The 56,509-nt window shown below is 64.6% G+C and carries 56 protein-coding genes and 1 other annotated feature (1 of these 57 cut by a window edge); of the genes, 39 read left to right on the forward strand and 17 right to left on the reverse strand.

The genetic code is table 11. The features are described from left to right. From QZS21_RS02900 to QZS21_RS03020, 25 genes are all read left to right on the forward strand, one after another. The coding region (locus QZS21_RS02900) for a U32 family peptidase (RefSeq protein ID WP_295580042.1) at positions 1 to 1,546 on the forward strand (1,546 nt) is incomplete at its 5' end. Between the two features lie 81 nt (positions 1,547 to 1,627). Continuing rightward, entirely contained in the window at positions 1,628 to 2,059 is a 432-nt protein-coding gene (locus tag QZS21_RS02905; protein WP_295580044.1) for a dUTP diphosphatase, read from the forward strand. A 7-nt stretch (positions 2,060 to 2,066) separates the two neighbouring features. Further along, entirely contained in the window at positions 2,067 to 2,645 is a 579-nt protein-coding gene (locus QZS21_RS02910) for a nucleoside triphosphate pyrophosphatase (RefSeq protein ID WP_295580046.1), read from the forward strand. Between the two features lie 49 nt (positions 2,646 to 2,694). After that, on the forward strand, positions 2,695 to 3,534 hold the full coding sequence (gene mreC / locus QZS21_RS02915; RefSeq protein ID WP_295580048.1) for a rod shape-determining protein MreC: 840 nt from the start codon (positions 2,695 to 2,697) through the stop codon (positions 3,532 to 3,534). A gap of 38 nt (positions 3,535 to 3,572) precedes the next feature. Then, the gene (locus QZS21_RS02920) at positions 3,573 to 4,085 is read left to right on the forward strand and encodes a hypothetical protein (protein WP_295580050.1); all 513 of its coding nucleotides are present in this window, start codon (positions 3,573 to 3,575) and stop codon (positions 4,083 to 4,085) included. Between the two features lie 21 nt (positions 4,086 to 4,106). Next, positions 4,107 to 6,290, forward strand: a complete 2,184-nt coding sequence (locus QZS21_RS02925; protein WP_295580052.1) for a penicillin-binding transpeptidase domain-containing protein — start codon at positions 4,107 to 4,109, stop codon at positions 6,288 to 6,290. 102 nt (positions 6,291 to 6,392) lie between these two features. Next, positions 6,393 to 8,261, forward strand: a complete 1,869-nt coding sequence (locus tag QZS21_RS02930) for a glycoside hydrolase family 13 protein (protein WP_295580057.1) — start codon at positions 6,393 to 6,395, stop codon at positions 8,259 to 8,261. Between the two features lie 185 nt (positions 8,262 to 8,446). Then, positions 8,447 to 9,205, forward strand: coding sequence for a ParA family protein (locus QZS21_RS02935; protein WP_295580063.1), 759 nt, complete (start codon positions 8,447 to 8,449; stop codon positions 9,203 to 9,205). Positions 9,206 to 9,229: 24 nt separating this feature from the next. After that, a complete protein-coding gene (locus QZS21_RS02940; protein WP_295580067.1) occupies positions 9,230 to 10,120 on the forward strand; it encodes a ParB/RepB/Spo0J family partition protein in 891 nt (296 codons plus the stop codon). Further along, on the forward strand, positions 10,117 to 10,641 hold the full coding sequence (locus QZS21_RS02945) for a hypothetical protein (RefSeq protein ID WP_295580069.1): 525 nt from the start codon (positions 10,117 to 10,119) through the stop codon (positions 10,639 to 10,641). The genes QZS21_RS02940 and QZS21_RS02945 overlap by 4 nt, the downstream gene beginning before the upstream one ends. Positions 10,642 to 10,693: 52 nt before the next feature. After that, positions 10,694 to 11,998, forward strand: coding sequence for a serine--tRNA ligase (gene serS, locus QZS21_RS02950; RefSeq protein WP_295580072.1), 1,305 nt, complete (start codon positions 10,694 to 10,696; stop codon positions 11,996 to 11,998). A gap of 220 nt (positions 11,999 to 12,218) precedes the next feature. Next, complete coding sequence (locus QZS21_RS02955) at positions 12,219 to 13,106, forward strand: hypothetical protein (RefSeq protein WP_295580074.1); 888 nt, start codon at positions 12,219 to 12,221, stop codon at positions 13,104 to 13,106. Positions 13,107 to 13,264: 158 nt separating this feature from the next. After that, entirely contained in the window at positions 13,265 to 13,702 is a 438-nt protein-coding gene (gene mscL, locus QZS21_RS02960) for a large-conductance mechanosensitive channel protein MscL (RefSeq protein WP_295580077.1), read from the forward strand. Next, entirely contained in the window at positions 13,702 to 14,397 is a 696-nt protein-coding gene (gene rsmG / locus QZS21_RS02965) for a 16S rRNA (guanine(527)-N(7))-methyltransferase RsmG (protein WP_295580083.1), read from the forward strand. Before mscL ends, rsmG begins: the two co-directional genes overlap by 1 nt. 35 nt (positions 14,398 to 14,432) lie before the next feature. Next, positions 14,433 to 15,182, forward strand: a complete 750-nt coding sequence (locus QZS21_RS02970; protein WP_295580088.1) for an AAA family ATPase — start codon at positions 14,433 to 14,435, stop codon at positions 15,180 to 15,182. Between the two features lie 19 nt (positions 15,183 to 15,201). Beyond that, positions 15,202 to 15,615: a methylglyoxal synthase gene (locus QZS21_RS02975; protein WP_295580092.1), complete on the forward strand. Its 414-nt coding sequence runs from the start codon at positions 15,202 to 15,204 to the stop codon at positions 15,613 to 15,615. Positions 15,616 to 15,930: 315 nt separating this feature from the next. Continuing rightward, positions 15,931 to 17,286, forward strand: coding sequence for a histidine--tRNA ligase (gene hisS / locus QZS21_RS02980; protein ID WP_295580097.1), 1,356 nt, complete (start codon positions 15,931 to 15,933; stop codon positions 17,284 to 17,286). A gap of 25 nt (positions 17,287 to 17,311) precedes the next feature. Next, a complete protein-coding gene (locus tag QZS21_RS02985; RefSeq protein ID WP_295580101.1) occupies positions 17,312 to 17,839 on the forward strand; it encodes a hypothetical protein in 528 nt (175 codons plus the stop codon). Beyond that, the gene (locus QZS21_RS02990; protein WP_295580103.1) at positions 17,836 to 18,351 is read left to right on the forward strand and encodes a hypothetical protein; all 516 of its coding nucleotides are present in this window, start codon (positions 17,836 to 17,838) and stop codon (positions 18,349 to 18,351) included. Before QZS21_RS02985 ends, QZS21_RS02990 begins: the two co-directional genes overlap by 4 nt. Positions 18,352 to 18,398: 47 nt before the next feature. Continuing rightward, positions 18,399 to 20,123, forward strand: a complete 1,725-nt coding sequence (locus tag QZS21_RS02995; RefSeq protein ID WP_295580105.1) for an S-layer homology domain-containing protein — start codon at positions 18,399 to 18,401, stop codon at positions 20,121 to 20,123. A 67-nt stretch (positions 20,124 to 20,190) separates the two neighbouring features. After that, positions 20,191 to 21,966 carry an aspartate--tRNA ligase gene (gene aspS, locus QZS21_RS03000; RefSeq protein WP_295580107.1) on the forward strand — a complete coding sequence of 592 codons (1,776 nt, stop codon included), beginning with the start codon at positions 20,191 to 20,193 and terminating at the stop codon, positions 21,964 to 21,966. Between the two features lie 116 nt (positions 21,967 to 22,082). Continuing rightward, positions 22,083 to 22,631, forward strand: coding sequence for a hypothetical protein (locus QZS21_RS03005; RefSeq protein WP_295580110.1), 549 nt, complete (start codon positions 22,083 to 22,085; stop codon positions 22,629 to 22,631). After that, positions 22,628 to 23,812, forward strand: a complete 1,185-nt coding sequence (locus QZS21_RS03010) for a glycoside hydrolase family 3 protein (protein ID WP_295580111.1) — start codon at positions 22,628 to 22,630, stop codon at positions 23,810 to 23,812. Before QZS21_RS03005 ends, QZS21_RS03010 begins: the two co-directional genes overlap by 4 nt. Positions 23,813 to 23,830: 18 nt before the next feature. Continuing rightward, positions 23,831 to 25,021, forward strand: coding sequence for an alanyl-tRNA editing protein (locus QZS21_RS03015; protein WP_295580113.1), 1,191 nt, complete (start codon positions 23,831 to 23,833; stop codon positions 25,019 to 25,021). Next, positions 25,002 to 25,307, forward strand: coding sequence for a DUF6881 domain-containing protein (locus tag QZS21_RS03020; protein WP_295580115.1), 306 nt, complete (start codon positions 25,002 to 25,004; stop codon positions 25,305 to 25,307). The genes QZS21_RS03015 and QZS21_RS03020 overlap by 20 nt, the downstream gene beginning before the upstream one ends. 256 nt (positions 25,308 to 25,563) lie before the next feature. Here QZS21_RS03020 and QZS21_RS03025 read toward each other — a convergent pair whose 3' ends face one another. The 10 genes from QZS21_RS03025 to rpmH form a co-directional block, all read right to left on the reverse strand. Further along, the gene (locus QZS21_RS03025) at positions 25,564 to 26,985 is read right to left on the reverse strand and encodes an NCS2 family permease (RefSeq protein ID WP_295580117.1); all 1,422 of its coding nucleotides are present in this window, start codon (positions 26,983 to 26,985) and stop codon (positions 25,564 to 25,566) included. A 229-nt stretch (positions 26,986 to 27,214) separates the two neighbouring features. Further along, entirely contained in the window at positions 27,215 to 28,150 is a 936-nt protein-coding gene (locus tag QZS21_RS03030) for an AEC family transporter (protein ID WP_295580225.1), read from the reverse strand. A 78-nt stretch (positions 28,151 to 28,228) separates the two neighbouring features. Continuing rightward, entirely contained in the window at positions 28,229 to 29,644 is a 1,416-nt protein-coding gene (locus QZS21_RS03035) for a glycine--tRNA ligase (RefSeq protein ID WP_295580120.1), read from the reverse strand. A gap of 67 nt (positions 29,645 to 29,711) precedes the next feature. After that, positions 29,712 to 29,915: a binding site (T-box leader), on the reverse strand. Positions 29,916 to 29,959: 44 nt separating this feature from the next. Beyond that, entirely contained in the window at positions 29,960 to 31,306 is a 1,347-nt protein-coding gene (locus QZS21_RS03040; protein ID WP_295580124.1) for a hypothetical protein, read from the reverse strand. Further along, on the reverse strand, positions 31,296 to 31,784 hold the full coding sequence (locus QZS21_RS03045) for an RNA polymerase sigma factor (protein ID WP_295580126.1): 489 nt from the start codon (positions 31,782 to 31,784) through the stop codon (positions 31,296 to 31,298). The genes QZS21_RS03040 and QZS21_RS03045 overlap by 11 nt, the downstream gene beginning before the upstream one ends. A 113-nt stretch (positions 31,785 to 31,897) precedes the next feature. Continuing rightward, positions 31,898 to 32,734 (reverse strand): RNA-binding cell elongation regulator Jag/EloR, encoded by an 837-nt coding sequence (jag, locus tag QZS21_RS03050; protein WP_295580128.1) that lies wholly within the window; start codon positions 32,732 to 32,734, stop codon positions 31,898 to 31,900. 13 nt (positions 32,735 to 32,747) lie between these two features. Then, the gene (gene yidC / locus QZS21_RS03055; protein ID WP_295580130.1) at positions 32,748 to 33,920 is read right to left on the reverse strand and encodes a YidC/Oxa1 family membrane protein insertase; all 1,173 of its coding nucleotides are present in this window, start codon (positions 33,918 to 33,920) and stop codon (positions 32,748 to 32,750) included. A 60-nt stretch (positions 33,921 to 33,980) separates the two neighbouring features. Next, positions 33,981 to 34,190, reverse strand: coding sequence for a membrane protein insertion efficiency factor YidD (gene yidD / locus QZS21_RS03060; RefSeq protein ID WP_295580132.1), 210 nt, complete (start codon positions 34,188 to 34,190; stop codon positions 33,981 to 33,983). Continuing rightward, positions 34,187 to 34,531, reverse strand: a complete 345-nt coding sequence (gene rnpA, locus QZS21_RS03065) for a ribonuclease P protein component (protein ID WP_295580134.1) — start codon at positions 34,529 to 34,531, stop codon at positions 34,187 to 34,189. Before rnpA ends, yidD begins: the two co-directional genes overlap by 4 nt. A gap of 127 nt (positions 34,532 to 34,658) precedes the next feature. Continuing rightward, positions 34,659 to 34,799, reverse strand: a complete 141-nt coding sequence (gene rpmH, locus QZS21_RS03070) for a 50S ribosomal protein L34 (protein WP_295580136.1) — start codon at positions 34,797 to 34,799, stop codon at positions 34,659 to 34,661. A gap of 365 nt (positions 34,800 to 35,164) precedes the next feature. Between rpmH and dnaA the strand changes: the two genes are divergently transcribed. The 11 genes from dnaA (at position 35,165) to QZS21_RS03125 (ending at position 47,462) form a co-directional block, all read left to right on the forward strand. Beyond that, positions 35,165 to 36,487 (forward strand): chromosomal replication initiator protein DnaA, encoded by a 1,323-nt coding sequence (gene dnaA, locus QZS21_RS03075; RefSeq protein WP_295580138.1) that lies wholly within the window; start codon positions 35,165 to 35,167, stop codon positions 36,485 to 36,487. Between the two features lie 248 nt (positions 36,488 to 36,735). Further along, positions 36,736 to 37,851: a DNA polymerase III subunit beta gene (gene dnaN, locus QZS21_RS03080; protein WP_295580140.1), complete on the forward strand. Its 1,116-nt coding sequence runs from the start codon at positions 36,736 to 36,738 to the stop codon at positions 37,849 to 37,851. Positions 37,852 to 38,013: 162 nt separating this feature from the next. Then, positions 38,014 to 38,136: a hypothetical protein gene (locus QZS21_RS03085; protein ID WP_295580147.1), complete on the forward strand. Its 123-nt coding sequence runs from the start codon at positions 38,014 to 38,016 to the stop codon at positions 38,134 to 38,136. A 20-nt stretch (positions 38,137 to 38,156) separates the two neighbouring features. Then, entirely contained in the window at positions 38,157 to 38,372 is a 216-nt protein-coding gene (locus tag QZS21_RS03090; protein WP_295580153.1) for an RNA-binding S4 domain-containing protein, read from the forward strand. Next, positions 38,362 to 39,468: a DNA replication/repair protein RecF gene (gene recF, locus QZS21_RS03095; RefSeq protein ID WP_295580156.1), complete on the forward strand. Its 1,107-nt coding sequence runs from the start codon at positions 38,362 to 38,364 to the stop codon at positions 39,466 to 39,468. Before QZS21_RS03090 ends, recF begins: the two co-directional genes overlap by 11 nt. An 84-nt stretch (positions 39,469 to 39,552) precedes the next feature. Further along, the gene (gene remB, locus QZS21_RS03100; protein WP_295580158.1) at positions 39,553 to 39,819 is read left to right on the forward strand and encodes an extracellular matrix regulator RemB; all 267 of its coding nucleotides are present in this window, start codon (positions 39,553 to 39,555) and stop codon (positions 39,817 to 39,819) included. Positions 39,820 to 39,916: 97 nt separating this feature from the next. Then, complete coding sequence (gene gyrB / locus QZS21_RS03105) at positions 39,917 to 41,866, forward strand: DNA topoisomerase (ATP-hydrolyzing) subunit B (RefSeq protein ID WP_295580160.1); 1,950 nt, start codon at positions 39,917 to 39,919, stop codon at positions 41,864 to 41,866. Between the two features lie 39 nt (positions 41,867 to 41,905). Further along, positions 41,906 to 44,407 carry a DNA gyrase subunit A gene (gene gyrA, locus QZS21_RS03110; protein WP_295580167.1) on the forward strand — a complete coding sequence of 834 codons (2,502 nt, stop codon included), beginning with the start codon at positions 41,906 to 41,908 and terminating at the stop codon, positions 44,405 to 44,407. Positions 44,408 to 44,419: 12 nt separating this feature from the next. Further along, a complete protein-coding gene (locus QZS21_RS03115; protein WP_295580169.1) occupies positions 44,420 to 44,767 on the forward strand; it encodes an SHOCT domain-containing protein in 348 nt (115 codons plus the stop codon). A 52-nt stretch (positions 44,768 to 44,819) separates the two neighbouring features. Continuing rightward, on the forward strand, positions 44,820 to 45,257 hold the full coding sequence (gene rnhA, locus QZS21_RS03120; RefSeq protein WP_295580171.1) for a ribonuclease HI: 438 nt from the start codon (positions 44,820 to 44,822) through the stop codon (positions 45,255 to 45,257). A gap of 294 nt (positions 45,258 to 45,551) precedes the next feature. After that, positions 45,552 to 47,462: an NAD(+) synthase gene (locus tag QZS21_RS03125; RefSeq protein WP_295580173.1), complete on the forward strand. Its 1,911-nt coding sequence runs from the start codon at positions 45,552 to 45,554 to the stop codon at positions 47,460 to 47,462. 227 nt (positions 47,463 to 47,689) lie between these two features. Here the strand turns inward: QZS21_RS03125 and QZS21_RS03130 are convergent, their stop codons facing one another. Beyond that, a complete protein-coding gene (locus tag QZS21_RS03130) occupies positions 47,690 to 47,869 on the reverse strand; it encodes a hypothetical protein (protein WP_295580175.1) in 180 nt (59 codons plus the stop codon). Between the two features lie 224 nt (positions 47,870 to 48,093). Here QZS21_RS03130 and QZS21_RS03135 point away from each other — a divergent pair, with 224 nt between their 5' ends. Beyond that, positions 48,094 to 48,528, forward strand: coding sequence for a MarR family winged helix-turn-helix transcriptional regulator (locus QZS21_RS03135; RefSeq protein ID WP_295580176.1), 435 nt, complete (start codon positions 48,094 to 48,096; stop codon positions 48,526 to 48,528). Further along, positions 48,518 to 49,849 carry an MATE family efflux transporter gene (locus QZS21_RS03140; protein ID WP_295580178.1) on the forward strand — a complete coding sequence of 444 codons (1,332 nt, stop codon included), beginning with the start codon at positions 48,518 to 48,520 and terminating at the stop codon, positions 49,847 to 49,849. Before QZS21_RS03135 ends, QZS21_RS03140 begins: the two co-directional genes overlap by 11 nt. Positions 49,850 to 49,888: 39 nt before the next feature. Here QZS21_RS03140 and QZS21_RS03145 read toward each other — a convergent pair whose 3' ends face one another. The 4 genes from QZS21_RS03145 to QZS21_RS03160 all read right to left on the reverse strand — a co-directional run bounded on the left by QZS21_RS03145 (position 49,889) and on the right by QZS21_RS03160 (position 53,329). Further along, positions 49,889 to 50,509, reverse strand: coding sequence for a CatA-like O-acetyltransferase (locus QZS21_RS03145; protein ID WP_295580181.1), 621 nt, complete (start codon positions 50,507 to 50,509; stop codon positions 49,889 to 49,891). Positions 50,510 to 50,574: 65 nt separating this feature from the next. Further along, positions 50,575 to 52,479, reverse strand: a complete 1,905-nt coding sequence (locus tag QZS21_RS03150; RefSeq protein ID WP_295580186.1) for a heavy metal translocating P-type ATPase — start codon at positions 52,477 to 52,479, stop codon at positions 50,575 to 50,577. 231 nt (positions 52,480 to 52,710) lie between these two features. Next, complete coding sequence (locus tag QZS21_RS03155; RefSeq protein ID WP_295580188.1) at positions 52,711 to 52,929, reverse strand: cation transporter; 219 nt, start codon at positions 52,927 to 52,929, stop codon at positions 52,711 to 52,713. A 37-nt stretch (positions 52,930 to 52,966) separates the two neighbouring features. After that, positions 52,967 to 53,329 carry a metalloregulator ArsR/SmtB family transcription factor gene (locus tag QZS21_RS03160; RefSeq protein ID WP_295580190.1) on the reverse strand — a complete coding sequence of 121 codons (363 nt, stop codon included), beginning with the start codon at positions 53,327 to 53,329 and terminating at the stop codon, positions 52,967 to 52,969. A 149-nt stretch (positions 53,330 to 53,478) separates the two neighbouring features. Here QZS21_RS03160 and QZS21_RS03165 point away from each other — a divergent pair, with 149 nt between their 5' ends. After that, positions 53,479 to 53,895, forward strand: a complete 417-nt coding sequence (locus QZS21_RS03165; protein ID WP_295580195.1) for a PaaI family thioesterase — start codon at positions 53,479 to 53,481, stop codon at positions 53,893 to 53,895. A gap of 73 nt (positions 53,896 to 53,968) precedes the next feature. Here the strand turns inward: QZS21_RS03165 and QZS21_RS03170 are convergent, their stop codons facing one another. Continuing rightward, positions 53,969 to 56,287, reverse strand: coding sequence for a HAMP domain-containing sensor histidine kinase (locus QZS21_RS03170; RefSeq protein WP_295580197.1), 2,319 nt, complete (start codon positions 56,285 to 56,287; stop codon positions 53,969 to 53,971). Next, positions 56,256 to 56,509, reverse strand: partial view of a response regulator transcription factor gene (locus QZS21_RS03175; RefSeq protein WP_295580199.1) — the final stretch only. Its footprint extends 451 nt past the window's final position; only the last 254 of its 705 coding nucleotides appear in the window; its start codon lies off the right edge, out of view — the gene reads right to left on this strand; the stop codon is at positions 56,256 to 56,258. Before QZS21_RS03175 ends, QZS21_RS03170 begins: the two co-directional genes overlap by 32 nt.

Raw genomic sequence — 56,509 nt, forward strand, 5'->3', positions numbered from 1 at the left:
GCGGAGCAGAACATCCGCTGCGGCATCCGGGGCAGCCGGCGGCAGCGGGCGGCGCAATGCCTATCCCCTGAGCCTGAAGGACCGGTGTCTCGCCGGGGAGCTGGAGGAGATGGCGGCGCTGGGGGTGGACTGCCTGAAACTGGAGGGGCGGATGAAGCGGCCGGAGTACGTGGCCGTGGTGACCCGCATCTACGCGCGGTTGTTGGAGGAGGGCCGGGGGCCCACCGCCGCCGAAGCCGCGGAGCTGGACCAGGCCTTCTCCCGCGCCGGCTTCACCGACGGGTACTGGCGCTCCCGCCGCGGCGCGGCCATGTTCGGCACCCGCCCGGAGAACGCCCCGGATCCCAAGGCCCTCTTCAACGAGGCCCGGGCCGCCTATGAGAAGGACGCCCTGCGGACCGTGCCGGTCCGCTTTTCCTGCCGCATCGCCGCCGGGGCGCCCTGCACCCTGACCGCCCGGGACCCGGAGGGGCGGTGCGTCACCGTCGCCGGAGCCGTGCCGGAGGCCGCCCGCAGCCGCGCTCTCACGGCGGAGGAGGTCCGCGCCCGTCTGGAAAAAACCGGCGGCACCGCTTACCGCTGCGGCGGGGCAGAGGTGGAGGTGGCGGAGGGGCTGTCCCTCCCCGCCAGCGCCCTGAACGCCCTGCGGCGGCAGGCCCTGGAGGCCCTCTCCGCCGCCCGCACCGCACCCCCGGTTCGGCGGGAGCTGCCGGTGCCCCCCCTGCCGGAGGCGGACTGCGCCGCCTCCGCCCCCGCCTACACCGTCTCCCTCTCCCGGGAGGAGCAGCTGACGCCCCGCCTTCTGGACTGCCGCCCCGCCCGGGTGTACCTCCCGCTGGAGGTGCTCTCGGACATGGACGCCCTGCCGGAGGCGGACACCGCCTGGGGCGCCGTGCTGCCCCGGGTCTGGCGGGACCGGGACGAGGCGGACCTCCGCCGCCAGCTGGAGCGGGCCAGGTCCCTGGGCGTCACCGGCGCCCTGCTGGGGAACCTGGGCCACTTCCCCTTGGCCGGGGGACTGGGGCTGGCGCTGTGGGGGGATTACGGCCTCAACGTATTCAACGCCCGGGCCCTGGCCTATCTCCGGGAGAAGGGCCTGGCCTCCGCCTGCCTCTCCTTCGAGCTGCGCTTTGCCCAGCTCCGGGACCTGCCCAAGCTCCTGCCCGGAGAGGCCATTGTCTACGGCCGCCTGCCGCTGATGATCACCGAGAACTGCCTGGTGCAAAACGAGACCGGCTGTCGCCTGGACGGCGCCGGGCCCATCCCCGCCTCTGCCCCCTGCCGCCGGGAGAACGTCCTCCGGGACCGCACCGGCGCCGCCTTCCCCCTGCTGCCCGCCTTCGGCCACCGGACGGAGATCCAAAACAGCAAGGTGCTGTGGCTGGCGGACCGGCCGGACTACCGGCGCCTGGGCCTGGCCTACGCCCGCCTGCGCTTCACCACCGAGTCCCCGGAGACCTGCGTCCAGGTGTTCCGGGACTATCTGGCGGACCGGCCCGCCGAGGGGGCCTTCACCCGGGGGCTCTACGAGCGGGGCGTGGAATGAGGGAGGATTTTCCCAAAATCTGATTCCGTTTTGTAATGTATTAGTAATAATATACCAAAAGTATTGTATTTGGAGTTTCACATGGAAGAAATCAAGGTAAAATATCTGGTGGAGGGCATCGACCCGCTGTGCTATGTGGCGGGGAAATCCGACTGGATCGACCTCCACGCGGCGGAGACCGTGACCCTCCGGGCCGGGGAGTTCCGGCTGATCCCCCTGGGGGTGGCCATCGCCCTGCCGGAGGGCTACGAGGCCCACATCGTGCCCCGCAGCTCCACCTTCAAAAATTACGGCGTATTGCAGGCCAACTCCATGGGGGTGGTGGACGCCTCCTACTGCGGGGAGGGGGACCAGTGGCGGATGCCCGCCTACGCCACCCGGGACGTGACCATTGAGAAGAACGCCCGCATCTGCCAGTTCCGCATCGTCCGCAACCAGCCCCGGCTGGAATTCATCCAAGTGGAGCACCTGGACGGCCCCGACCGGGGCGGGTTCGGCTCCACGGGAAAGTGAGGCCCCTATGGCGAAGATCGTACTGGCCTCCGGCTCCCCCCGGCGGCGGGAGCTGCTGGCGCGCATCGGCATCACGGAGTTCGACGTCCGGGTGCCGGAGACGGAGGAGACCTATCCCGCCGGGCTGAACCCCCGGGAGACCGTGGAGTACATCTCCCGGGAGAAGGCGGAGGCGGCGGGGCGGCTGTGCACGCCGGAGGAGATCGTCATCACCGCCGACACCATGGTGTTTCTGGACGAGGAGCGGCTGGGAAAGCCCCGGGACGAGGCGGACGCGCTGCGGATGCTGACCGCCCTTCAGGGGCGGCACCACACCGTCTGCACCGGCGTCACCGTCCGCCGGGGGGACCGCTCCCTGACGGAGAGTGAGGCCACGGAGGTCTATTTCCGCCCCGCCACGGAGGCGGAGCTGCTGGGCTACATCCGCACCGGAGAGCCCATGGATAAGGCCGGGGCCTACGGCGTCCAGGGCAAGGGGGCGCTGCTGGTGGAAAAGCTCAACGGCGACTTCTTCAACGTCATGGGGCTGCCGGTGCTGCGGCTGAGCCGGATGCTGGGCCGCTTCGGCATCTCTTTTTTCGACTGAGCCCTCTCTCGGGCGGAACAGAGTATGACCCTCCAAAGGAGGACGCGTTTTGAAAAACTTTCTGAAAGACCACGGCATCTGGGTGCTGTTCGCCGCGGCGGTGATCGCCGTGGCGCTGGCCGTCCTGTCCTTCCTCAGCAACACCTCCTCTCCCCTGACCAATGCGGTGAACGTCCTGGCCTCCCCCTTCCGCTCCGCCTACACCGCGGTGGCCACCTGGTTCAACGACAAGCAGGCCTACTACAAGGACACCACCGCCCTGGAGGAGGAGAACGCCGCCCTGCGGGTACGGATTGCCCAGATGGAGGAGGCGGTCCGCCAGGCGGAGGCGTACCAGGAGGAGAACCGGCGCTACCGGGAGCTGCTGAACCTGCGGGAGCAGCGCCGGGAGTTCACCTACGAGGCCGCCTATATCACGGAGCACGCCGTCACCAACTGGACCTCCTCCCTGACGCTGAACAAGGGCACCCTCCACGGCGTGGCGGTGAACGACTGCGTGATCGACGAGACCGGCGCCCTGGTGGGCATTGTCAGCGAGACGGGCACCAACTGGTCCAAGGTACTGACCATTGTGGACACGGACACCTCCCTGGGCGCCCGGGTGTTCCGCACCAAAGACCTGGGCCTGGCCCAGGGGGACTTCTCCCTGATGGGGGACGGCCGGCTGCGGCTGGACTTCCTCCCGGCGGACTGCCAGCTGCTGGGGGGCGATCTGGTGGAGACCTCGGGCCTGGGCGGGTTCTATCCCTCGGGCCTGGTGATCGGCTCCGTGGAGGAGGTGCAGGTGGACGACTCCGGCGCCGCCTCCTATGCCATCCTGGCCCCCAGCGTGGATTTTGACGCGCTGACGGAGGTCTTTGTCATTAAGGACTTCGACATCGTGACCTGACCCATTCCCGGACCCTGTGCGCGTGAGGAGGCACCTGCGTGTTTGCCAGAAATGAGACCATTTTGAAGTGGGCGCTCTACGCCGCCGCCGCCCTGGCCTGCATCCTGTTCCAGGGGGCGGTGCTTCAGCGCGTCACGCTGTGGGGTGTCATCCCCTTTCTCTACCCGGCGCTGGCCGTGGTGCCCGCCACCTACGAGGGCCCCGTCCCCGGCACCGCCTTCGCCCTGGGGCTGGGCGTGGTGTGCGATTTGCTGCTGCCCGGCGCCTTCCCCTGTTTTTACACCCTGGTCTTCCCCCTGGCGGGGCTGTGCGCCGGGCTGCTGGCCCAGGGCGTGCTCCGGGCGGGCTTTCTGTGCTCCTTGGTGTCCACCGCCGCCGCCTTCCTGCTCACGGGCCTGGGCCACTGCCTGCTGCTGTGGATCGGCGGCAAGGCCGCCTGGGGGCCCGGCGCCTTTCTGGCCCTGCGGGAATTCTGCGTCACCGCCCCCCTGTCCCTGCCGCTGACGGCGCTGTTCCGGCGGCTGTACCGCCGGACCCACCGGGACGACTAAGCCAAGCAAAGGAGAGTTCCCATGATGGACCACAAGGAAAACCGGCTTCTCCGCCTGGGCCTCCTGGGGGGCTTTCTGGCGGCGGTGCTGCTGATCTACCTGGGGGTGCTGTACAACATCCAGGTGAACGAATACGACAAGTACATGGCCCAGTCCATCCGCTCCATCGCCCGGGAGGAGAAGGTGGAGGCCTCCCGGGGCATCATCACCGACCGCAGCGGGCGGCCCCTGGTGTCCAACCGCTCCACCTACAATCTGACCTTTGACGCCAGCCTCCTGCGGGACGGCGAGGACGAGAACGAGGCCATTTTGCGCCTGGTGCAGCTGTGCCAGAGCCACGGCGTGGACTGGGAGGACAATCTGCCCATCACCCGGGAGGCGCCCTTCACCTACACGCTGGACCAGCAGTCCGCCATCCAGAAAAACCGCTTCGTCACCTACGTGAAGTCCCTCTCCGGCGCCCGGTCGCTGCTGGGCACCTACCTCCTCCAGCACCCGGAATCGCTGGAGGGCGAGGAGGCCGCCGCCATCCTGGCCCAGACGGAGCTCTCCGACGACAACAAGGCCAAGGCCCTGGTGGACCTGCTCACCGCCGATACCCTCACCGCCCCCCTGCTGACCCGGGCAGGCGTCACCGCCGCCGGATTGCTGAATATGATGCGGGAGACACTGAAGCTGCCCGCAGACTTCTCCCTGGGGGACGCCCGGCTGGTGCTGGGGGTCCAGTACGAGCTGTCCTTGCGGAAGCTGGACAATTACGACGCCTACATCCTGGCGGAGGACATCGACACCACCTTCATCTCCCTGCTCAGCGACGGCGGCTTCGCCGGCGCCCGGGTGGGCAGCTCCACCGTCCGGGAGTACGAGACCACCTACGCCGCCCACATCCTGGGCACCGTGGGGCGGCTGTACAAGGAGGACTGGGACCAGTTGAAGGGCCAGGGCTACGACATGGACGACTGGATCGGCAAGGACGGGGCGGAGCTGGCCTTTGAGAAGTACCTCAAGGGCACCGACGGCCGCCGGGTGGTCTCCTCCAACAGCGACGGCAAGATCACCGGCGAGTTCTACTCCGAGGAGCCGGAGCCGGGCAGCACCGTGGAGCTGACCATTGACCTCAAGCTCCAGGAGGCGGTGGAGAACACCCTGGCGGCCACCGTCACCTCCATGAACGAGGAGGACGGCCACGCCTCCCGGGGCGCCGCCGCCGTGGTGGAGAAGGTGGGCACCGGGGAGATTCTGGCCCTGGCGTCCTATCCCACCTTTGACCTGTCCACCTACCGCCAGACCTTCAACAGCCTGAACAGCCCGGAGGAGAACCCCGGCAGGCCCCTCCTGAACCGGGCCACCCAGGGCATCTACCCTCCCGGCTCCACCCTAAAGCCCTTCACCGCCATCGCCGCCCTGGAGTCCGGCGCCGTCACTGTCACGGAGAAAATCCGGGACACCGGCAAGTGGGTCTATCCCGGCTCCCCGGAGAGCTACACCTGGTGCTGGAACCACGCCGGCCACGGGCTGCTGAACGTCTCCGGCGCCATCACCAACTCCTGCAACTACTTCTTCGCGGAGATGGGCTACCGCATGGGCATGGACACCCTGCGGGACTACCTCACCGCCTTCGGCCTGGGGGAGAGCACCGGCATCGAGATCGGGGATAAGCTGGGCACCCTGCCCCAAAACCCCCAGGGCCAGAACCAGGCCCCCTGGGCGGCTTACGGCCAGGCCAACCAGGTGTACACCCCCGTCCAGCTGGCCAACGCCCTGGCCACCCTGGTCTCCGGCGGCAAGCACTGCCAGGCCCATCTGCTCAAGGCCGTGAAATCCTACGACAACGCCCAGGTGCTGGCCACCGGCGACACCTCCCCCGCCAACGTCATCGACATCCGGGACTCCTCCCTCCAGGCGGTGAAAAAGGGCATGTACGACCTGACCACCACCGGCTCCCTCTCCTCCTACTTTCGCAACTGCGTGGTGTCCGCCGGCGCCAAGACCGGCACCGCCCAGCGGGGCGGCAACTTCACCAACAACGGCGTGTTCGTGTGCTTCGCCCCCTATGAGGACCCGGAGATCGCCGTGGCCATCGTCATCGAGGAGGGCGGCTCCGGCTCCGCCCTGGCCTCCACCGCCGTCAGCATCCTCAACGCCTACTTTACCGCCGACGAGATCGGCACCGCCGTCATCGGCGAAAACGAGCTGCTGCCCTAACCCGCCCCTTCCCTTTCCGCGATTGCCCCGCCCCGGACAGGCGTTCCGGGGCGGGGCAACCGCGGCGCCTGTTCCCTTCAATCCAAACAAAGGAGCCCTGCTATGAGCGAACCGTTTGTTTTCGACTCCCGCAGCCGCCGCTGCAAAGACCCCTTCGGCGCCGTCCCCTGCGGGCAGACCATCACCTTCTCCTGCCGCCCCCTGGCCCAGGAGGACTTCTCCCACTGCGCCCTGGTCCTCCACCACGAGTTTTCCGACCGCCTCCAGGAGGTGGAGCTGCCCTGCCTGGGGCCGGAGGGAGAGCGGACCTGCTTCTCCGCCGACGTGGAGGCCCCCGGCGAGCCGGAGCTCACCTGGTATCACTTCCGCTTCTGGCGGGAGGACGGCACCGGCTGCGAACTGGACCGGACCGGCTACCGCAGCGACGGCCAGTGCGACCCCTGGCAGCTGACCACCTATCGCGAAAGCCACACGCCCGACTGGTTCGGCGCCGGCGTGACGTACCAAATTTTTCCAGACCGTTTCTGCCGCCTCTCCGTCCCCGACCCCCAGGGCCTGGTGGGCAACCGCTGGGTGCACCAGAACTGGTCCGACACGCCGGAGTGGCGGCCGGACCCGGACGGGGAGATTCGCAACCGGGACTTTTTCGGCGGCTCCCTGGCGGGCATCGCCTCCAAGCTGGACCACTTAGCCAGCCTGGGGGTGACCACCCTGTACCTCTGCCCCATTTTCGAGTCCGCCTCCAACCACCGCTACAACACGGCGGATTACACGAAGGTGGACCCCATGCTGGGCACCGAGGCGGAGTTCCAGGACTTGTGCGCCCAGGCCCGCCGGCGGGGCATCCGGGTTTTGCTGGACGGGGTGTTCAACCACACCGGCTCCCAGAGCCTCTACTTCAACGACGACGGCTTTTACCCCACCCTGGGCGCCGCCCAGAGCACAGAGAGCCCCTACTACGACTGGTTTTCCTTCCACCCCTGGCCCTCGGACTACGACGCCTGGTGGGGCATCCGCACCCTGCCCGCCGTCCGGGAGGAGAGCCCCAGCTATGTGGACTATATCATCGGCGGCCAGGAGGCGGTGCTGCGCCGCTGGCTGCGGCTGGGGGCCTCCGGCTGGCGGCTGGACGTGGCGGATGAGCTGCCGGACTGGTTTATTGAGGAGGCCCGGACCGCCCTGGAGGAGACGGACCCCGACGCCCTGCTGATCGGCGAGGTGTGGGAGGACGGCTCCAACAAAATCGCCTACTCCCAGCGCCGCCGGTACCTTCTGGGCAGAGAGTGCCACGGGCTGATGAACTACCCCTTCCGCAGCGCCCTGCTGGACTATCTGAAGGGCGGCGGCGCGGAAAAATTTTGGGACCGGATGGAGACCATCCGGGAGAACTACCCCCCCGCCGCCTTCTACTCCGCCATGAATTTCCTGGGCACCCACGACACCCCCCGCATTTTGACGGTGCTGGGCACCGATTACACCCCGCCCACCAAGGACCAGCGGGCGGCCTACCGCCTCTCCCCCGACGCACGGGCCAAGGGGCTGGCCCTGCTCCGGCTGGCGGCGCTGGTGCTCTTCACCTTCCCCGGCGCCCCCACCATCTACTACGGCGACGAGGCGGGCATGGAGGGCTTTGAGGACCCCTTCAACCGGGGGGGCTATCCCTGGGGCCGGGAGGACCGGGCCCTCTCCTCTCACTTCGCCCTGCTGGGGCTGCTGCGCCGCCAGCGGCCCTCCCTCCAGCGGGGCGCCCTCCACTGGCTCCACGCGGAGGGTCCCCTGCTGGCCTTCGCCCGGGAGGTACCGGGGGAGCGGACGGTGGTGGCGGTCAATGCCGACCGGGCGGAGCACGTCCTCCGCCTCCCCTGGACCGGCGGAACTGTCACGGACCGGCTCTCCGGCGACGCCCTCTCCCCGGAGGATGGCTTCCTCTCCCTCCGGCTTCCCCCCCGGGGCGGTATGCTGCTGCTGTAATCGTCAGGCGGCGATGTTTCACGTGAAACATCGCCGCCTGTTTTGTTGGAATGGGGGTTCCCGTGAAACGCTCCTTTTTTTGCGTTTTTCTCCTTTTGACCTTGCAAGCCTCTGTGACAGTTGATATAATATGTCCGTATGTGAAAAACCCGATGATCTGCGGATTTTGGAAAGTAGGTGCCTCTGTGGCAAAGACCATTGCAATTGTCAATCAAAAGGGCGGCGTTGGGAAGACTACCACCTGTGTGAACCTGGCCGCCGCCCTGGCGGAGACGGGCCGGCGGGTGCTGCTGTGCGATTTTGACCCCCAGGCCAACTCCACCTCCGGCATGGGCGTGGACAAGAGCCTCTCCAAGGGGGTCTATCAGGTGCTGATCGGCGAATCCGCCACGGAGGACGCCCTGGTCCATACCCGCTTCGGGGACGTGCTGCCCTCCAACAAGGCCCTGGCCGGGGCGGGCATCGAGCTGATCGGCATGGAGCGGCGGGAGTTTCTCCTGCGGGACGCCCTTTCCTCCGTGCAGGACCGGTACGACTTTATCTTTATCGACTGTCCCCCCTCCCTGGAACTGCTGACGCTGAACGCCCTCTGCGCCGCCGATGCGATTCTGGTGCCGGTGCAGGGGGAGTACTTCGCCCTGGAGGGGCTTTCCGACCTGATGAACACCGTCCGCATCGTCCGCCGCTCCCTGAATCCCCGGCTGGATTTGGAGGGCGTGCTCCTGACCATGTTCGACGGGCGGACGAATCTGGCGCTTCAGGTGGCGGAGGAAGTGAAGCACTACTTCCCCGGCAAGGTCTACGCCACCGTCATTCCCCGAAACGTGCGCCTGAGCGAGGCCCCCAGCCACGGCAAGCCCATCACCGCCTATGACCGGGCCTCCCGGGGCGCGGAGGCCTACGCCGCCCTGGCGGCGGAATTCTTGAAGAAGCAGAGCGCCTGAGCCTTTTGAAAAAGGAGTGTTTCCATGGCATCCAAAAAACCCTCCGGCCTCGGCCGGGGTCTCGGCGCCCTGCTGGGCGACGACGTATTGAAAAGCGAATCCAGCGGCAGTTTGTACCTGCCCATCTCCCAGGTGGAGAGCTGCTCCTCCCAGCCCCGGAAGGCCTTTGACGAGGCCGCCCTGGCGGAGCTGGCGGAGTCCATCCGGGAGCACGGCATCATCCAGCCCCTGACCGTGCGGAAGCTGGCCTCCGGCTACTACCAGATCATCGCCGGGGAGCGGCGCTGGCGGGCCGCCCGGCTGGCGGGCCTCTCGGAGGTCCCCGCCATTGTCATCGAGGCGGACGACCGGAAGGCTGCGGAGCTGGCGATGATCGAAAACCTCCAGCGGGAGGACCTGAACCCCATGGAGGAGGCCGCCGGCTTTCAGGCCCTCATCGACAACTACCACATGACCCAGGAGGAGGCGGCCCAGCGGGTGGGCAAATCCCGTAGCACCGTCACCAACGCCCTGCGGCTGCTGGGGCTGACTCCCTCCGTCCGCACGCTGGTGGAGAGCGGCAAGCTCTCCGCGGGACATGCCCGGGCCCTGCTGCCCCTCTCCCCCACCCTCCAGGAAAACGCCGCCGGGGCCGTGGTGTCCGGCGGGCTGTCCGTCCGGCAGACCGAGGCCCTGGCCAAACGCCTGGCGGCGGAGAAAAAGCCGGTCCCGCCCCCCATCACCGCCGGCGTGGACTACGCCGCCGAGGCCCAGAAGGACCTGTCCTCCCGGCTGGGCCGGGGCGTCCGCATCGTCACCGGCCGGAAAAAGGGCCGCATTGAGCTGGAGTACTACGGCGTGGACGATTTGAACGATCTTCTGGAGGCTCTGGCCCTGATCCGGCTGCAAAAGGGCGGAAAGGGAGCCGACGTATGAACTTGGAAAAGCGCAGCACCGGCGGGGAGGACCTGCCCGAGCAGGCGGAAAAGCCCGCCAAGGACAAAAAGCCCGTCATCATTTATATTATGGTCCTCTTCATCGCCGCGTTTTTGCTGATGGCCCTGTCCTTTTTGATGCACCAGCGCAGCAACACGGAGGTCATGGGCGAGCTGCAAAACTCCGTCAGCACCATGCAGGCGGTGCAGCAGACCCAGGAGAAGATCATCGCTTTGCAAGAGGAGCTGGCCGCCGCCGAGGAGCAGATGGACCGGCTCCGCCAGGAGAAGGCGGACAGCGACCAGGCCCTGCTGGAAGTCCAGCAGGAGGCCGACGCCCTGCTGGCCCTCTACACCTTGCAGCAGGCCTACCTGGGCGAGGACTACGAGACCTGCCGCGGCATCCTTCAGACCATGGAGGACGGCGGCCTGGTGGAGCGGCTGCCCCAGGAGGCCATGGGCGACGTCACGGCGCCGTCCCAGCGCTATCAGCAGCTGAAAGAGGCGGTTTTGAACAAATAGGCATGTTTCACGTGAAACATCCCCCATTCAATACTTTTATGAGGTGACAACCATGCTGGATATCAAATTCATTCGGGAGAACCCCGAGGCGGTGCGGGAGAACATCCGCAAAAAATTTCAGGAGGCCAAGCTGCCCCTGGTAGACGAGGTCATCGAGCTGGACGGCAAGCGCCGGGCGGCCATTGCCGAGGCGGACCAGCTGCGCTCCAACCGCAACGCGCTGTCCAAGCAGATCGGCATGCTGATGGGCCAGGCCAAAAGGGACCCCGCCAAGCTGGCGGAGGCCGAGGCGGTGAAGGCCCAGGTGAAGGAGCAGGCGGACCGCCTGGCGGAGCTGGAGGCACAGGAGACCGTCCTGGAGGCAGACCTGCACAAGCGGATGCTGCAAATCCCCCAGATGATCGACGGCAGCGTGCCCCTGGGCCCCGACGACTCCTGCAACGTGGAAGTGGAGCGCTTCGGCGAGGCCGCGGTGCCCGTCTTCCCCATCCCCTATCACACGGAGATTATGGAGTCCTTCGGCGGCATCGACCTGGACGCCGCGGGCCGGGTCTCCGGCAACGGGTTCTACTACCTGCTGGGGGACATCGCCCGGCTTCACGAGGCGGTGCTGGCCTACGGCCGGGATTTCATGATCGACAAGGGCTTCACCTACTGCATCCCCCCTTTCATGATCCACAGCAACGTGGTGGAGGGCGTCATGAGCCAGACGGAGATGGACGCCATGATGTACAAGATTGAGGGCGAGGACCTGTACCTCATCGGCACCAGCGAGCACTCCATGATCGGCCGCTTCATCGACCAGGTGCTCCCCGCCGACCAGCTGCCCCAGACCCTCACCTCCTACTCCCCCTGCTTCCGCAAGGAGAAGGGCGCCCACGGCATCGAGGAGCGGGGCGTATACCGCATCCACCAGTTTGAAAAGCAGGAGATGATCGTGGTCTGCCGGCCGGAGGAGTCCATGGACTGGTACGAGAAGCTTTGGCGATACTCCGTGGAGCTGTTCCGCTCCCTGGACATCCCCGTGCGGCAGCTGGAGTGCTGCTCCGGCGACCTGGCGGACCTGAAATGCAAATCCTGCGACATCGAGGCCTGGTCTCCCCGCCAGCAGAAGTTCTTTGAGGTCTGCTCCTGCTCCAACTTGGGCGACGCCCAGGCCCGCCGCCTCCACATCCGCTACAAGGACGACGCCGGAAAAATGCAGCTGTGCCACACCCTGAACAACACCTGCGTGGCGCCCCCTCGGATGCTGATCGCCTTCCTGGAGAACAACCTTCAGGCCGACGGCACCGTGCGGATTCCCGAGGTGCTGCGGCCCTACATGGGCGGCACCGCCCTGCTGGTCCCCAAAAAGTAATACAAATTGTAATAAACCCCGTCATTCCTACTATTTGTTAAACCCGTTTCCAGCGAATAGAACGGATTGCCTTGATGAAAGCTTCCCTTTGCGGCCTTCTATCGGCTCTATTGCTGTCACCAGCCTGTATCCCTTGCGCCGCAGCGGATACAGCCGCGCCTTTGCTCCACCCTCCCCCGCTTTTCAAGATGTGGCGCCCGGAGGCTGGTGCTGCCAGGCCGTGGCGCTCTGCTGCGGGGCGGGACTGCTGAACGGGAAATCAGCGGAGGCCTTCGATCCCCAGGGCCTGCTGAACGGGGCGGAGCTGATGGTGCTGACCGACCGGCTGTACCAGTGGCGGACCCGGGGCACCGCCCAGACGCCGCCCCTGCCGGAGGATCCCAACGACGCCGTCCGCTTTTACGACGGGGACCGGCAGGTTGCCCACCCGGGGGACGTCCGGCCCATCGGCTACGGCCCCCACCAGCTGACCCTCCGCTTTGTCCGGGAGACGTATTCGCCGGGGCAGCCCTCGCTGCGGCTGGAGCTGGGGGAGCCGGGCCGGCCGGCGGCCCTGTCCGCCACCGGCGTCCTGATTCCTGAGGAGAGCATCTACGAATACATGGACGAGGCCCCGGAGACCGGCGCGCTCACCACCCAAACCCTCCTCACCGACTTCTACCGCTTTGACCTGGGAGAGGCGGTGTCCGGCGGCGAGGTGGCCGAGCGCCTGGCGTGGTACGACGGGAGGGTGGCCTCCCGGTGGCGGGATTGGCAGGCGGACGGCACCCTGGACCAGTGGTGGTTTCCGGCGGTGTACGGCCTGGTCTACCGCAGCGGCCTGGAGCCCCTCTCCACCGCCCACATGGACGACGCCGAAACCAGCACGGACACCCCCGCCGCCCGGGAGGACTTCGCCGCGGCCCTCTGGTCCGTCTGCCCGGATCTGGAGGCCGTCAACTGCCTCGACGCCGTGCCGGACATGGCGCCCGCGGAGGATCCCCCCGCCCTACAAGCGCAATCCGGAGGCCGTGCTGGCCCTGTACAACGCCGAGATTCTCACCGGCGTGGACCAGGCGGGCCGCTTCGCCCCCAACGCCCCCCCTCACCAGGGGACAGGCCGCCGTGATACTCTCCCGGGTCCTGGTCCCCGCCCTGCGGGTCCAGCTGTAAGATTGTTTCAAAAAAATCACAAAAAATTGAACGCAACCGATTGACTCCCCCCTTCATACGGGATAAAATGTCAACACACCGCGTTTCATGCCATCCAACAGGAGGTGCTCAACCTTGGCAAAACCCAACGGTTTTCTCGCAGAATTCAAACAGTTCATCGCCCGGGGCAACGTGCTGGACATGGCTGTGGGCGTCATCATCGGCGGCGCCTTCGGCAAAATCTCCACCTCCCTGGTCAACGACGTCATCATGCCCGCCGTCTCCATGCTCACCGGCGGGGTGGATTTCTCCGCCTGGAAGGTGGTGCTGAAGGAGGCGGTGCTGGACGCCGCCGGCGAGGTGGCCGCCCCCGCCGTCTCCATCAACTACGGCGCCTTCCTGGCCGCCATTCTGGACTTTCTCATCATCGCCTTTGCGGTGTTCTGTCTCATCAAGGCCGTGAACGCCCTCCACCGCAAAAAAGAGGCGGCCCCGCCCCCCGCCCCGCCGGCGCCCTCCCGGGAAGAGGTGCTGCTGACGGAGATCCGGGACCTGTTGAAAGAGCGGGCGTAATGGAACAGCTCTTGCGAGAGGGCCTGGCAGCCCTGGGGCTGCCGGAGGACGGCGTCCCCGCCCTGCTGCGCTACGGGGAGCTGCTGGCGGAGCGGAACAAGGTGATGAACCTCACCGCCATCACGGACCCGGCGGACATCGCCTCCCTTCACTTTCTGGACAGCGCCGCCCTGCTGACCCTGGCGGAGTTCCGGGGCAAGACCGTGGCGGACGTGGGCACCGGCGCCGGATTTCCCGGCCTCCCCCTGCGGATTCTGGAGCCCACCATCCGCCTGACGCTGCTGGACTCCCTGAACAAGCGCATCGACTTTTTGAAAGAGGTCTGTGAGGCCCTGGACCTGGGGGACGTGGCCTGCGTCCACGGCCGGGCGGAGGAGTTCGCCGCCGGGCAGCGGGGCGCCTTCGACATCGTGACCTCCCGGGCGGTGGCCAATCTGCGGCTGCTGGCGGAGCTGTGCCTCCCCCTGGTGAAGGTGGGGGGAACCTTCCTGGCCATGAAGTCCCTGGACGCGGACCGGGAGCTGGAGGAGGCCGGACGGGCCATCTCCCTGCTGGGCGGACGGGTGGAGCGCTGCGCCGACTATGCCATTCCGGGCACGGAGGTTCGCCACCGGCTGATTCTCATTCAAAAAATTGGGGAGACGCCCCAAAAATATCCCCGGGCATTTGCAAAAATCAAGAAGAATCCGTTATAATAGATCGTATGGGACGTTTGGAAGGGAGTCCGGGCATGAAGCCACTTGGACAATGCATCGCCGTGGTCTCCGGAAAGGGAGGCACCGGCAAAACCTCCTTCGCAGCGGGGGTGGGCGCCGCCCTGGCCCTCAGCGGCCGGCGGGTGCTGTGCCTGGACTGCGACGTGGGGCTACGGAACCTGGATCTGGCCCTGGGGCTCACCGACCGGGCCATGATGGATTTCTCCGACGTGGCCCAGGGCCGCTGCGCCCTGGACGCCGCCGTGGTGGAGCACCCCCAACTGCCGGGGCTGTACCTGCTGACCGCCCCCATCCGCAGCCGGGGCCGCCCTGTGACGGAGACCCAGATGGCCGACCTCCTCAAAGAGGTCCGAAAACGATACGACTACTGTCTGCTGGACGCGCCGGCGGGCCTGGGCGGCGGCTTTCTGCTGGCCACCTGCGCCGCCGACCGGGTGGTGGTGGTCACCACCACCGACGCCTCCTCCCTGCGGGACGCCCAGCACACCGTCATGGAGCTGAGCCGCTTCCCCGGCGGGACGCTGCACCTGGTGGTGAACCGGGTGCGGAAGAAACTGCTGCGCAGCATGCACGCCACCATTGACGACGCCATTGACCAGGCGGGCCTGCCCCTTCTCGGGGTGGTGCCGGAGGACGACGCCCTGCCCCTGTGCCTGAACCGGGGGGTTCCCCTCCTGCTGGCGGATTCCCAGGCCGCCTCCGCTTACCGGAATATCGCCAAGCGCCTGCAGGGCGGAAGAGTCCCCCTGCTGCGCATCAAATAAAGAGAAAGGAGCTCCTCCCATGAATATCGCGTTGATGTCCCACGATAACAAGAAGGACCTGATGGTTCAGTTCTGCACGGCCTACGCCGGGATTCTCTCCCAGCACCACATCTATGCCACCAACACCACCGGCCACATGGTGGCCGAGGCCACCGGGCTCAATGTGCACTGCTTCCTCTCCTACGCCCACGGCGGCAGCCAGCAGATCGGCGCCCGCATTGCCTACAACGAGTTCGATCTGGTGCTGTTTTTCAACGATCCCAGCAACGAGAGCATGGCCGGCGACGTGTCCTATATCTCCCGCCTGTGCGACCAGAACAACATTCCCTTCGCCAGCAACATCGCCACGGCGGAGATGCTGGTGCTGGGCCTGGCCCGGGGCGATCTGGACTGGCGCTGCATCGTCAACCCCTCCACCCGTCCCATCGCCTGAGCCCCTCCCCTTCCAACCAAATACCGCGACGAAGCCGCAGCAGTACTCCGCAAGCCGACCCACAGAGAGGGACCCCCCGCTGAAAAGGTCCCGCTCGGCCCGGAGGAAGGACCGCGGCGGAGCGGGGGCGGAGACGCCCACGGCACCCTCCCCGTCCAACGGAGGCCAAAGGAGGCCCACGGGCCTTGAATTTGGGTGGCACCACGAAGCGTTTTTTGCTCTCGTCCCAAAGTTTTTGGGACGAGAGCATTATTTTTTCCAAAAGTATGTTATAATGCAAGTATCTGTATTAAGGAACAAAAGGAGACCAGAACCATGGCCAAAATGACCCCCCGGACCCTGTCCGGCTTTATGGAGCTGCTGCCCGCGCCCCAGCAGCAGATGGAGCGCATCATGGAGGTCCTGCGCCGCACCTACGCCCTCTACGGCTTCACCCCCCTGGATACCCCCGTCATCGAGTCCAGCGAGGTGCTGCTGGCCAAGGGCGGCGGCGAGACGGAAAAGCAGATTTACCGCTTCCAGAAGGGCGACGCGGACCTGAGCCTCCGCTTTGATCTGACGGTACCCCTGGCCAAATACGTGGCCCTGCACTACAACGACCTCTCTTTCCCCTTCCGCCGCTACCAAATCGGCAAGGTCTACCGGGGGGAGCGGGCCCAGCGGGGCCGCTTCCGGGAGTTCTACCAGGCGGACATCGACATCATCGGGGACGGCAAGCTCTCCATCATCAACGAGGCGGAGATTCCCGCCATCATCTATAAGACCTTCTCCTCCCTGGGCCTCCGGCGCTTCCAAATCCGGGTAAACAACCGGAAGATTCTCAACGGCTTTTACGCCATGCTGGGCCTGGCGGAGCAGTCCGGCGACGTGATGCGCACCGTGGACAAGCTGGAAAAAATCGGCCCTGACAAGGTGAAGGCCCTGCTGGTGGAGGAGTTCGCCGTGGCGGATGCCGCAGCCGACGAGATTTTGCAGTTCATCGCCATCGGCGGCGGCAGCGGCGAGGTCCTCGCCGCCCTGGAGGCCTACCGGGGCCGGAACCCCCTGTTCGACCAGGGGCTGGAGGAGCTGGGCACCGTGGTGCGGTATTTGGGGGACTTCGGCGTGCCCCAGGAAAACTTCGCCGTGGATTTGACCATCGCTCGGGGCCTGGACTACTACACCGGCACCGTCTATGAGACCACCCTGCTGGACCACCCGGAGATCGGCTCTGTCTGCTCCGGCGGCCGGTACGACAACCTGGCCGCCTTCTACACCGACCGCCAGCTCCCCGGCACGGGCATCTCCATCGGCCTGACCCGGCTGTTCTACGTTCTGGGCGAGCAGGGCATGCTGAACCCCGACCTGCCCACCGCCCCGGCGGACGTGCTGATCCTCCCCATGACGGAGGACCTGTCCGCGGCCGTCTCCCTGGCCACCCGCCTGCGGGAAAACGGCATCCGCACCCAGCTCCACTGCGAGGACAAGAAGTTCAAGCAGAAAATCGGTTACGCCGACAAGCTGGGCATCCCCTACGTCATCTTCCTGGGGGAGGACGAGATCCGCGACGGCGTGGTGGCCTGCAAGGACATGACCACCGGCGAGCAGACCAAGCTGGACGCCGCCGCCACCGTCTACCGCATCAAGGCGGGCCTGGCGGAGCGGGAGAAGGGCGCCGTCATCCTGGAATAACGTCGATTGCGAGGAGGGATGCGCGATGGCCGCCGTCAAACGGATCCGGATCTCTGCCGCAGTCCTGGCCGCGGCGCTGGCCGCCTTCCTGTGGTACATCCGCCTCCTGCCCCTGTCCGCCTTTTTGCCGGAGGAACCCCTCTCCCGCATCTATCTGTTTGCCTATCGGTTCCTGCCCGACCCCGGCCAGGAGGAGGCCGCCCGCCAGATGCCCCTGCTGCCGGAGGACCCGGCCTTTTCGGAGGTCCGTCAGGCGCTGCCGGAACTCCGCTTCCGCCGCGCCCCGGTGCGCAGCGCAATCCAGGCCGCGGACCGGTGGACGGGGTCCATCCCCCCTTTCCCCCCTCCCCTCGGGGCGGCGTACCACGGCCATGTGACGCTGGATACCGTACCGGAGATGGAGACCGCCCTCACCCTGGAATTCCACGTGAAACAGTGGGAGCTGCGCCTCTCGGGAGGCCGTTCCTGCATCGTCACCCTCTCCGGCGGGGAGGCGGCCTCCGCCGCCTTCCGGGAGGCCGTTTGGGCCCTGCTGCCCCGGGAGGCGCCATGAAAAACCGTACCTGGAAATACGCCGTCTCCCCGGTCCTCCTGACCCTGGTACTGTTGGCGGGACTGTGGTACTACCGCCCCGTGACCTTCCACATTCTGGACCCGGCGCTGCGCCCTGCGGTGATACGCGTCACCCTGATCCGCTCCGGCAGCGCCCCGGACAGCCAGTCCCGCACCCTGGAGGCGGACGTCTCCACGGAGCAGGGGCGGACCCTCCTCTCCCGGCTGGAGGGCCTCCGCTTCCGCCGCCCACCCACCAATCTGCTGTTCCACCCCCTCTCCCCCACCGCCGGCGGGCGGCAGGCCGCCCAGGGGGAGTACCGCATGCTGATTCGGCTCTCCGGCGGGGACGGCGATTGGGTGTCCCTGCAATTCTCCGACGGCCGCTGGGCCTACGGCACCTCCCGTCAGCCCCAATTCCTCCCCTGCCACGTCCCCGACGGCCGGGCCGCCGGGCAGGCGCTGGGGGATATCCTGTGGGAAATCGCCGCGCCCCGCGAATCCGCATCGTAATTTTTTGGCACTACAATACAATCTGTATTGAATTTTGGAGGTGTATGATGAAACGATCCCGCCTGCTGTCCCTGCTGCTGGCCCTGGTTCTGGCCGTCTCCCTGACCCTCCCCGCCGCGGCCTACAACCCCAAAAACCTGGTTCCCCAGAAACGGACCTACACCACCGCCTTTACCGACACCAAGGGCACCTGGTGCGACGAAGCGGTGCGGACCTGCTACGAGGCGGGGCTGATGGACGGAAAGTCCGCCACCGCCTTCGCCCCCCAGGACCCCCTGACCTACGGCCAGATTCTGGTCATCACCGCCCGGCTGAGCAGCCTGCTCTCCGGCGGCACCGGCCAGTTTGACGCCCCCGCCGACGGGGAGGCTTGGTACCAGCCCGCCGTGCGCTATCTCTCCTCCATGCTGGCGCAGCAGCAGGAGCTGAGCGAGGCCGCCGACTACCTGCAGAGCTTCCTGTCCTCCATGGAGAATTCCTACAACTACTACCTCCCCATGGACGTGGCCGCCGCCTCCTGCGACCGCTACGACTTTGTGTGGTTCCTGGCGGCGGTGCTGCCGGAGACCGCCTTGACCGCCGTCAACACCATCACCACCCTGCCGGACTCCGGGGACCCGGACGTGCTTCGGTTCTATAACGCCGGCATCCTCACCGGCAGCGACGAGTACGGCACCTTCAACGGCATCAGCCTGCTGAACCGGGGCCAGGCCGCCGCCATGCTGGCCCGGATTGTGGACCCCGCTCAGCGGGTGACCTTCACGCCCAAGGTCCTGGTGCTCTCCCAGGCGCTTCTGGGCCTGGCGCCGGAGACCGCCCTCTTGACGGTGGACGGCTATGCGGTGAGCGCGGAGCTGTACACCTACTTCCTCACCCAGAACATCTCCACCATGGAGATGGACCACTACTTCAGCTACTACGAGACCTATCCCCAGGAGTTCGAGGCCTATTTGGGCGACGCCGAATTTGAAGGCGACTTCGGGGATTACCTGCGGGAGAAGAAGGGCATCGACGTCGACGCCCCCATCGATTGGAACACCCCCGACAAGGGGGGCATGACCCCGGCCCAGAAAGTCCGGGAGGACACCCTTTCCGACGTCACCCAGCTGGCGGTGCTGCTGAACCACGAGAAGGACTATCCCCTCACCGCCGAGCAAAAGACGGTGTCGGACTCCCTGTCCTACCTCTGGCACTACGGCTACTCCGACCAGGTCCGCCGCACCGTCATGACCGCCTACTATATCCAGGAGAACCTGACCGACTCCTTCTCCCTCACACCCGAGCAGCTCAACGGCTACTTGAAGGACGCCGGGTGCGTGTACGGCCAGTATGCGGTGATCTACCGGGGCGACGAGGGGTGGTATGACAGCGACGCCGAGGCCCGGGAGGCCGCCGACACCGTCCGCAGCCAGATGGCCGCCCACCGGGGCGACACGGAGTATCTGGAATACCTCATCTGGAAGTACAGCGACGACTACAACACCCAGCCGGGCCTGATCTCCATCGAAAACCTGACGCTGGAAAACCGCCAGGCCCTGGAGCGGCTGTCCAACGGGCAGGTGTCCGCCGTGCTGGCGGAGGAGGACCGCTACCTGGTGGTGCTGAAGCTGGACCCCTCCCAGGATGCGTATATCAGCGAAACCGCCGCCAGCTTCCCCGCCGCCGCTCAGGTGGCGGCCTGGTCCCAGGCCGCCAAGACGGCGTTCTCCGCCGCCTATGAGGCCGTCGACATCGCCGCGGCCGCCGCGGCCTACGCCGCCCTGAACGGATAAGGGAACGGGGGCCCGCCGGCCCCCGTCCCGGCAGAGAGTCTATACAACAGAAAGGAATCAACCAACCATGATGCAATCTCGTACCCATACCTGCGCGGACCTGCGGCTCAGCGACGCCGGCCGGCAGGTGCAAATCGTCGGCTGGATGGAAAACGTCCGGGTGGTCAGCGGCAGTCTGGCCTTCGTCGTCCTCCGGGACTTCTACGGCACCACCCAGGTGGTGGCGGAGACCGAGGAGATGGTGGACCAATTCAAGTCCATCAACAAGGAGTCCACCCTCTCCGTGGCAGGCACGGTCCGGGAGCGGGCCAGCAAGAACCCCAAGCTCCCCACCGGCGACATTGAGGTCGTCCCCTCTAAAGTGGAGGTCCTGGGCCGCTGCCGTCACAACGAGCTGCCCTTCCCCATCAACCGCAGCCGGGAGGCCGACGAGGCCACCCGCCTGAAATACCGCTATCTGGACCTGCGGAACCCGGACGTGAAGAAGAACATCATCCTGCGCTGCCAGGTGGTCTCCGCCCTGCGCCAGGCCATGACGGACCACGGCTTCCTGGAGATCACCACCCCCATCCTCACCGCCTCCTCCCCCGAGGGCGCCCGGGACTATCTGGTGCCCGCCCGGAACCACCCCGGCAAGTTCTACGCCCTGCCCCAGGCCCCCCAGCAGTTCAAGCAGCTGCTGATGACCTCGGGCTTCGACCGCTATTTCCAGATCGCCCCCTGCTTCCGGGACGAGGACGCCCGGGCGGACCGCTCCCCCGGCGAGTTCTATCAGCTGGACATGGAGATGGCCTTCGCCTCCCAAGAGGACGTGTTCGCCGTGCTGGAGGACGTGCTGCCCCCCATCTTCGCCAAATACGGCACCTATGACCGGGCCTCCGGCGCCCCCTTCCAGCGCATCCCCTACCGGGAGGCCATGGAGAAGTACGGCTCCGACAAGCCGGATCTGCGCATCGATCTGACGGTACAGGACGCCACGGCGGTGCTGGGCGGCTGCGGCTTCGGCCCCTTCGAGGGAGCCGTGGTGAAGGCCGTGGTGGTCTCCGGCTTCCAGGAGACCCGGAAATTCATCGACAAGACCCTCTCCGACGTGGAGGTGGTCTCCGGCGGCAAGCCCTACTGGTTCCGCCTGGACGAAAACGGCGAGCCGGTGGGCGGCATCGCCAAGTTTGCCGCCCCCATCAAGGAGCAGGTGGTGGCAGCCCTGGGACTGAAGCCGGGGGACTTTGTGGCCCTCGCCGCCGGGTCCCTGGGCGCCGCCCAGAAGACCGCCGGCGTGCTGGTGAAGACCCTGGGCGCCGCGGTTCCCGGCCACATGGACAAGGAGCAGTACGCCTTCTGCTGGATTGTGGACTTCCCCATGTATGAGATCGGCGAGGAGTCCGGCCAGCTGGAGTTCTGCCACAACCCCTTCTCCATGCCCTCCGGCGGGCTGGAGGTGCTGCGGAAGGCGGAGCGGGGAGAGATCGACCCCCTGTCCATCACCGCCGACCAGTACGACCTGGTGTGTAACGGAGTGGAGCTGAGCTCCGGCGCCGTCCGGAACCACGACCCGGAGATCATGATCAAGGCCTTCGAACTGGTCCGCCTGGGCGAGGAGGACGTGAAGGCCAAGTTCCCCGCCATGTACAACGCCTTCACCTACGGCGCACCCCCCCACGCGGGCATCGCCCCCGGCGTGGACCGGATGGTGATGCTGCTGGCGGGAGAGGACTCCATCCGGGAGATCATCCCCTTCCCCATGAACAAAAACGCCCAGGACGTGATGATGGGCGCCCCCGGCACCGTCACCCAGAAGCAGCTGGACGAGCTGCACATCGCTCTGGTTCCGCCAGAGAAATAACCGGCAAGAAAAGCGCACCGCCGGTGCGCTTTTCTTGCTTCATATCTATTTCCATTATTTCTATTGACAGTTCTGTTCAATCCTGCTATATTAATTGGCAGAAAGGAGGGGATATCATGCAGTATGATGCCATTATTTTGGAGCTGATGTCCCGCATTCAATCGTTGGAACAGACTGTCGGGGAGGTGAACCGCCGCATTTCTGCTTTAGAAAACGCGGGACTCTCCGATGAAACAAAAGAAACAGTCGATTCTTCTCCGGAGGAGCCGGAGGCGCACCGCCAAAAGATGACCGAGGAGATGATTCTCGCCTGTTACGCCTGCGCCGTCCGCCTCGACCGCCAGGAGGGGCTGGACTTCAACCGGGAGGTCGCGGACCTGGCCAGGCGGACCGGGATGAAAAAATCCTCCGCCATCATGTATGTGTACGCCGTGAAAAACATGCGCAGCGGCACCGTGTACAAGCGGGCCATCAACCAGACGGCCACCGAGCGGTTCTTCCAGCGCATTTTGCAGGACGACGGCACCGCCGGGCTGGAAAAGGCCCTCCGGGCCACCCGCGCCCACATCGCCTACCGCCAGCAGCTTGGCCACACGGTGGACGGCCTCATCGCCCTCTGCGACCGCTATGAGGGGCAGGCCGCCGGAAGCGGGAGGCCCTCATGAGAGCCCCTCTCCCGGCCCTGCTGGCCCTCTCCCTGCTCCTCACCGCCTGCGGCGCCTCCCCGGCCGCGGAGGCGCCCCCTCCGCCCCCGCCCCCCGCGGAGGAGGAGCCGCTCCCCCCGCCGCCTGTGGAGGAGGAGCCGGACCTCGCCCAGCAGCAGCTGGACGACCTGATCGCCTCCATGTCCCTGGCGGAGCAGGTGGGGCAGTTGTTCTTCGCCCGCTGCCCCGCATCGGACGCCGCGGCGGACGTGGCGTCCTACCACCTGGGGGGCTACGTGCTCTTCGGCAGGGACTATCAGGACGGCGGGGGCGGCTGGCTCACCGCCGAGGCCTTTACCCAGACGGTGCAGAGCTACCAGGACACGGCCAGCATTCCCCTGCTCATCGGCTCCGATGAGGAGGGCGGCACCGTCACCCGGGCCAGCCGCAACCCGAACCTGTTTCCGGAGGGCACCTTCCGCTCCCCCCAGGCCCTCCTGGCCCGGGGGAAGGACGGAGAGGACCCCTTCGCCGCAGACGCCCGGGAGAAGAGCGCCGCCCTGGCCCGGTACGGCATCAACGTGAACCTGGCCCCGGTCTGCGACGTCTCCACCGACCCGTCAAACTTCATCTATGACCGGACGCTGGGACAGGACGCCCAGGCCACGGCAGCCTACGTTGCCTCCGTAGTGGGGGCCATGCGTGATGCCGGCATGGGCAGCGTCCTCAAGCACTTCCCCGGCTACGGCAGCAACGCCGACACCCACACCGGCATCGCCCTGGACACCCGGCCCCTGGAGACCTTCCGGACATCGGACCTCCTCCCCTTTTCCGCCGGCATCGCCGCCGGCGGGGAGACCACCGCCATTCTGGTGTCCCACAACATCATCCAATGCATGGACCCAGACCTGCCCGCCTCCCTCTCCCCCGCCGTCCACCGGCTGCTGCGGGAGGAGCTGGGCTTTGAGGGGGTGGTGATGACTGACGATCTGGCCATGGACGCCGTGGCGGCCTATTCCGAGGAGGGGGCCGTGGCGGTGCTGGCCCTGGAGGCCGGTAACGATCTGATTCTCACCACCGATTACCGCACACAGATTCCCAAGGTCCTGGAGGCCGTCCAGTCCGGCGCCCTCTCCCAGGAGACCGTTACCACGGCCTGCCGCCGGGTTCTCCGGTGGAAACAGGCCCTGGGACTGCTGTGACGAAAGGAAGTTTTCCACATGGAGACGGAAAAACTCTATTACCAGGACCCCTTTGCACAGACCTTCACCGCCCGGGTCCGCGCCTGTGGGGCCGTCAAGGGCGGCTATACGGTGGTGCTGGACCGCACCGCCTTCTATCCCGAGGGCGGCGGACAGCCCGCCGACCGCGGCACCCTGGACGGCATCCCCGTCACCGACGTCCAGGAGCGGGACGGGGTGATTTTCCACACGCTGGAGAAACCGGTGGAGGCCGGCGCCGTCGTCACCGGCGTTCTGGACTGGGAGCGGCGCTTCGACCACATGCAGCAGCACTCCGGAGAGCACATCCTCAGCGGCCTGCTCTGCGCCCGCCACCGCTGCGACAACGTGGGCTTCCACCTGGGCGCCGACACCGTAACCATCGACTACAACGCCGACATCTCCTGGGAGGAGGCCCTGGCGGCGGAGCGGCTGGCTAACGCGGTGATCTGGCAGGACGTCCCGGCGGAGATCGCCTATCCCGACCGGGAGGCGCTGGAGCGCCTGGACTACCGCTCCAAAAAGGAGCTGACCGGCCAGGTCCGCATCGTCACCTTCCCCGGCGCCGACTGCTGCGCTTGCTGCGGCACCCACGTGCTGCGGGCGGGGCAGGTGGGGCTGGTGAAGGTCCTCTCCTGCCAGAAGTTTCGGGAGGGCGTCCGGCTGGAGATTCTCTGCGGAAAGCGGGCGGCGGACTACCTCTCCGCCGTCTACGACCAGGCCCGGGCCGTCGGCCAGCGCCTGTCGGTGAAACCGGTGGACACTCTGGCCGCCGTGGAGCGGCTGGAGGGGGAGCTCTCCGCCGCCAAGCTGCGCCTGGCGGCGCTGGAGAAGCAGCTCTTCGCCCGCATCGCCGGGGAGGCGGCGGGCAGGGGCGACACCCTCCTGTTCCAGCCCCCCATGCGCCCCGACGGCGTGCGGCGGCTGGCGGACGCCGTGGCCCATGCCTGCGGCGGCCTGGCGGCGGTGTTCTCCGGGGAGGACGGGCAGTACGCCTACGCCCTGGTCCAGGCGGGCAGCGGGGACATCTCCCCGCTGACGGCCGCCATGAACGCCGCCCTCCGCGGCCGGGGAGGCGGGCGGAACGGCTTCGCCCAGGGCAGCGCAGAGGCCGCCCGGGAGGAGATCGAGGCCTTTTTTGAAAACTGGAACAGACACGGAGGTACGCAACATGGAATATGTCCTGATTGAGCGGGAGACGGCGGACATCGACGAGCCGCTGCAGATCTACTCGGAGCTGGACGAAAACCGGCGGGAGGTCCGCCGGGTGGAATTTTACGACAACGGGCTCACCCACGCCTGCGGCGGGTCCTTCGGCCGGGAGGAGGCCCTGGCAAAGGACCCCTTCCCCGCCGATCTGCGGACGCTGGCTGTCCCCGGGGAGGTGACGGCCCGGGCCATTCCCGCCGCCTTCTTCCGGGAGGTCTGGAGTCAGGTCCAGGAGCGGCCCGACGGCTTCATGGGGATGTTCTTTTGAAAACGACAGAGGACCCTGCTCGCCTGGGGCGGCAGGGTCCTCTGCTATAGCAGCCTTTCGCCGGAGCGGCGAAAGGAGGTACATCCTGTTCCGCCGCGGCGTGTACGCATCCATGCAGGCTGCCTGCCCGCGGATGTCCAAGCAGCGGGCCGCCGCCTGACGCACACGTATGGCCCCCGAACGGGCGTCTGCGAGGCCCAACAGCCGCAGGGGCCTGCCGCTTCAAGCGGCAGGCCTCTGTCTTTTTCCCGGCGCGTCAGGCAACCAGGAAGAACTTCACCAGGAACAGCGCGGAGATGACGTAGGTCAGGACAGAGACGTCCTTGGCCTTGCCGGAGAACACCTTGATGACGGTGTAGGAGATGAGGCCCAGGCCGATGGCGTGGCCGATGGAGCCGGAGACGGGCATGCCGATGAGCATCAGCGCCACGGGCACCATCTGGTCCATATCGTCGAAGTGCACGTTCTTCAGGCCCATCAGCATCAGCACGCCCACATAGATCAGGGCGGAGGAGGTGGCGGCGGCGGGGATGATGGCCGCCACCGGGGCGATGAACATGCAGGCCAGGAACAGCACACCGGTGGTGAGGGCCGTCAGGCCGGTGCGGCCGCCGGCCTCCACGCCGGAGGCGGACTCCACATAGGTGGTCACGGTGGAGGTGCCCGCGCAGGCGCCGGCCACGGTGCCGATGGCGTCGGACAGCAGGGCCTCCTTCATGTTGGGCATGTTGCCGTCCTTGTCCACCATCCCGGCCCGGGAGGCGGTGCCCACCAGGGTGCCGATGGTGTCGAACATGTCGATCATGCAGAAGGTGATGACCAGGGTGATGGCGGTAAACCAGCCGATGTCCAGGAAGCCCTGGAAGTTGAACTTAAAGAGGGTGGTCTCCACCATGTCCGCCACCGGCGGGACAAAGGAGGCGGTGGCCAGGGAGGCGAAGGGGCTGATGCCCAGGAACAGGGCCTCCCCCGCCCAGTAGATCACGGAGGCCGCCAGCATGCCGATGAGCACCGCGGCCCTGATGCCCTTCTTCGCCAGAATCACAATGACGAACAGGCCGATGAACATGGTCACCACGGCCAGCACCATGGCGCTGTAACCGGAGCCCATGTTGGTCTGGGCCACGCTGGGGGTCAGGGCGCCGAAGAAGTCCCGCATGACGAAGAAGGGGCCGCCGGTCTCGGAGTAGACGCCGGCGTTGGAGCCCAGGCCAATGTTCATCAGCATGATGCCGATGGCGGGGGCGATGCCCAGGCGGACGCCCAGGGGGATGGCCTCCACAATCTTCTCCCGGATGTTCAGAAGGGACAGGGCGATGAACACGATGCCCTCCACCAGGATGATGACCAGGGCGGCCTGAAAGCTCTCCACATAGGTCATGCCGGTGAGGGCCGCCACGTTGGCCACCACCACCGCGAAGAAGCTGTTCAGTCCCATGCCCGGCGCCAGGGCAAAGGGCTTGTTGGCCAGGAAGGCCATGCAGAACATGGCGATGGCGGAGGCGATGCAGGTGGCCAGGAACACGCCGTTCCACAGCGAGGACCCCACATCAAAATTGGTCAGCAAATTCGGGTTCAGCGCGATGATGTAGGCCATGGTCATAAAGGTGGTGAGACCGGCCAGAATCTCCGTGCGGACGGTGGTGCCGTTCTCCTTCAGCTTGAATAGCTTTTCCATAGTTCTCCCTCTTTTCCCCGTCTCCCGGACGCTCCCTCCATCTACAAAATTTTTTGTCCGGGAAAACAGTTTTTGTATTTTTATCATATAAAAAATCTGTTAGAAATTCAAGAGGGGACCCCAGGTCATTTCGTGGAAAAAGGTCGACCCTTTTTAGAACAACTCACAAGAGTTCCCCCTCCTCCCGCCAAAAAGCCCCGGCCTTTGGCGGGCCGGGGCTTTGGAGGGTTCAGATCAGGGCCAGTGTCCGCAGGATGTACAACCACAGCGTGAAGGTAAACGCGCTGCAAACGGTGGTCAGCACCACTGTTCCGGCGCTGAGGGTCCCCTCGTGACCCATGCTGCGGGCCATGTTAAAGCAGCTCACCGTGGCGGGAGAGGCCAGCATAATCAAAATCACCACCAGCACCTCCCCCCGGTAGCCCAGGTGGATGGCCACGGGGAGGAACAGCGCCCCAAAGACCAGCAGCTTGAAGACGCTGCTCACCACCGTGGGCTTCCAGCAGCCCAAGACCTTCCGCGGCTCGATGGAGGCGCCCAGGGCCAGCAGGCCCAGCGGCGTGGCGGTGGCCGCAAGGGAGGAGACCGACCGCTGGAGGATCACCGGCTGTGGAATCTTCAGCAGGGACCACAGCAGCCCCACGGCGATGCCCAGAATGATGGGATTGGTGACAATCCCCTTTGCCGCCTTCCCCAGGGCCTTCCGGTCCAGGCGGCCGCCGGGCACCATCAGCGTCAGCAGCAGCACCGCCGCCACGTTGTACAGCGGCACCGCGCCGATGAGCACCAGCGCCAGGGGGCCGGAGCTCCCGTAGATGTTCTGCATCAGCGCGGTTCCCAGCAGCGCCTGGCTGCCCCGGTAGCCCGCCTGGATGAACTCCGCCCGCAGCCCCGTCTCCCGCAGGAGGAAGGACAGCCCCAGCAGCAGCAAAATGGACAGCAGGCTGGTCACAAAGCAGAAGACCACCACGCCGCCGTTCCAGATGGTGTGGAAATCGGAGGTGGCCAGATTTTGAAAGAGCTGCACCGGCAGAGCCACCTGAAAGACGAAGGTGTTCAGGCAGTCGGCGAAGCGGCTGTCCAGCAGCCGGGTCTTGTTGTGCAGCAGGTACCCCAGCACCATCATGGAAAACACCGGAACGGTGGCGTTGAGGCTGAAAATCAGATTGTCCGTGGGAGGTTCTCCCCTTTCCTTGTGGAAAAGCCGTCCTCTCGGAGGACGGCTTTTTCCTGTCTGCGGCGCTCAGTAAGCCAGCTTTTCCGCCAGATACGCCTTCAGCTCCGCGATGGGCAGGCGCACCTGCTCCATGGTGTCCCGGTCCCGGACGGTGACGCAGTTGTCACCGGCCTTCTCCCCGTCGCCCACGGTGTCAAAGTCCACGGTGACGCAGTAGGGGGTGCCGATCTCGTCCTCCCGGCGGTAGCGCTTGCCGATGGAGCCGGTGTCGTCGTAGTCCACCATCCACTCCTTGGACAGCTCTGCCTGAATCTCCCGGGCCTTGTCGCCCAGCTTCTTGCTCAGGGGCAGCACCGCCACCTTGAAGGGGGCGATGGCGGGATGGAAGCGCATGACCACCCGGGTGTCGTTCTTGGCCGCGTCCACCACTTCCTCGTCGTAGGCCTCCACCAGCAGGGCCAGGGTCATCCGGTCAGCGCCCAGGGAGGGCTCGATGACGTAGGGGATATAGTGCTCGTTCTTCTCCTGGTCGAAGTAGGTCAAATCCTGGCCGGAGTGCTCCTGGTGCTGCTTGAGGTCGTAGTTGGTTCGGTCCGCCACGCCCCACAGCTCGCCCCAGCCGAAGGGGAAGCGGTACTCAAAGTCCGTGGTGGCCTTGGAGTAGAAGGCCAGCTCCTCGGGCTCGTGGTCCCGCAGCCGCAGGTTCTCCTCCTTCACGTTCAGGCCGATGAGCCAGTCGTGGCAGTAGGTCCGCCAATACTGGAACCACTCCAGGTCCGTGTCGGGCTTGCAGAAGAACTCCAGCTCCATCTGCTCAAACTCCCGGATGCGGAAGATGAAGTTGCCCGGGGTGATCTCGTTGCGGAAGCTCTTGCCCACCTGGCACACGCCGAAGGGCAGCTTGCGGCGGGTGGTGCGCTGGATGGCGGGGAAGTTGACAAAGATGCCCTGAGCGGTCTCCGGGCGGAGGTAGACCTCGTTGGCGTTGTCCTCGGTGACGCCCTGGTGGGTTTTGAACATCAGGTTAAACTTCCGGATGTCGGTGAAATCGCTCTTGCCGCAGCCGGGGCAGGGGACCTGCTTCTCCCGGATGAAGGCCACCAGGTCCTCCTGGGTCATGGCCTCCACGTTGACGTCCAGGCCGTTTTCATTCACATAGGCCTCCACCAGCTTGTCCGCCCGGTGGCGCATTTTGCAGGCCTTGCAGTCGATGAGGGGGTCGTTGAAGGTGGCCACGTGGCCGGAGGCCACCCACACCTCGGGGTTCATCAAAATCGCGGCGTCCAGCCCCACGTTGTAGGGGTTCTCCTGGACGAATTTCTTCCACCAGGCCCGCTTCACGTTGTTCTTCAGCTCCACGCCCAGGGGGCCGTAGTCCCAGCTGTTGGCCAGGCCTCCGTAAATCTCGCTGCCGGGGAACACAAATCCCCGGCCCTTGCACAGGGCCACAATTTTTTCCATGGTTTTCTGCTGGTTTTCCATGATAACGTCTCCTTCTCCTTCGATGATCGTCCGGCACAGGACGAAAAAAACGCCCTGAGCCGTCTTGGCTCAGGGCGAACTGCTCGCAGTCCGTGGTTCCACCTGAATTTCCCCGGTGGGGGACACTCTGCCCGGTAACGGCGGGGCCCGGCGAAGCATTTCCGCTCCGCGGCTCCAGGGCGCCTTCTCCCCTCTCCCGCAAGGACTCGCACCAGCCGTCCTCTCTCTTTTCCGGGATCAATGGGATACTGTTCCCTGTCACAGCCTTTTGGATATCGTGAGAACTGTATCACGTTTTTCCCCGCTTGTCAAGCGCTATCCCGCCGTGACGCCAGCGGGGCCGTCATAGCGGATGCTTCCGCCGTCCGGGCTTTGAACCGTCGTCACCGCGATCTGCCCGTCCTCCATCAGGGCAAACCATACGCAGCCCCCCGCCGCCCCCACCATGCCGTCGTGGGGAATCAAATCCGCCCGGTCCTCGGTGTACTGGTTTCTCGACATCTCCTCCAGCAGCCCGGGGGTGAACATCTGGCCGTATAGCGGCAGGAAGTCCTCCGCCGACGCCACCGTCCACTCCTCCCCGTCCGCCGTAGTCACCAGCCGGGGCCAGACGATCATCTCTGCCGCGTCCAAGCGGCGGTCCTCCTCCACCGCCTGGCGGAACCGGCGGTAAAAGGCCTGGGCGGCGGGCTCCTCCATGGCGGTGGCCGCGTAAAACAGCTCCGCCGTCAGCCCCGCCTGGGCCTGGGAATCCCCGGTCATCTCCGGGGGCGTCACCGCTTGGAGCACGTCGAAGCGAATCCCGTCTGCCAGCGATTCCAAGTCCTCCATGGTAAGACCGCTGCTGGTCCCCGAGAGCACGTTCACCGCCACAAGGCAAGCTGAAAAGTCCCCCAAAATCAGCGCCTTGCCGGGACCCAGGGCCAGCGTCACCGTCCCGCCGCCGGCCGTCTCATAGGCCTGCTCCCGGTATTCCCCCACGGCGCCGATGTGCAGCGTCACTTCATCGAAGGTGCCCTTCACTGACCGGCGGAGTTGATAGTCCACGGCGCCCAGGCCCGGCAGCACCGCGCCGCCGTCGGTTTGGAAAGTCCCATCTTCGTAGAGGTAGGCCCAGAATTTTTGGTGGTTTTCCGCCAGAAACTCCCCGCCCACCCGGCGGCAGAGCTCGTCGTGGTCTACCATGTTCATCTCGGTATGGAGGTTCAAACCGTATTTTCCGGCGATGGCGCGCAGCGCTTCCAACATCTCTGGGGTGTAGACGCCGTAATATCCGGCGCTGAGTTCCCCCTCCAGTCCGGTGGGGCCGTTTCCGACGCTCTCCAAAATCTCTCCGTCCGCGTCGTACTTCGCCAAAAAGGCCTCCCACTCCGCCAAGGCCTTTCCCTCGGGACTATCCCCATAGCCCTGAAGGCTGATGACATCGGCCGGCGCGGTTTCCTCCTCCGGCCCGGCGGGCAGCAGAAGCTCCCGCAGGCCAAACCATCCGGTGGCCGCCGCCACGGTGGTCACCGCCCCCAGCAGTACAAGTACCGCCGCCAGCGGCACCCACCTTTTTTTGCTCCTCCGCCTCCGCCCCATGGCCTCATATGCCTCCCAACCGATCTCCGCAGTGGAGTGGACCTGCGAAAAGGTCTCCTGATACAGCCGCCTATTCTCCATTCCGCCACACCTCCTCCGTCAGCCTTTGCCGCAGCCTGTCCCGGGCCCGGGACAGCCGGGTGGTCACCGCGGTCTCCTTCACCTCCAGCACCTGCGCGATCTCCCGGACCGACAGCTCCTCATAGTAAAAGAGGTTCAGTACCGTCCGGTACTTCTCCGGCAGTTCCATCACCGCCCGGTACAGCTCCGCCTGGGAGTCCTCCTGAAACACCGGCGTCTCCGGCACCTCCTCCAGAGACACCCGCCGCCGGCGCCAGGCACTTTTCAAGGCATCCTTGCAGACGTTCACCGTCACCCGCATCAACCAGCGGCGGAGATGCTCCTCTCCCGCGAAGGGGTCCTGCCGGGTGTACAGGCGCAAAAACACCTCCTGCACCGCGTCCTCCGCGTCGGGCCGGTTGGCAAAGTAGTGCAGGGCGATGCGGTACACCATATCTTGATAGACTGCCGCCGCTTGGTTAAATTCCGTTCGTTCCATGGCCTTCCCCTGTTTTCTTCAACATCCTGGTACTTATCATACGACCCGGCGGGGCCGTTTGTCACGGAATGCAAAAAAAAAGCCGTCCGAAGCAGCGCTCCGGACGGCTTTTTTCACTTTTTGTCCCGGTCGTAGGCCACAATGACCCGCCGGTTGGGGTCGGTGCCGGTGGAATAGGTGGTGACGCCGGGCACATCCTGGAGGGCGGTGTGAATCACATGCCGCTCGTAGGCGTTCATGGGCTCCAGGGTGACGCTGCGGCGGTACTTGACCACCTTCCCCGCCACCTTCCGGGCCAGGCTCTGCAAGCTCTGCTCCCGCTTCTCCCGGTATCCCTCCGCGTCCAGCTGGACCCGGACCCGGCCGCCGGTGCGATTCACGGCATAGCTGGTCAGCTGCTGGATGGCGTCCAGGGTCTCGCCCCGGCGGCCGATAAGGCCGCCCAGTCCCTGGCCCACCAGCAGCACCCGGTAGCGGCCCTTCTCCGGCAGATACACCCGGATCTCGGCGCTGCTCTCCATCTGGGCCAGCAGCCCGGTGAGGAAGGCCTTAATGGCCTGGGCCTTTTCGTCGTCCACTTCCTCCTCCGTCTCCAGTGCAGGGGCGGGGGCGGACGGGCGGGCGGCGGGGGCCTTTGCCGGCGCCGCCTGCTTGGCGGCGGGCTTCTCCGCAGGCACTTCCGCGGGGCGCTCCGCCGGCTGTTCAACCGCTTTTTCCCGGACGGTCTCCACGCTGGCCGCGGAGGGCGCCTCCTGGGGAGCGGCGGGCTCCTCGTCGGGGCCATAGCTCACCCGCACCTTGGCGGGACAGCTGCCAAGACCCAGGAAACCGGACTTGGCGCGTTCCAGAATCTCAACGGACACATCATCCCGGTCGAGGCCAAGCTGCGCCAGCGCCTTGCTGATGGCCTCTTCCTCATTCTTGCCCGTTACATCGATAAACTCTCTCATAACGGTTCCTCACTCAATCTTCGCTCTCGTAGCGTTCTTCCCGGTAAGCGCGGCCTCTGGCATAGGGGCGGTCGCCGATACGGCCCGCCTCCGTGGTGCTGCTCCCGGCCTTCTTCGCCTTCAGGGCCTTGGCCTCCTGGGCGGCCTTCCGCTTCTCCTTCAGGCTCTGCTTCTGTTCCGCCTGCTGTTTGCGCTGCTCCTGGAGGGCTTTGGCCTCCTCCATCCGGCGCTGCCGGTCCGACTGGCGGGCCTCATAGCGGGCGGCTTCCTCTTCCTCCAGCTTTTTGTTGAAAAACTTCCCCAGAATCACTTCCTGAATCACGGAGAAGCCGCTCTGGGCAATCCAGTAAATGCCCAGGGCCGCCGGCATGATAAAGGCGATATACACGGAGAACAGGGGCATCATGTACATCATGCTCTTGGTGGAGCGGGCGGCGGGGCCCTCCTGCTGGGGCTGCTGCTTCATGGTGATGCGGGAGAGCAGGAACTGGGAGCCGCCGGCCAGAATGGGGATCAGCAACAAACCGATACAGGCCCAGCCCAGGGTAAAGTTTGTAAAACCGGTGCTGGGATTGGCGGTCAGGTCCAGGCCCAGGAAGTTGTAGTTCATGTTGATCCAGCCATCCACGCTGGCGCCGTAGTCCGGCAGCTGGGAGGTGATCTCCTTCACCAGGTTGATCTGGCCGTAGGGCAGCAGCTGGGGCAGGCCGTTTTTGCCCAGCTCCATGGCGCCGTCCTCCGCCACCCGGACGATGTTGGCAACCGACGCGCCGGTGCCCGCCAGATGGTTGATGATGCTGTACATCACATCCTCCGACAGCATCATGAAGTGGGTGACGGGCTGGCGGATGATGGAGTACAGGGCGATCAGGATGGGCAGGGGCAGGAAGCTCCACAGGCAGCCGCCCATGGGGCTGACGCCCTCCTCGGCATAGAGCTTTTGCATCTCCTCGCCCATCTTCGCCTGGTTGTTGGCGTACTTCTTCTGAATCTCCTGCATCCGGCCGGACATCCGGCTCATGCGCATCATGCTCTTCTTGGACTTCATCTGGAAGGGCAGCATGATGAGCTTGATCACCAGCGTAAAGAGAATGATGGCCACGCCGTAAGACCCGGTCAGCTCATAGAAAAACCGGACCAGCCAGGCGAACGGGATACAAATATAGTATCCGATGGTTGAAAACATACTTGCTTCCTCCAAATTGTAGTAAACCGGGGACTGGGGGGAACGGCTTCCCCCGGGGGCTCAGGGCACGGGGTCGTATCCGCCCTTGTGAAACGGATTGCAGCGCAGGATCCGCCGGAACGCCAGATAGCCGCCCTTCAGGGCGCCGTACTTCTCAATGGCCTCCAGCGCGTATTGGGAGCAGGTGGGCGTGTAGTTGCAGCAGGGCTGGCGGTAGGGGGAGACGGCCTTGCGGTAAAACCGCACCAGAGCCAGCAACACCCGCTTCATGGCGCCGCCTCCAGCAAGTCCAGCTTCCGGCACAGCCGCAAAAAGGTGTCGTTCAGCTCCCTCCAGGAGACCGTCGCGGTTTTGCTCCTGGCCACCAGGATGATGTCGTACCCCTGGCGGAGCCTGTAGCCGTTGAGCCGGTAGACCTCCCGCAGCCGCCGCCGGGCGCGGTTGCGCACCACGGCATGACCCAGCTTGACGGAGGCCGTCAGCCCCAGGCGGTTACGGCCCAGCCGGTTTTTCCGGCAGTACACCACCATACCCCCGCCCACGGCGGAGGCGCCCTTTTGATACAGCCGGCGAAACTCATGATTCTCTTTCAGTGTCACCGCTCGCTTCATCTGCTCACCCTATCCTCTGCCTGCACATGCTTGTCCGCGGGAAACTCTTTTAGGGACGGAGGAATCCAAGAATTCCCGCCGTCCCTGAAGACGTCTGTTCAAGTGTCTCCCGCGCGTTCCGTTTCGCTTAGTAGGACAGACTGGCGCGGCCCTTGGCGCGGCGACGGGCCAGGACCTTGCGGCCGTTGGCGGTAGCCATTCTCTTGCGGAAACCGTGGACCTTCTGGCCATGCAGCTTCTTGGGCTGATAGGTACGTTTCGTTGCCATGTTGAGACACCTCCTGTCAGAATTCCGGCCGCCTTGCGGCGGCGCTTACTCGACACCCCTCCTGACGGACGGGCGCAGTAACCTTACTCTAGACGCCTTGCGACGCATGGAATAGTATACAGACTTTTTCAAAAGGTGTCAAGAATAACTTGAAATTTCCGCAAACTTGCGGTTTTTCCCGCCCTTTCGGCACATTTTCTCTAAATCTGGTGGAATGACCCAAAAACTTACGCAAGATCTAGTCTCTTTTCCGCCAAATTTTTTCAACGCTTATTATTAGAATATGTATTGCCACCCTCTCTCTTTTTTGCTATAATATTTCTGTCTTATTTTGTCCATTTTCAACTAGAGAGAGGTGTTTCCCTTTGAATTCCGTCGCTGACGTGTGGGACAACGTCTTGTCCCAGCTGCAACGTGAGCTCTCGGAAACCACCATCGCCACCTGGTTCGACGAACTGCGGGCGGTGGATATCCGAGGCAATACATTCATCCTCCACTGCGCCAACGATTTTAAGCGGGGCTATATCGAATCCCTGTTCCTGAAAAACATCAAGGCCGCCCTGCACGACATCTTCTCCACCGATTTCGAGGTCTCCATTCTGGACGACGCGGGCCTTGCCGCCGTAAACGGAGGGGAGGCAAAAAAGGCAAGTGACCGCTTTACCTCCGACGAGTTCACCTTCGAGACCTTCGTGGTGGGCCCCTCCAACAAGCTGGCCTACGCCGCCTCCATCGCCGTGGCGGAGCACCCGGCCCAGAACTACAACCCCCTACTGATCTATGGGGACTCGGGCCTCGGCAAAACCCATCTCATCTACGCCATCGCCAACGTCATCCGCCGGAACGACCCCAAGGCCAAAATCGCCTACGTGAAGGGGGACGACCTCACCAACGAGCTGGTGACCGCCATCCAGGCCGGCCCCAACAAAACCGCTGAGATGCGGGAGAAATACCGCCAGGCGGACCTGCTCCTGGTGGATGACGTCCAGTTCATCGCCGGCAAAAAGCAGACCCAGGAGGAGTTTTTTCACACCTTCAACAACCTCTACGAGTCCGGCCGCCAGATCGTGCTGACCTCTGACCGCCCCCCCTCCGAGATGACCCAGCTGGAGGACCGGCTCCGCACCCGGTTTGAGTGGGGCCTCCTGGTGGACGTGGCGCCGCCGGATTTTGAAACCCGCATGGCCATCATTAAAAACAAGGCCGCGCTGCTGGGGCTGGATCTGCCGGACAAGATCACCGTCTACATCGCCCAGAACGTCACCTCCAACGTCCGCCAGCTGGAGGGGACCATCAACAAAATTATGGCCTTCAAGGACCTCTTGGGCAACGACACCGACGAGGAGACCGTCTCCCGGGCCATTCAGGACATGCTGCGGCGGAACAACGAGTACATCCCCACCCCGGAGGCCATTCTGGACTACATCAGCAAGTACTACAATGTGGAGGAGTCCGTCATTCGGGGCCAACAGCGCATCCGGGACGCGGTGCAGGCCCGGCAGATCGCCATTTACCTCATCCGCAGCATGACGAACCTCTCCCTGGACGACATCGGCAAGGAGTTCGACAACCGGGACCACTCCACGGTTCTCTACTCCATCCAGCAGGTGGAGAAGAAGATGAAAAAGGACGCCTCCTTTGCGGAGATGGTGAAGGAGATCAAGACCAACATCAACGCCAAACGCTGACCCCAATCTCTCCACAACCGCCGTGGAAAAGGAAAACTTCCCTGTGGAAAACCGCCCCCGTTCTCCCTGCCGTGGAAAACCCTGCCGATTCCTCCACATCCCCGGTGGAGGCGCAAAATATTGTCCCATCAGACATTTTCCGGCTTTTCCACAGTTTTTCCTTCTATGACTGCTTTTTCTAAATCCTAGTTCTTTTTTTCTGTTATAACAGACATAACCACCCTTATATAGAGAGGAAGCCTGCGCTTATGATGAAATTCTCCTGTGAAAAGGTCCTGCTGCAAAACGCCATCGCCGTGACCAGCCGGGCCGTGGCCCAAAAGAGCTCCATCCCCGCCCTGGAGGGCCTGCTGCTCCATGTGGACGAACAGCTCACCGTCTCCGGCTACAACATGCAGACCGGCATCCGCACCAAGCTGTCCGCCGACGTGGTCTCCGGCGGGGATATCGTGCTCAATGCCCGGCTCTTCGGCGATATTATTCGCCGGATGCCGGACGATGTGGTGACCTTTACCGCCGACGACAAGCAGATGGTTCACCTCTGCTGCGGCGACGCGGACTTTGACATCCTGGGGCTGTCCGCCGCGGACTACCCGGATCTGCCGGAGGTGGAGGACGAGTACTCCGTCTCCATTCAGCAGAAGACCCTCCGCTCCATGATCGAGGAGGTGGCGTTTGCCGTCTCCACCAACGAGAGCCGCCCGGTTCACACCGGCGCCCTGTTTGAAATCAGCGACAAGGGCCTCGCCATGGTGGCGGTGGACGGGTTCCGCCTGGCGGTCCGGCGGGAGCCTCTGGAAAAAATTGACGGCGGCGCCTTCTCCTTTGTGGCCCCCGGCGCGGCGCTCAACGAGGTCAAGAGCATCTGCGGCGACACCGAGGACCTGGCCGCCGTGACCCTGGGCAAGCGGCATATTCTCTTTGAGGTGGGGGACACGGAGCTGATCTGCCGCCGCCTGGAGGGGGAGTTTTTGGACTATAAGAACGCCATCCCCCGGAAAAACCCCATTTCCGTCCTGGCGGAAACGAAGGCCCTCATTGAGAGCATCGACCGGGTGTCCGTGGTGATCTCCGACAAGCTGAAAAGCCCCGTCCGGTGCCTGTTCGACCACGACAAGGTACTCCTGTCCGCTAAAACCGGCAACGGCGAGGCAAAGGACGTGTGCCGCCTCTCCGGAGACGGCGGCGGCTTGGAAATCGGCTTCAACAACCGGTATTTGATGGAGGCCCTGCGGTATGCCCCTGCCGATACCGTCCGCATCGAGCTGAACACCGGCGTCTCCCCTGCCATCATCGTGCCGGTGGACGGGGAGGAGAATTTCCTCTATATGGTGCTGCCGGTCCGGCTGAAATCCGCGGAATAACCGGGATATATGAGAGGACCAATGGGAAAAAAGCCGCCGGGAAAACAGCGGGCGGCCATTGAAAAGGCCAGAATGTTTCTGGTTTTGGGGGCGGCGGGACTGATTATCTGTTGGATCTACGCGTCCTTTTTCTACGGCGGACGCAGCGGCGGATACTCGTGGATGAATTCGATTGCGGATATGACCAGCTTTGCCTGCCGGGAACCGGCGGGCGGCGCCATGGTGTTGGTCTCCTTGATCTTGTCCGTGATCGGCCTGGTGGAGCTGTACAAGAGCAGAAAATAGCCCATTCATAAAGGAGCGTTATGAAGACAGTTGTAATTCAGACGGAGTTTATCAAGCTCCAGGACCTGTTGAAATTTGCCAATCTGGTGGCCTCCGGCGGGGAGGCCAAGGACCGCATTCAGGCCGGGGAGGTCACCGTGGGCGGTGAGGTGTGCACCATGCGGGGCAAAAAAATCCGTCCCGGCGACGATGTGGGGTTCCAGGGACAGCACTACACGGTCTCCTATGCGGATTGACCGGCTGGAGCTGGAGTCCTTTCGGAACTACGGCCATCAGGCGGCGGCGTTTGATGAGCGGTGCAACGTGATACTGGGGGAGAATGCCCAGGGCAAGACCAATCTGCTGGAGGCGGTGGTCTACCTCTCCTGTGGAAAATCCCCCCGGGCCAGAGTGGATCGGGATATGATCGGCTTTACTGCCGATGCCGCCCGCATCCAGGCCCAGGTTTTTGCCCGGGACCGGGAGTTTCAGGTTCGCGTGGACCTGTTCCGGAACCGGCGGCGAAAGATATCCGTGAACCAGGTGCCCGCCAAGACCAGCGCCGCCCTCAGCGAGGTCTATCACACGGTGTTTTTCTGTCCGGAGGATCTGTACCTCATCCGGGAGGGCCCCGCCGCCCGGCGGCGGCTGATGAATGTTGCGTTATGTCAACTCCGCCCCCGGTATGCCGCCGCCCTCGCGGCCTATCACCGCTGCTACGAGCACAAGACCCGGATTCTCCGGGACGCGGAGGAGCGGCCGGACCTGCTGGCCGCCCTGCCGGAGTTCAACGAGGGACTGGTGCGGAACGGCGCGGTGCTGATCCACTACCGCCAGCAGTTTGCCGCGGCACTGAACACCTACGCGACCGTTCACCACCGGGAGTGCTCCGGCGGACGGGAGCGGTTGGACATCCGGTACGAGACGGTCTCCGCCGTCACGGACCCCGGGGCGGACATCGCGGTTTTGACGGAGCAGCTCCGCAGCCATATGGAGCGCCACCAGGCGGCGGAGCGGGCCTCCAGAATGTGCCTGTCCGGCCCCCACAAGGACGATCTAGCGGTGGAGATCGACGGACGGGAAGCCAAGAGTTTTGCCTCCCAGGGCCAGACCCGGACGGCGGCCCTCTCCATGAAGCTGGCGGAGCGGGAGATTTACAAAAACGCCACCGGCGAATATCCGGTGCTGCTGCTGGACGACGTGCTCAGCGAGCTGGATCCCCGGCGGCAGGAGTTTGTGCTCAACCGCATCGCGGGGGGACAGGTGTTCATCACCTGCTGCGAGGACGACCGGCTGCCCCAGCTGCTGGGGGGGAAGGTGTTTCACGTGGAGCACGGGGTAATCACGGGATGACCGGGAATGACTCTCGCCGCTGGCGGCGGTCTCCCTGCCCGGCAGGCCGTCAATCCGCCAAAAAGCAACGAAAAGGAGTCCGCCATGTATCTGCACCTGGGCCAAAATGAAATCGTCCCGCAGCACCGGATCATCGGTATTTTTGATCTGGACAAGTGCTCCACCTCCAAGCGTACCCGGGACTATCTCTCCGCCGCGGAGGCGGACGGCGTGGTGCTGGATATCTCCGGGGACCTCCCCAAGTCCTTTGTGGTCTGCGACCACCCCTATCACCCGCAGATCGTCTATCTGTCCCAGTTAAATCCCAACACGCTGCAGCGGCGCTGGGAGAGCAACCGGCTGGAGCTGTAAGCGCTGCAAATTATGCAAAACCTCAGGGCAAGAAGAAACGGGCCGGAAAACGGTTCCGGCCCGGCTCTTCTTGTCTTGTCACGGAAGGAGTACCCACATGGCTGAAAATGAAATCTTGAATTCCACCGCAGTGGACACCGCAAATGAATACGACGCCTCGGAAATTCAGGTGCTGGAGGGGCTGGAGGCCGTCCGCAAGCGCCCCGGCATGTATATCGGCTCCACCTCTGCCTCCGGTCTTCACCACCTGGTGTATGAGATTGTGGACAACGCCATCGACGAGGCGCTGGCGGGCTACTGCACCGACATTCATGTGCAGATCAACGAGGACGGCACCATCACCGTGGTGGACAATGGCCGCGGCATCCCCGTGGGCATCCAGGCCCAGACCGGCAAGCCCGCGCTGGAGGTGGTGTATACCGTCCTCCACGCCGGCGGCAAGTTCGGCGGCGGGGGCTATAAGGTCTCCGGCGGCCTCCACGGCGTGGGCGCCTCGGTGGTGAACGCCCTGAGCGAGTGGCTGACCGTACAGGTCCACTTGGACGGAAACATCTATGAGATGAAGTTCTCCCGGGGCAGCATCACCCAGGAGATGCGGATTGTGGGCACCACGGACCGCACCGGCACCACCGTCACCTTCAAGCCCGACGGGGAGATTTTCGAGGACACCACCTACCAGTACGACACCCTTCACACCCGGATGCGGGAGGAGGCCTTCCTGAACGCGGGACTGCGCATCTGCATCGCGGACAAGCGCCCCGGCCAGGAGCAGGAGGACAGCATGTGCTACGCCGGCGGCATCCGGGAGTTTGTCACCTGGCTGAACCGGAACAAGGACCCGCTGCACAAGGAGGTCATCTACATGATCGGGCAGCGGGAGGACTCCGTGGCGGAGGTGGCCATTCAGTACAACGACGGCTACAATGAGACCCTGCTCTCCTTTGCCAACAACGTCCACACCCCGGAGGGCGGCATGCACGAGGAGGGCTTCAAGCGGGCGCTGACCACGGTGCTCAACAACTACGGCCGGAAGATCAAGATGCTGAAGGACGACGAGAAGATCTCCGGCGAGGACTGCCGGGAGGGTTTGACCTGCGTCATCTCCGTGAAGCTGACCGACGCCCAGTTTGAGGGCCAGACCAAGGCCAAGCTGGGAAACAGCGAGATCAGGACCCTGGTGAACAACATTGTGACGGCCAAGCTGGACACCTTCTTGGAGGAGAACCCCCAGGTGGGCCGCATGATTCTGGACAAGGCCCTCACCGCCAACCGCGCCCGGGAGGCCGCCAAGAAGGCCCGGGAGTCCATCCGGCGGAAGACCGCATTGGGCGGCGCCGCCATGCCGGACAAGCTGCGGGACTGCAATGAGAACAACCCGGAATTGACGGAAATCTACATCGTCGAGGGCGACTCCGCCGGCGGCTCCGCCACCCAGGGCCGGGACTCCCGGTTCCAGGCCATCCTCCCCCTGTGGGGCAAGATGCTGAATGTGGAAAAGGCCCGGGCGGATAAGGTGTACGGCAACGACAAGCTCCAACCGGTCATCACGGCGCTGGGCGCCGGCATCGGCGAGGAGTTCGACCCCGCCAAGCTCCGCTACCACAAGGTCATCATCATGGCGGATGCCGATGTGGACGGCTCCCATATCCGCACGCTGCTGCTGACCTTCTTCTTCCGCTTCATGCGGCCCCTCATCGAGCAGGGATACGTCTACTCCGCCGTGCCCCCCCTCTACAAGCTGAGCCGGGGCAGAACCGTACGGGTGGCCTTCTCCGACGAGGAGCGGGACCAGGTGTCCGCCGAGATGCGGGCGGGCAACCCCAATGTGAAAATCGACATCTCCCGGTTTAAGGGCCTGGGCGAGATGAACCCCCACGAGCTGTGGGAGACCACCATGGATCCGGAAAAGCGGACCCTGCGCCGCATCACCCTGGACGACGCCGTGAAGGCCGACGAGACCTTCACCATTCTCATGGGCGAGAAGGTGGAGCCCCGGAAGGAATTCATTGAGAAGAACGCCCGGTATGCGGTGAATTTGGACTACTGATGAAAACAATGGGTCTTCCACAAGGAGGAAAACGATAGGATGAGTAAAAAAACCCAATATGATCCGGAGGAAATCCGGTACCCCCAGCAGAAAATTTTGGAATCTCCCCTGGTCCCCGAGATGGAGAAGTCCTATATCGAGTATGCCATGAGCGTCATCGTGGGCCGGGCGCTGCCGGATGCCCGGGACGGATTGAAGCCCGTCCACCGGCGCATTCTCTACGCCATGTATGAGGACAACCTCACCAGTGACCGTCCCTTCAAAAAGTCCGCCACCTGCGTGGGCGACGTGCTGGGCCGGTACCATCCCCACGGCGACGCCTCCGTGTACGACGCCCTGGTCCGGCTGGCCCAGGACTTCTCCATGCGCTACATGCTGGTAGACGGCCACGGCAACTTCGGCTCCGTGGACGGCGACCCCCCGGCGGCCTACCGGTACACCGAGGCCCGCATGAGCAAGATCTCCGACGAGATGCTGCGGGACATCGACAAGGACACTGTGGACTGGGACCCCAACTTCGACGAGACCCGGAAGGAGCCCCGGGTCCTCCCCTCCCGCTTCCCCAATTTGCTGGTGAACGGCTCCAGCGGCATCGCCGTGGGCATGGCCACCAACATCCCACCCCACAACCTGCGGGAGGTCATCGGCGCCTGCATCTGCGTGCTGGACGACCCCAACGCCACCCTGGCGGATCTGATGCAGCACGTGAAGGGGCCGGACTTCCCCACCAAGGGGATCATCATGGGCCGGTCCGGCATCCGGGCGGCCTACGCCACCGGCCGGGGCCGGCTGGTGATCCGCGCCCGCCACGAGTTTGAGGAGTTCGGCAAGGACCGGACCCGCATTGTTATCACCGAGATCCCCTATCAGGTGAATAAGCGGATGCTCATCAAAAACATGGCGGAGCAGGTGGAGGACAAGCGGCTGGAGGGCATCTCCGACATCCGGGACGAGTCCGACCGCAACGGCATGCGCATCGTCATCGAGCTGAAGCGGGACGCCAACCCCCAGGTGGTGCTGAACCGCCTGTTCAGCCAGACCCAGCTCCAGACCACCTTCGCCATCAACATGCTGGCCTTGGTGCAGAACCAGTCCCAGCCGAAGATTCTGTCCCTGCGGCACTGCATCGACGAGTACCTCTCCTTCCAGGAGGAGATCATCGTCCGCCGGACGAAGTACGACCTGAAAAAGGCCATGGAGCGGGCCCACCTGCTGGAGGGGCTGCTGGTGGCCCAAGACAACATCGACGAGGTCATCCACATCATCCGCACCAGCTACGACAATGCCAGGGAGAACCTGATGAACCGGTTCGGCCTGGACGAGATTCAGTCCCAGGCCATTCTGGACATGCGGCTCAAGGCCCTCCAGGGCCTGGACCGGGAGAAGCTGGAAAACGAATTCAAGGAGCTGGAGGAGAAGATCGCCTGGTTCCAACAGATCCTCTCCGACGAGGGGATGCTCCGCCAGATTCTGAAGGACGAGCTCACCGCCATCGCCGAGAAGTACGGCGACGACCGGAAGACCGAGATTCAGGACGTGGAGGACGAGATCGACATCGAAGATCTGATCGAGGAGGAGGACTGCGTCTTCACCCTCACCCACGCGGGCTACATCAAACGGACGCCCGTCAGCGAGTACGCGGCCCAGTCCAAGGGCGGCATGGGCAAGAAGGGCATCACCACCCGGGAGGAGGACTACGTGGTGGACGTGTTCACCGCCTCTACCCACGACTACCTCCTCTTCTTCACCGACACCGGAAAGGTCTACCGGAAGAAGGGCTATCAGATTCCCGAGTCCGGCAAGACCGCCAAGGGCACCAACATCGTCAACATCCTCCAGGTGGAGCAGGGCGAGCGGGTCCAGACCATGATTCACACCCGGTCCATCGAGGACGACGGCCGGTATCTCTTCATGGTCACCCGGAACGGCACCGTGAAACGGCTGCCCGCCAGCACGCTGAAAAACCTTCGCAACAACGGCATCCGGGCCCTGCGGATGGACGAGGGGGACCAGCTCATCGCCGTCCGGGAGACCGACGGACAGCAGAACATCCTCATCGCCACCCACGACGGCATGGCCGTGTGCTTCGACGAGACGGACGTCCGGCCCATGGGCCGGGACGCCGTGGGCGTCCGGGGCATCCGCCTCCGGGAGGGGGACTACGTGGTGGGCGCCGCCCGGGCCAAGCCGGACCACCAGGTGCTCTCCATCACGGAGAAGGGCTACGGCAAGCGCACCCCGGTGGAGGACTACCGCATCACCAACCGGGGCGGCATCGGCATCAAGAACTACATGGTCACCGACAAGACCGGGTCCGTGGTGGGCATCAAGGTGGTGGACGGCGGCGAGGACTTGCTGCTGGTGACCCAGAGCGGCATCCTGATCCGCACTCCCGTGGACAGCATCCGCACCGCCGGCCGCTCCACCCAGGGCGTCATTGTCATGCGCTTCAAGGAGGACGGGGATCAGGTCATCGCCCTGGCCCTCACCGACCGGGAGGAAGCGGAGGAGACGGAGTCCGTCCCCGAGGCAGAGGCCTAAGGAGGAAGCGCCATGGCAAGAAAGCGGATGACCTACCGCCCCAGCAAGGCCCAGGGGGTGTTCGGCGTGGTCTGGGGCGGCATCTTCGTCGTCCTGGGCCTGGCGGTGGCCATTCCCCACTTCGGCGCCTTCGGCATTCTCTGGACGCTGATGGCCCTGGGCATCACCTGCGCCAACGCCTACCGCGCCTTCGGAAAGAACTACGCGGGACCGGAAATCCACATCGAGGACGACGGCCCCTCCGAGGACGGCGTCTCCCCGGAGGCCCGTCTCCAGGAGCTCCGCAATCTCTACGACCGCAGCCTCATCACCGAGGAGGAGTACGAGGAGAAGCGGAAGGAGATTTTGAAGGACCTGTAAACCCCACCATGAGAGCGGCTTAGGCCGCTCTCATGAATTCCATGGAGGTCATATGAAAGAAGTCACCATCTACACCGACGGCGCCTGCTCCGGCAATCCCGGGCCGGGGGGCTGGGGGGCCATTTTGCTGTACGGCCCCCACCGGCGGGAGTTGTCCGGCGGCGCGGCGGACACCACCAACAACCGCATGGAGCTCACCGCCGTCATCGAGGCGCTGTCGCTTTTGAAGGAGCCCTGCGTGGTGGATCTGTGGTCCGACTCCAAGTACGTCATCGACGGCCTCTCCAAGGGCTGGGCCAAAGGCTGGCAGCGGCGGGGCTGGGTGAAGTCCGACAAGAAGCCCGCCCTGAACCCGGATCTGTGGGAACGGCTGCTGGAGCTGACGGACACCCACTCCCTGCGCTACCACTGGGTCAAGGGCCACGCGGAAAACGCGTACAACAACCGCTGCGACGAGCTGGCGGTGGCGGAGAGCCGGAAGTACAAATGAGGGTGCCGGCGGGGAGATTCCGGGAAAAACGGGCAGATTGGCCAAAGAAACCGGAAAATCGACCCATCATTTACAATCTGTTCACAGGAAACACATAATTCGGTAAAGATTATCGGGTATCTTAATACTCAAGCAAAGGGTCCTCCCAACCCGATGCATTTTCTCCCTCCTAAAACACACACAGCAAAAAGGACCGCCACCGGCGGTCCTTTTTGTGCCCTTTTCTTGTCAAGCGGGACAAACCGGTGTACAATAACAGCAGACCGAGAATCATCCAATCAGGAGGTTTTACGCATGAAGGACGGTTTTATCTCCGTTGCCTGCGGCACACCGAAGCTGCGTCTGGCGGACTGTATTTATAACGCGGAGCAGACCTTTACCATGATGCGGGCCGCGGAAAAGGCCGGCGCCAGGGTGTTGGTCCTGCCGGAGCTGGGATTGACGGGCTACACCTGCGGCGATCTCTTTTACCAGGACACCCTGCTCCGGGGTGCCGAGGAGGCCTTGGCCACGGTTCTGGCCGCCACCCGCCCCCTGGAGGTGGTGACCGCGGTGGGAATGCCCTTGCGGAAGGACAACAGACTGTATAACTGTGCGGTTATTATACAAAAAGGACACATTCTGGGGGTGGTCCCCAAGACTCATCTGCCCAATTACGGCGAATTTTACGAAAAGCGCCAGTTTGCCCCCGCCCCCGGGTGCAACGGCACCGTCTCCCTCTGCGGTCAGGAGGGCATCCCCTTCGGTAGACTGGTCTTCCCCTGCCGGGAGATGGAGGAGCTGGTGCTGGGCTTTGAAATCTGCGAGGATCTGTGGGCCCCCTGCCCCCCCTCCGCAGACCTGGCCGCCGCCGGGGCCACGGTGGTGGGCAACCTCTCCGCCAGCAACGACGTCATCGGCAAGGACGGCTACCGCCGCCAGCTGGTCACCATGCAGTCGGCAAAGCTGCTGTGCGGGTACGTGTACGCCAGTGCCGGGGAGGGGGAGTCCACCTCCGACGTGGTGTTCGGCGCCCACCAGATGATTGCGGAAAACGGCACCATGCTCCAGGAGAGCCGGTTTGAACAGGGCTTCCGCACCTCGGAGATCGACGTGCAGAAGCTGGCCTACGAGCGCCGCCGGACCCAGATGAACGCCGCGGCGCCGGAGGGGGTGGAGCGGGTTCCCTTCTCCCTGACGGTCCGGGACACTCCCCTCACCCGCTATGTGGCCCCCCAGCCCTTCGTCCCCGAGGGGAAGGAGGACCGGGACGCCCGCTGCCGGGAGATTCTGCTGCTGGCCTCCCTGGGGCTGAAGCAGCGCCTGGCCCACACCGGGGCCAGAACGGCGGTGGTGGGCCTCTCCGGCGGACTGGACTCCACGCTGGCGGTGCTGATCACCGGCCTTGCCATGAAGATGCTGGACCGCTCCCCCACGGACATCATCGCCGTCACCATGCCCTGCTTCGGCACCACGGACCGGACGCGGAACAACGCCGTGATCCTGGCGGAGCAGATGGGCGCCACGCTGCGCACCGTGGATATCTCCGCCAGCGTCCGCAGCCACTTCCGGGACATCGGGCACCCCATGGAGGACTACTCCGTGACCTTTGAAAACGGCCAGGCCCGGGAGCGGACCCAGGTGCTGATGGACATTGCCAACGCCACCGGGGGCCTGGTCATCGGCACCGGAGACCTCAGCGAGCTGGCCCTGGGCTGGTGCACCTACAACGGCGATCACATGAGCATGTACGGCGTCAACGCCTCCATCCCCAAAACCCTGGTCCGCCACCTGGTGGGCTACCTCTCCCGGGACCACGCGGAGAGCGACGAGGCCCTGCGGGACGTGCTGGAGGACATTCTGGACACCCCCGTCTCCCCGGAGCTGCTGCCCGCCGTTCAGGGGCAGATCAGCCAGCGGACGGAGGAGCTGGTGGGCCCCTACGAGCTGCACGACTTCTTCCTGTACTATATCCTCCGCTGGGGCTTCTCTCCCCGGAAAGTCTACCGGCTGGCACAGTATGCTCTGGGGAAGAAGTACAGCGGCGAGGTCATTTTGAAATGGCTGAAGGTCTTCTATCGCCGGTTTTTCACTCAGCAGTTCAAGCGCAACTGCCTGCCCGACGGCCCCAAGGTGGGCTCCGTGGCCCTCTCCCCCCGCGGCGACTGGCGGATGCCCAGCGACGGAATGTGGACGCTGTGGGAGGCGGAGCTGGAGACGCTGTGAAAAGAAAATCGATTGCCGGCAAGAGGCGTTGTCTTAAGACAACGCCTCTTGTTTCGTCCCCAGAAAAAATTCCTTTTGTCCAACATATTGAGATGAACTGTGGAAACCGGCCGCTATCGAAAAATCAAAAAGCACCCCTACATTTTTTTGTGTAGGGGTGCCGCAGGTTTACGGTACATTTTTCCGATCCTACAAAGCTGATTCCGCCCAACAGACCGGAAATTATCTCACTTGCTTTCGCCGTTTCGGAAAGCAAAGAACAGTCCTGCAAGTCCTACAAGGACGCCCAAAAACGAAACCGGCACATCCGCCATATATGCAAATATGGTTCTGTTGAGTTCGCTTTCCGCACAGCAGAGCAAAATTCCGAAAAGTACCAGTGCGATCCCCCGTAATTGTTCTTTCATATAGGCACCCTCCTTAAAATACGAAATTGTCAGACTGTTTCTATCTGCCGGAAAGAACCAATCTTTTTTTCACTATGCTATCATACGGACCTGTATGTTTACAAGCGTATTTGGTGAAACTGGTGGAGATTCCATCATCGATACTGCGTAAAAGGCCCACTTGACAATGGTCCGACACCGTACTATAATAGTCCGAAACCGTACTTTAAAAGGAGGCGTTTCCGTTGAATACCAGAGCACTGATGAGCCAGGTGGACACCTTCCTCTGCCGGGCCAACGCCCTCTACGGGGAGTGGGCCAAGCAGCACGGCGTCACCTATAACATGCTGATGGTCCTGTGCGCCCTGGCGGGGTCGGGGGACCACACCCAAAAGCAGATCGCGGAGGAGCGGATGCTCCCCAAGCAGACGGTCAACACCCTGGTCAAGGATCTGGAGCGGCAGGGGTACCTCCGCTACCTGGCGGGCCGGGACCAGAAGGAGAAGCGAGTGGCCTTCACCGAGGCGGGCCGGACCATGGCCGGGGAGCTGCTGGAGGAGATGTACCGCCTGGAGGACCGGGTAATGGCCCGGATGGGCCCGGAGCTGTGCCGGTGCCTGCTGGAGGGGAACGGGGCCTTTGCCCGGGCCCTGGCGGAGGAGGTCCACCATGGAGCATAACGCCCTGGCCAGGGAGTTCACCGCCAGCTCCCTGCTGCGCTTCGCCCTGCCCAACATCGCTATGATGGTGTTTTTGTCCCTCTACACCATTGTGGACGGCATGTTCATCTCCCGATATGTGGGAACCCTGGCCCTCTCCGCCATCAACATGTCCTATCCCCTCAATTCCCTGGAGATGGCCGTGGGCATCATGCTGGCCACCGGCGGCAGCGCCATCATTGCCCGGAAGCAGGGGGAGGGCCGCGGGCAGGAGGCCCGGGAGGACTTCACCTGCATTGTGGCGGCCTCCCTGGCGGTGGGCGGGGCCTTCGCCGTGCTGGGCAACCTCTTCCTCTCCCCCATTCTCCACCTGCTGGGGACCAGCGCGGTCCAGTGGCCCTACTGCGAGGGCTATACCCGGATTCTGCTGGGGTTTGCCCCGGCCTTCTTTTTGCAGACGGCCTTCCAGTCCCTGTTTGTCACGGCGGGGCGGCCCGGCCTGGGCCTGGGGACCACCGTGGCTGGCGGCCTGGTGAACGTGGTGCTGGATTGGCTGTTCATGGGCCCCATGGGGATGGGGGTGGAGGGCGCCGCCGTGGCCACCGTCTTGGGCTACTGCGTCCCCGCCGTCGCAGGCGCGGTGTTCTTTTTCCGGGGCCGGAACAGCTCTCTGCGCTTTGTGGCCTTCCGCCCCCGGTGGCGGATGCTGGCCCAGGCCTGCGGCAACGGCTCGTCGGAGATGGTCAGCAACGTGGCCAACGCCGTCACCACCTTCCTCTTCAATATGATCTTCCTGGCCTACTGGGGGGAGGACGGCGTGGCCTCCATTACCATCGCCATGTACTTTCAATTCGTGTTCACCGCCGTGTTCTTCGGATTCTCCCTGGGAGTGGCACCGGTGATCAGCTATCAGTACGGCGCCCAGAACACGGAGCAATTGCGCAAAATCGTCCGGATCTGCCTGGGATTTGTGGCGGCGGCCTCCCTGGGGGCCTGGCTGGTGTCCCGGCTGGTGATCGGCCCCAGCCTGGCCCTGTTCACGGAGCCGGACAGCGGCGTGTATGCCGTCACCATCCAGGGCTTTCCCATATACGCCCTGAGTTTTCTGCTGATGGGGACCAACATCTTTGCCTCCGCCCTGTTCACCGCCTTTTCCGACGGGGCGGTGTCCGCCGTGATCTCCGTCACCCGGACCTTTCTCTTCCTGGTGGGAATGCTGCTGGTGCTGCCCCGGGTGCTGGGGGAGACGGGCATCTGGCTGGCGGTGCCTGCGGCGGAGCTGCTGGGACTGGCGGTGTCCGCCGGGTTTCTCCTCTGGGGCCGGAAGAAATACGAGTACTGACAAAAGCGGCGGCGTGGAATGCTCCACGCCGCCGCTTCTTCACAGTGCGGCCATCAGCCGCAGCAGCTCCTCCTGAAATTGTCCGATGTGGAACCCGTCGATGAACCGGTGGTTCACCTCCATCGAGAGGTGCAGCTTCCTGCGCCCCTGCTCCTCCGTGAACTTCCCCCAGGAGAGCCGGGGCACGGTGTCGTCCGGGTCGAAGTCCCGCTCGTTGGTGAGGGCCGTCAGCTCCAGCCAGGGCAGGCAGGAGTAGTAGATCAGGTCCCCGGTCTCGCCGGACTGGTCCAGAAAGGCGGTCTGAGACCGGCTCTTCTCCCGGGCCGCCCGGCAGAAGTCCTCCAGGCTGTCCCCCCGGGGCAGGGTGACGATGTGGAATTGCTGGCTGCCGGGCCGCAGGTCCGTGAAGCTGGGGACCCGCCGCTTCAGGAGCACCAGCTCCCCCTCCCGCAGTGCATAGCGGAAGGCCTCCACCCGGTCCAGGGCCTCTGCGGAGAGGTAGATCAACGCGTGGTAAAAGGAGAGACCCCGGGCCTTCACATAGCGGGAGAGGTCCGTCACATCCAGGACAAAGGTGACGCTGTAAAAGGGCTGGGACACCCGGGAGAAGAAGTCGAACAGCTCCTTCCGGGGCCACTGTTCCATGGGAATCGTCTGCATGGCGCCTCGCCTCCGTTTCGATTGTATGAGTTCAGTATAGCGGAGACGGCGCCGCCGGGCAAGGGTCAGTTTCGGAACTCCTCCACCCGCAGGCACCGGGTCGCGTTGAGGATGGCCAGGAAGGCCACGCCCACGTCGGCGAACACTGCCGCCCACATGGAGGCATAGCCCAGCGCGCCCAGGATCAGCACCGCGAATTTCACCCCCAGGGCAAACCAGATGTTCTGGTGGACGATCCGCAGGGTCTTGCGGGAAATCCGCATGGCGGTGGCAATTTTGGAGGGTTTGTCGTCCATCAGCACGATGTCCGCGGCCTCGATGGCGGCGTCGGACCCCAGCGCGCCCATGGCGATGCCGATGTCCGCCCGGGTCAGCACCGGCGCGTCGTTGATGCCGTCGCCCACGAAGGCCAGCTTGCTCCCCTGGGATTTGGAGGCCAGCAGCTTCTCCGTCCAGTCCACCTTGTCGGCGGGCAGCAGCTCCGCGTGGTATTCGTCCACGCCCAGCTCTGCCGCCACGGATTTGGCTACGGCGTCGGCGTCTCCGGTGAGCATGACCGTCCGCTTCACGCCGTTGGCCTTCAGGTCCGCCACGGCGGCCCGGGCGTCCTCCTTGGGCAGGTCGGAGATGACGATGTGCCCGGCGTAAAAGCCGTCCACCGTCACGTGGACGATGGTGCCCGGCAGCTCACAGGGCAGCCAGTTTGCGTTCTGCCGCTCCATCAGGCGGCTGTTGCCCACGCAGACCCGCCTGCCGTCCACTCCGGCGCAGACGCCGTGGCCGGCGATCTCCTCTACGTTGGTCACCCGGCCCGGGTCCATAGGGGTTTTGCAGGCGGCCTTCAGGGAGAGGGAGATGGGGTGGTCGGAGTACTGCTCCGCCAGGGCGGCGTACTCCAGCAGCTGTTCCGGGGTGAAGGCCTCCTCCGGGTGGACGGCGGTGACGGAGAAGGTGCCCTGGGTCAGGGTGCCGGTCTTGTCGAAGACCACGGTCTCCGTCCGGGCCAGGGCCTCCAGAAAGTTGCCGCCCTTCACCAGGATGCCGCACTTACTGGCACCGCCGATGCCGCCGAAGAAGCTCAGGGGCACGGAGATCACCAGGGCGCAGGGGCAGGAGATGACCAGGAAGATCAGCGCCCGGTGAAGCCAGTCGGTCCACACCGTCCCCGCCAGGAAGGCGGGGGTCTCCGGCAGCAGGGTCAGCAGGGCCGACGGGAGGAGGAACAGCGCCGCCGCGGCCGCCACCACACAGGGGGTGTAGTACCGGGCGAAGCGGGTGATGAAGTTCTCGCTGGCGGCCTTCTTCTCCCCGGCGTTTTCCACCAGGTCCAGTATTTTTGACACGGTGGACTCGCTGCAGGGCCGGGTGACCTGGATGCGCAGCAGGCCGGACTGGTTCACGCAGCCGCTGATGACCGCGTCCCCGGGATTGACGTCCCGGGGGACGGATTCGCCGGTGAGGGCGGCGGTGTCCAGGGCGGAGTTGCCCGCCACCACCACGCCGTCCAGAGGCACCCGCTCGCCGGGCTTCACCACCACCACGGCGCCCACCGCCACGTCCTCCGGGTCCACCTCCTGCAGGCGGCCGTCCGGCCCCTCCAGGTTGGCCACGTCGGGCCGGATATCCATCAGGGCGGCGATGGACTGGCGGGACCTGCCCACGGCATAGTCCTGGAACAGTTCGCCAACCTGGTAGAACAGCATGACGAACACCGCCTCGGCGTACTCGCCGGTGGCAAAGGCGCCCACGGTGGCCAGAGCCATCAAGAAGTTCTCGTCAAACACCTGGCCGTGGGCGATGTTGCGGACGGCCCGCCACAAAACGTCCCAGCCGATGACGGCGTAGGGCGCCAGGAAGCAGGCGGCCGCCGCCGGGCCCTCCAGGGGGAGGAGCTTTGCGGCGATCAGCAGCACGGCGGCGGTGAGAATCCGCCAGAGCATGGTTTTTTGTTTTTTGGAAAGACTTGCCATAGAATAACCTCCTTGTTGCTGCCGGGTTGGCGGCAGCGGGGATTTTTGTCCGGCGGGGCGGGGCAACCGCGCATTGCGCGGGGACGGGGGATTTCCGCCGCCGGGCGGGGACGTCTCTCGCAGGGCCGCAAAGTTCCCAAACCCCGCCTTTCCGGGCCTCGCTCACCACGAAAGCGGGCAAGCCCCTCCGCAGAGAGGTGCGGCCACCGCTATCCCGAATTAAACGCGCCGTTACAGGTGAATGGTGCAATCCGGCTCCACCCGTTTGCACACTGCCACGACTTCCCGCATGATCTCGTCAAACCGCCCGTCGTCGGCTTCCACGGTCATCTTCTGAGTCAAAAAGCTGACGGTGGCGCTCTGCACGCCGTCGATTTTTCGGATGGCGTTCTCCATCTTGGCGGCGCAGTTGGCGCAGTCCAAATCGGTGAGATTGAAACGCTTTTTCATGGTGTGTTCCTCCCTATATTCCAAAGATGTTGAAAACTTACTCGGAGACATGCTCCAGTCCCTGGTTGATGATGGTCTTCACGTGGTCGTCCGCCAGGGCGTAGAACACGGTCTTCCCCTCCCGGCGGGATTTCACCAGCCTGGCGTTTTTCAGGGCCCGCAACTGGTGGGAAATGGCCGACTGGGTCATGCCCAGCAGCGACGCAATGTCGCACACGCACATCTCCGCCTCAAAGAGCACATACAGAATGCGGATGCGGGTGGAGTCCCCGAAGATGCGGAACAGCTCCGTCAGATCGTAGAGGGTGTCCTCCCCCGGCAGCTCCCGCCGCACCTTCTCCACCACGTCCTCGTGGGCGTGGATGAAGTCGCAGCACTCCACGTTGTAGCGGTTCTCCAAGAGATCGCCTCCTTTAAGTGAATGATTGTTCATATGTTCATTATATGCAAAGATGCGGAGTTGTCAACCCCTTTTTAAAAAAAGTGGAAAATATATGGAAAGCGTGGTACAATCATTCCAAATTTGAGCAAGGGTCAAAGGAGTCCTGTATGGAAGAGAACCTGAAAAAGCATGTGATGAAGCGGGACAGCATGAACGCCTTCATGCACCACAACTTCAACGAGCGGGTGGCCATGGAGCGGGATTACGCCGTGTGCAAGCTGGACATCCGGCCGGAGAGCCTGAATCCCTTCGGCATGGTCCACGGCGGCGCGCTGTGCACCCTGGCGGACAATGCCGCCGGCGTGGCCGCCCACACCGATGGACGGCTGTACGTCACCCAGAGCAGCACCTTCAATTTCCTGAAAAACCAGGGCAGCGGCACCATTTACGCCACCGCCCGGGTGCGGCACCGGGGCCGGTCCACGGCGCTGGTCTCCGTGGAAATCACTGGGGAGAACGACAAACTGCTGGCCGTCTCAGAGTTCACCATGTTCTGCGTGGGGGACGGCGCGGCGGAGAAATGACCTCTCCGGGCAGACAACGGCAAACGAAGGCCGCCTCGCAAGAGGCGGCCTTCGTTTGTGATAAAAGATGGGCTCAGTCTGCCAGGGGGAAGGTGACCACGGCGGTGAACAGGTCCGCCACCGTCTCCACCCGAAATTCCCCGCCGCAGGCCTCGGTGAAGGACTGGGCGATGGAGAGGCCCAGGCCGCTGCCGCCGTCGGTGCGGCTGTCGTCCCCCCGGACGAACCGGGCGGTGAAATCTACCCCGGCGGGCAGCTCCGTGCGGGAGGTGTTGCGGAGGGAGGCCTCTGCCCGTTCCGGCCCGGCGGTCAGGGAGAGGTAAACCCGGCTGCCGTCCATAGAGTAGCGCAGGGCGTTTTGAATCAGGTTCTGGAACACCCGGTACAGCCGCTTTCCGTCCGCCACGATCTCCACCGGCGCCTCCGGCAGGCTGACCTTGAAGGTCAGGCCGCTCTTTTGAATGGGGCCGTCCATGTCCGCCAGGGTCTGGCGCAGGAGCTTGGCCAGATCCAGCCGCTCCAACTGGACCGGCAGCTGGTCCGCCGCCGCCTTGCTGACCTCAAACACGTCCTGCACCATGGTTTTCAGCCGCTGGGCCTTCTCGTCGATGATCCGGGCGTAGTCCGCGGCGGCCCCCTCCAGCGGCTCCTGGCGCAGCAGCTCCGCGTAGGAGAGGATGGAGGTCAGGGGTGTTTTCAGGTCGTGGGACACGTTGGAGATCAGCTCCACCTTCATCCGCTCGCTGCGGGTCTGCTCCTCCAGGGCCCGGCGCATCCCCGCCTGGATGTCGTTGAGATGCTCCGCCGTCTGCCGCAGGTCGGCATCGCCGGGCAGGGTCAGCGGTGCGGAGAGATTCCCCTCCCGGATGGCGTCCACCTGGTCCGCCAGAAGGCCCACGTCCCGGGCCAGGGCGGCGTGGCGCCGCAGCGCCAGAATCACCGCTGCCGCGCACAAAAGCGTGGTGCCCAGCAGGAAGAGCAGCACGGGGTGCCCCCAGCTGCGGGTTGCCGTCAATACGATGGCCAGGACCAGAACCGGCAGGCAGGAGAGAAGCGCGGTGGTCCGATTCCGCCAGGTCAGCCGTTTTTGAAAGGGGTACTTCCCCATCCGCACCCCCACCAGTCGCCACAGGCTCCGGCGGTTTTCCCTGGGGTTGTGCCGGTGGTCGTTGTGAATCAGCCACAGGGTCCAGAACAGCGCCAGCAGGACGGGGACGTTGTCCAGATGGCTCAGCAGGACCCGCATCAGCTCAAAGAAGAGGTAGCTGTGGAAGCCCTCGTAGAAAAACTCCCACCACCAGTCGGTCTGTCCGATGCCGCCGAGCAGCAGGAACAAAGCGCATCCGGCCACCGCCAGAAACCGCAGCTCCGTCCAGACGTGAACCGTGACGGCGGCAATTTTTTCGTCCGCCAAAACCCGGTGGCGCCGCAGGAGGATGGCCGCCGCCAGCAGGACAAGCCCCGCCCCCAGGACCAGGGTGGCCTGCCGGTAAAAGGCCTGGCTCTGCTGGATGTCCCGGTACAGCCAGTATAGCTCGTCGTTCGTGCTGACGCCGCCGCCGGCGTAGTCCCCGTGGTAGTACTGCATGGGGACCGTGCGGACGGCCATCTGAATCTCCACGCCCTTCACGCTGTCCCCCGCGGGGAAGTTGTCATAGCCGGGGACGAACCATTGGGAGTCCCCGCCATAGATGCCGCTGCCGTAGACGTCCACCGGCCGGCCGTCCTTGACGATGGACACCTTGCCGTCGGAGAAGGTCAGGAGGAAGTTGTATCCCTCCGGCAAGGCCGCGTAGGCGTCCGGGGCGTCGGTGGGCAGGTCGGTGTTCTCGTATTTGATCTTCCCGTCCACCCAGATGCGGTACAGCACGTTCTTGTCGTTTTGATAGGCGGCGTCCGGCGCCGTGGTCCGGGCCGGTGCCGCCGGGTCTTCAAGGCTTACGCCGGTGCCATAGGAGTACGTTTCCATGGCGGGAAGGCGGAAGGAGGACCAGAAGGACGACCCTCCTTCATAGCTTTTGGCGATGGCGTACTCCTGGGCGATGGCCGTGTCGTACCACTCCAGCGGCCCGCCGGCCCCCAGGGTCAAAAAGGACTCCAGATAGCCGCTGACCGCCCAGCGGAAGGAGCCCGTCTCCTGCCAGTCCTGGTTCCACCAGCCGACCTGGTCCCGCTGCCAGGCGAAGCGCCCCGCCGCGGCACCCAGGCTGCCCACCGTCAGGCTCACGCCCAGGAAAAAGGCCAGAAAGGCCGCGGCCGCCCGGAGCCGCCCGGCGGGCCTTGCTGCCTTGACGCCGCCGCCCTGGGGCGGGCGCCCCTCGTACTGCCCCTCGGGCAAGGGCGCCAGGCCCTCCGAGGGCTCATGCTCCATGTTGTTCCATTTTGTATCCAATGCCCCACACCACCTTGATATAATCTGGCTCCTTGGGATTCAGCTCCACTTTTTCCCGAATGCGGCGGATGTGCACCATCACCGTGTTCTCGCAGGCGTAGGCGTCCTCGTTCCAAACCCGCCGGTAGATCTCCTCCGCCGGAAAAATCCTGCCCGGGTGGCGCATGAGCAGCTCCACAATCCGGGTCTCTGTGGCCGTCAGGCGCACCGGCTCCCCGTCGG

This window comes from uncultured Oscillibacter sp., assembly GCF_900544955.1.
Taxonomy (GTDB): domain Bacteria; phylum Bacillota; class Clostridia; order Oscillospirales; family Oscillospiraceae; genus Oscillibacter.

Bases quoted from the DNA above. Each gene is read 5' to 3' on its own strand.
- QZS21_RS02905 (WP_295580044.1), top strand. From the start codon at position 1,628: ATGGAAGAAATCAAGGTAAAATATCTGGTGGAGGGCATCGACCCGCTG.
- QZS21_RS02910 (WP_295580046.1), top strand. From the start codon at position 2,067: ATGGCGAAGATCGTACTGGCCTCCGGCTCCCCCCGGCGGCGGGAGCTG.
- QZS21_RS02925 (WP_295580052.1), top strand. From the start codon at position 4,107: ATGATGGACCACAAGGAAAACCGGCTTCTCCGCCTGGGCCTCCTGGGG.
- QZS21_RS02930 (WP_295580057.1), top strand. From the start codon at position 6,393: ATGAGCGAACCGTTTGTTTTCGACTCCCGCAGCCGCCGCTGCAAAGAC.
- QZS21_RS02940 (WP_295580067.1), top strand. From the start codon at position 9,230: ATGGCATCCAAAAAACCCTCCGGCCTCGGCCGGGGTCTCGGCGCCCTG.
- QZS21_RS02945 (WP_295580069.1), top strand. From the start codon at position 10,117: ATGAACTTGGAAAAGCGCAGCACCGGCGGGGAGGACCTGCCCGAGCAG.
- serS (WP_295580072.1), top strand. From the start codon at position 10,694: ATGCTGGATATCAAATTCATTCGGGAGAACCCCGAGGCGGTGCGGGAG.
- rsmG (WP_295580083.1), top strand. From the start codon at position 13,702: ATGGAACAGCTCTTGCGAGAGGGCCTGGCAGCCCTGGGGCTGCCGGAG.
- QZS21_RS02970 (WP_295580088.1), top strand. From the start codon at position 14,433: ATGAAGCCACTTGGACAATGCATCGCCGTGGTCTCCGGAAAGGGAGGC.
- QZS21_RS02975 (WP_295580092.1), top strand. From the start codon at position 15,202: ATGAATATCGCGTTGATGTCCCACGATAACAAGAAGGACCTGATGGTT.
- hisS (WP_295580097.1), top strand. From the start codon at position 15,931: ATGGCCAAAATGACCCCCCGGACCCTGTCCGGCTTTATGGAGCTGCTG.
- QZS21_RS02985 (WP_295580101.1), top strand. From the start codon at position 17,312: ATGGCCGCCGTCAAACGGATCCGGATCTCTGCCGCAGTCCTGGCCGCG.
- QZS21_RS02990 (WP_295580103.1), top strand. From the start codon at position 17,836: ATGAAAAACCGTACCTGGAAATACGCCGTCTCCCCGGTCCTCCTGACC.
- QZS21_RS02995 (WP_295580105.1), top strand. From the start codon at position 18,399: ATGAAACGATCCCGCCTGCTGTCCCTGCTGCTGGCCCTGGTTCTGGCC.
- aspS (WP_295580107.1), top strand. From the start codon at position 20,191: ATGATGCAATCTCGTACCCATACCTGCGCGGACCTGCGGCTCAGCGAC.
- QZS21_RS03005 (WP_295580110.1), top strand. From the start codon at position 22,083: ATGCAGTATGATGCCATTATTTTGGAGCTGATGTCCCGCATTCAATCG.
- QZS21_RS03010 (WP_295580111.1), top strand. From the start codon at position 22,628: ATGAGAGCCCCTCTCCCGGCCCTGCTGGCCCTCTCCCTGCTCCTCACC.
- QZS21_RS03015 (WP_295580113.1), top strand. From the start codon at position 23,831: ATGGAGACGGAAAAACTCTATTACCAGGACCCCTTTGCACAGACCTTC.
- QZS21_RS03020 (WP_295580115.1), top strand. From the start codon at position 25,002: ATGGAATATGTCCTGATTGAGCGGGAGACGGCGGACATCGACGAGCCG.
- QZS21_RS03025 (WP_295580117.1), bottom strand. From the start codon at position 26,985: ATGGAAAAGCTATTCAAGCTGAAGGAGAACGGCACCACCGTCCGCACG.
- QZS21_RS03035 (WP_295580120.1), bottom strand. From the start codon at position 29,644: ATGGAAAACCAGCAGAAAACCATGGAAAAAATTGTGGCCCTGTGCAAG.
- QZS21_RS03040 (WP_295580124.1), bottom strand. From the start codon at position 31,306: ATGGAGAATAGGCGGCTGTATCAGGAGACCTTTTCGCAGGTCCACTCC.
- QZS21_RS03045 (WP_295580126.1), bottom strand. From the start codon at position 31,784: ATGGAACGAACGGAATTTAACCAAGCGGCGGCAGTCTATCAAGATATG.
- jag (WP_295580128.1), bottom strand. From the start codon at position 32,734: ATGAGAGAGTTTATCGATGTAACGGGCAAGAATGAGGAAGAGGCCATC.
- yidC (WP_295580130.1), bottom strand. From the start codon at position 33,920: ATGTTTTCAACCATCGGATACTATATTTGTATCCCGTTCGCCTGGCTG.
- yidD (WP_295580132.1), bottom strand. From the start codon at position 34,190: ATGAAGCGGGTGTTGCTGGCTCTGGTGCGGTTTTACCGCAAGGCCGTC.
- rnpA (WP_295580134.1), bottom strand. From the start codon at position 34,531: ATGAAGCGAGCGGTGACACTGAAAGAGAATCATGAGTTTCGCCGGCTG.
- rpmH (WP_295580136.1), bottom strand. From the start codon at position 34,799: ATGGCAACGAAACGTACCTATCAGCCCAAGAAGCTGCATGGCCAGAAG.
- dnaN (WP_295580140.1), top strand. From the start codon at position 36,736: ATGATGAAATTCTCCTGTGAAAAGGTCCTGCTGCAAAACGCCATCGCC.
- QZS21_RS03085 (WP_295580147.1), top strand. From the start codon at position 38,014: ATGAATTCGATTGCGGATATGACCAGCTTTGCCTGCCGGGAACCGGCG.
- QZS21_RS03090 (WP_295580153.1), top strand. From the start codon at position 38,157: ATGAAGACAGTTGTAATTCAGACGGAGTTTATCAAGCTCCAGGACCTG.
- recF (WP_295580156.1), top strand. From the start codon at position 38,362: ATGCGGATTGACCGGCTGGAGCTGGAGTCCTTTCGGAACTACGGCCAT.
- remB (WP_295580158.1), top strand. From the start codon at position 39,553: ATGTATCTGCACCTGGGCCAAAATGAAATCGTCCCGCAGCACCGGATC.
- gyrB (WP_295580160.1), top strand. From the start codon at position 39,917: ATGGCTGAAAATGAAATCTTGAATTCCACCGCAGTGGACACCGCAAAT.
- gyrA (WP_295580167.1), top strand. From the start codon at position 41,906: ATGAGTAAAAAAACCCAATATGATCCGGAGGAAATCCGGTACCCCCAG.
- QZS21_RS03115 (WP_295580169.1), top strand. From the start codon at position 44,420: ATGGCAAGAAAGCGGATGACCTACCGCCCCAGCAAGGCCCAGGGGGTG.
- rnhA (WP_295580171.1), top strand. From the start codon at position 44,820: ATGAAAGAAGTCACCATCTACACCGACGGCGCCTGCTCCGGCAATCCC.
- QZS21_RS03125 (WP_295580173.1), top strand. From the start codon at position 45,552: ATGAAGGACGGTTTTATCTCCGTTGCCTGCGGCACACCGAAGCTGCGT.
- QZS21_RS03130 (WP_295580175.1), bottom strand. From the start codon at position 47,869: ATGAAAGAACAATTACGGGGGATCGCACTGGTACTTTTCGGAATTTTG.
- QZS21_RS03140 (WP_295580178.1), top strand. From the start codon at position 48,518: ATGGAGCATAACGCCCTGGCCAGGGAGTTCACCGCCAGCTCCCTGCTG.
- QZS21_RS03145 (WP_295580181.1), bottom strand. From the start codon at position 50,509: ATGCAGACGATTCCCATGGAACAGTGGCCCCGGAAGGAGCTGTTCGAC.
- QZS21_RS03150 (WP_295580186.1), bottom strand. From the start codon at position 52,479: ATGGCAAGTCTTTCCAAAAAACAAAAAACCATGCTCTGGCGGATTCTC.
- QZS21_RS03155 (WP_295580188.1), bottom strand. From the start codon at position 52,929: ATGAAAAAGCGTTTCAATCTCACCGATTTGGACTGCGCCAACTGCGCC.
- QZS21_RS03165 (WP_295580195.1), top strand. From the start codon at position 53,479: ATGGAAGAGAACCTGAAAAAGCATGTGATGAAGCGGGACAGCATGAAC.